Raw genomic sequence first — 55,882 nt, forward strand, 5'->3', positions numbered from 1 at the left:
CGCGGCGCCGGCAGAAGCCGCTGCATGTTGCGGGCAGCCAGGGCGATTTTCCGCATAGGCTTCAGGCAATGGCGTCTTCAAAATAGGCAATTAGCCCAGAGTGAAGGCAATCCCTTCGCAGTTGCACAGTAGAATTCCGGAAGATCGCAGATTCCTGTTGAAGCCTGGACCAGATTGCGCGAGGGTTTTGAACATTAAGTTCTTATTTGAACATCCACCCCGAACAGCGTGGACATCCGACGTGAACCCTTCGCACGACACCCTGGCCCGCCAGAGCCTCGCACGACCGCTGACCGAGGCGGAGGTAACGCTGGCGGCCGCGCTGGAACGGGCCTTCGCCGAAGGCATCCACGACTTCGCGGCCCTGGCGGAGTGGCTGCAACGGGACGGCGTGCCGGCGCCGTCGGGCGAGGCCGCGCCCTGGACGGTGGAGAAGCTCGGGGCCGAGCTTTCCGCCATCAACGCCTCGCTGGACGATGCCTATGCCCGCCGCGACGCCTGACACGCCCGCACTGGAATTCCGGCACGTCACGCGGCGCTTCGCCTCGGGCGGCGGCAGCTTCACCGCCGTGCAGGACGTCACCTTCGCCGTGCGGCCGGGCGAGTTCGTGTCGGTGATCGGCCCCTCGGGCTGCGGCAAGAGCACGATCCTGAACATGACGGCGGGCCTCGACCGGCCGAGCGAAGGCTCCGTCGCGGTCAGCGGCGTGCCGGTGACGGGACCGAACGAGCATGTCGGCTTCATGCTGCAGAAGGACCTGCTGCTGCCCTGGCGCAGCATCCTGCGCAATGTCGAATTCGGCCTGGAATCCCGGAACGTGTCCCGCGCCGAAAGGCGCGAGCGGGCGCTGCGCGAACTCGCGCGCTGCAAGCTGAAGGATTTCGCGAACCACTACCCGCACCAGCTTTCCGGCGGGATGCGGCAGCGCGCGGCGCTGGCGCGCACCCTGGCGATCGAGCCGGACATCGTGCTTCTGGACGAGCCCTTCTCCGCCCTCGACGCGCAGACCAAGCTGGTGCTGCAGGCGAGCTTCGCACAGACCATCGCGGCCTCCGGCATCACCACCGTGCTGATCACGCACGACCTTGCGGAAGCAGTGGCCATGTCCGACCGCATCCTGGTGATGAGCGAGCGGCCGGGCCGCATCGTGGAGGAGATCATGCTCGACCTGCCTTCCCGCGACGAGCCCGCGGCGCGGCGCGCGCATCCGCGCAGCGGCGAATACGCCGCCTATCTCTTCGACAAGCTGCACCTGGCCGACCAGGCCGCCTGAGACCCGCGAGAGAAGAAGGCCACCGCCGATGCGCCATTTGTCCCGCCGCAGCCTGCTGCGCACCGCCCCGCTGCTGACCGGCCTGCTCGCCGCCCCTGCCCTCCGGGCGCAGGGCGGGGCCGCGGAGAAGCTGACCTATCTCTTCCCGGCGCCCGACACGCTGCCGGCCTTCGCGCCCTTCCAGATCGCGCGGCACAAGGGCTATTACCGCGCGGCGGGGATCGAGCCGGTCTTCCAGACCGGGCGCGGCGGCGCCGATGTGGCGAAGCAGGTGGCGGTGGGCAATGCCGATCTCGGCGGCGGCATCGGCGACACGCCGCTGGTGGTGCGGCCCAACGGGCTGGCGGTGCGCGGCGTGGCGCTGCTGGGCAACCGGCCGCTGAGCCAGATCATCATCCGCAAGGACAGCGGCATCACCGACATCCAGGGGCTGCGCGGCAAGAACATCGGCGTCATCGCCTTCCAGGACACGACCTACTACAACCTGCTCGCCGTGCTGGCCTCGGCCGGGATGCGGCGCACCGACGCGAACATCCAGGCGCTGGGGCCGGCGGGGCTGGTGCAGCTGATGGGCTCGGGTGGCATCGTCGCCATGTCGGGCGTGCCGGAATGGGCGGTGACGGTGGAACGCGCCGGCGTGCCGGTGGATGTCATGACCATCGACAAGATCTTCCCGGCCATGGCGCAGGCGATCCTGGCCTCCGACAAGATCATCGCCGAACGCCCGGCCCTGGTGCGCGGCTTCGTGCAGGCGACGCTGCGCGCGGTGCAGGAGATCGCCGCCGACCCGGCCGCCGCCGCGCGCACCTATGTCGAGGCGGTGCCGAGCCAGGCGGAGAACCTCGCCGCGAACGAGGAGATCCTGAAGCGCTACGCCACGCTGATCTACGCGGTGAACGAGCGGCCGGATTTCGGCAGCTTCGACCCGGCGCGCATCGCGGCGGTGGGCAAGTTCTATCTGGAGCACGGCATCGTGCAGAAAGCGGTGCCGGTCGGCGACACCTACACCAATGATTTCGTGGTGAAGTGACGATGTCGGCGACCGAACAGCTCGCGGTGTCCCCGGCCCTCGTCCCCACGCCCGTGGCGCGCCGCGCGCTGCCGCCGGCGGACCTGCTGCGCTGGCTGGCCATGGGCGGCATCTTCCTGGCCTTCCTCGCCGCCTGGCAATGGCTGCCGGCGATCCTGGCGATCCCCTATATCCTGCCGCCGCTCTCCGACACGATGGCGGAGATGGCGCGGATGTGGGCGCAGGAGGACCTGCTGGCGAATGTCCTCTCCACCCTCAGCATGACCATCCTGGGCTTCCTGGTGGGCGGGCTCTGCGGCGCGGCGGGCGGCTACCTGCTCGGCATGTCGCGCTTCTGGGAACAGGCGCTCTCGCCCTTCCTGCTGGCCTTGCAGATCGCGCCCAAGGTGGCCTTCGCGCCGCTCTTCATCATGTGGTTCGGCTACACCGCCTGGCCGAAGCTGCTGGTGACGATCCTGGTCGTCTTCTTCCCGATCCTGGTGAACGTGCTGCAGGCGATGAAGACGGTGGACCGGGACCTGATCAACCTCGCCCGCGCCTATTCCCTGAACCGCTTCCAGATCTTCCTCAGGATCGAGCTGCCGGCCTCGATGCCCTCGCTGATGGCGGGCCTGCGCATCGGCGCCACGCTGGCGGTGATCGGCGTCACGGTGGGCGAGCTGGTCGGCGGCAATACCGGCCTGGGCTACCTGATCTCCTATGGCGAGGGCCAGGCCAACGCGGCCATGGTGTTCAACGCCATCCTGCTGCTGACCGCGATCGGCATCGCGCTCTACGCCGCCGTCGCCGCGGTGGAGAAGCGTGTCCTGCACTACATCCCCCGCGCCCGTTCCTGACGCGCCACAAGACGAGGGAATTCCCGACGATGAGCGAGGCCATCACCCTGAAGGAGCGCATCGAGGACCGCGTCAACAGCGGCATCCTCGGCCAGTGGTACGCCGTGGCGAAATCCAGCCATGTCCGGCCGGGCAAGCCTCATGGCGTGAAGGCGCTGGGCCGCAACCTCGTGCTGTGGCGCGACCAGGGCGGCGCCATCCGCTGCATCGAGGACTACTGCCCGCATCGCGGCGCGCGCCTGTCCTATGGCGTGGTGCATGAGGGCAACATCGCCTGCGGCTATCACGGCGTGGTGCTGGATGGCGACGGGCGGATCCTGCGCGTGCCGGCCATGCCGAAATGCTCGCTGGAGGGCAAGAAGGCCCTGGCCAGCTATCCGGTGCGGGAGCTGGCGGACTGCGTCTTCGTCTACTTCGCCTCGGTGGAGAAGCCGGAGGCGCCCGGGTTGCCGACCCCGCCGGAACTGGCGGACCCGGACTGGACGGGCTTCCTCTGCTATTCCCACTGGGCCTGCAACTACCGCTACGCGCTCGACAACCTGGCCGACCCGATGCATGGCTGCTACCTGCACGCCAACAGCTTCACCCTGGCCTTCGGCGCGAAGCAGGACCACATGAAGCTGGAACAGCGGGAGGACGGCTTCCTCGTTTCCCGCGTCGAGCAGGCCGGCGAGAATTTCGACTGGACGGACATGGTGGTGACGCCGGATGGCAGCTATTGCCGCCTCGACATCCCCTATCCCAAGGCGGCCGGCCCGGGCGGCGTGTTCCGCATCATCGGCTTCACCACCCCGGTGGATGACACGCACTGCATGGTCTTCTTCTGGCGGCTGCGGAAGGTGCAGGGCCTGGCGCGGGAGGTCTTCCGCTTCATGTACCGCACCACGCTGGAGCCCCGGCACTGGGCGGTGCTGGAGCAGGACCGCGTGATGCTGGAAGGCATGCCGGACGATGCCCGCAAGCGGGAAATGCTCTACCAGCACGATATCGGCGTGGCCCGCATCCGGCAGTTGCTGAACCGGCAGGCCAAGGCGCAGATCGCCGCCGAGGACGCGGCGCTGACGCGGGCGGCGGGCTGAGCGCATGTCCGACGTGATGCTCTCCGGCCGCACCATCCTCGTCACCGGCGCGGCGCGCGGGCTGGGCCTGGTGCTGGCCGAGGCGCTGCGGGATTGTGGCGCGCATCTGGTGCTGGCCGACCGCGACGCGGAGGCCGGCGCGGCGGCGGCGGAGCGGCTGGGCGCCCGCTTCGTGCCGGTGGACCTCGCCGATCCCGCCTCCATCCGCGCCATGGCGGCGGATGTGGCGGCGCATGAGGGCACGCTGGACGGGCTGGTGAACAACGCCGCCATCGCCACCGGCATCGGCGGCGTCACCTTCGAGGAGATCGAGCAGGAGAGCTGGGACCGGGTGATGGCGGTGAATGTCCGTGGCACCTGGCTGGTGATCCGTGCCCTGGCGCCGCTGCTGCGGAAGGGGCGCGGGGCGCGCATCGTCAACGTCGCCTCCGACACCGCGCTCTGGGGCGCGCCGCGCCTGCTCTCCTACACCGCCAGCAAGGGGGCGGTGATCTCCATGACCCGCTCCCTGGCGCGGGAGCTGGGGCCGGAGGGCATCGGCATCGCCGCCGTGGCACCCGGCATCCTGCGCACGGAATCCACGGAATACGTGCCGCCGGCCCGCCACCGCCTCTACGAGGAAGGGCGCGCCGTGCCGGGGGTGCAGGAAGCCGCCGACATCGCCCCCACCGTCGCCTTCCTGCTGACGCCGGGCGCGCTGGCGCTCACCGGGCAGGTGCTGCCGGTGAACCGGGGCTTCGTCTTCACATGAAGCTGGAACGCATCCGCCTCGGCAGCCTCGGCGCCCTGCGGCGCGGCGGGGAGGGCCTGCCCTTCGTCCTGCTGCACGGCATCGGCAGCGCGCCGGAAAGCTTCCTGCCGCTGGCCGAGGCCCTGGGAGAAGAGGCGCCGGTCCTGGCCTGGGACATGCCGGGCTATGGCGGCTCCGCCGACCTCGCACCGGAATGGCCCGATGCCGGGGACTATGCCGCCGCCCTCTCCACGCTGCTGGAGGGTGCCGGCATCGCCCGCTGCGTGCTGCTGGGCCATTCCCTCGGCGTGGTGACGGCGGCGCGCTTCGCCCGCCTCTATCCGGAGCGCGTGGCGCTCTTCGCCGCCCTGTCCCCGGCGCTCGGCTATGGCGTGCCGCGCGGCGGCGCCCTGCCCGCCGGCATCCAGGCGCGGCTGGACGACCTGGACCGCGAGGGCCCCGAGGGCATGGCCGCGCTGCGGGCCGGGCGGCTGGTCTTCGAGCCGGAGAAGCACCCCGCCGTGCTCGGTGCGGTGCGCGGCGCCATGGGACGTGTCCGCCCGCCAGGCTATCGCCGCGCCAGCCTGCTCCTGGCCGGGGCGGATGTGCTGGCCGATGCCGCCACGATCCGCGTGCCCTCCCTGGTGGTCTCGGGGGCGGAGGATGTGGTGACGCCGCCCGCCAATGCGGAAAGGCTGGCCGCCGCCCTGGGCATCGGGGCCCATCTGGTGCCCGGCGCGGGCCACGCCCTGCCGCAGGAGAAGCCGGAGACGGTGGCCGCCCTGCTGCGGGAGGCCCTGTCGTGAGCGAGAGCACCACCTATGCCGTGCCGCCGGTCGAGCGCGCGCTGAAGCTGCTGCGCCATATCGGCGCCGGCGACCCGGTGATCAATGTCAGCCGCAGTGCCGCCGCGCTGGGCATCAACCGCACCACGCTGATCCGCCTGCTGCACACGCTGGAGGCCGAGCGCTTCATCGAGAAGCGCCCCGGCGGCGTGGGCTGGCGCCTGGGCATCGGTGCCTTCGCCGTGGCGGCAGAGGCGCTGGCGCAGCAGGACATCGTGCGCGTCAGCACCGAAGTTCTGCAGGCGCTGGTGAAGGAGATCGGCCTTTCCGCGCATCTCGCGGTGCTGGACGAGCTCTCCATCGTCTATCTGCTGCGGCTGACGCCGGACATGCCGCTGGTGAGCAATGTGCGCGTCGGCAGCCGCCTGCCGGCCCATGCCACGAATATGGGCCGTGCCATCCTGGCACAATTGCCGGAAGCGAAGGTGCGCGGCCTGTTCGCCGGCGTGGCGCTGGAGAAGGTGACGGCCCAGACCCCCACCACGGTGGAGGCGCTGCTGGCCCAGCTCGCCCAGGACCGCGCGGCCGGGCTGGCCTGGAGTGCCGGCTATTTCGAGACCGGCGTCAGCTCCGTCGCCGCCCCGGTCTTCGATGCCACCGGCCACTGCGCCGGGGCGATCAATGTCACGGGCCATGCCGACTGGTTCGGCGACGACCAGGGGCGGCGCGAGGCGATCGGCCGGTCGCTGGCCCGGGCCGCCGCCGAGATCTCCTCACGGCTCGGCTTCAACAGCAAGGACAGGAAGGCACCATGGCCGGCGTCGATTTCCTCCGCGGCATAGTGATGCGCGCCCCCGGGATCACCGCGACCCGGGAGTTCTACGAGAAGAACTGGGGCCTGCGCGTGGCGGCGGAGGCGGACGGCACCGTCTATCTCCGCGGCACCGGGCCGGAGCCCTTCATCTACGGGCTGCGCGACGACAATGTCTTCGGCGTGGACTTCGTGCATTTCGGCATGCGCGACCGCGCGGGGCTGGAGGCGCTGCACGCCTCGCTGCGGGAGAAGGGCGCGCGCGGCCTGACGGAGATCGTGCCGCTGGCGACGCCCGGCGGCGGCGAGGGTTTCGAGCTGCTGGACCCCGATGGCCGCCGCCTGCGCATCAGCGTGGACGTGGCCCGCAACCCGGACACGGAGGACGAGGTCGGCAAGCCGCGCAAGGCCTCGCATGTCGTGCTGAACACGCCGGACATGGAGCGCACGCAGGAATTCTTCGAGACCCTGCTGGGATTCAAGGTCTCCGACTACTCGGCCAACCAGATGGTCTTCCTGCGCTGCGCCAGCGACCACCATTCCATCGCGCTGAACCGCGCGCCCTATGCCAGCGTGAACCATGTCGCCTTCGAGATGCCGAGCATCGACAGCTTCATGCGCGGCATCGGGCGCATGCGCGTGGCGGGACAGGCGGCGGCCTGGGGGCCGGGGCGGCACGGGCCGGGCAACAACCCCTTCGCCTATTTCGTCTCGCCCTCCGGCTTCGTGATCGAGTTCACCTCCGAGGTGCAGCAGATCGACGAGGCGACGCACCAGCCGCAGGTCTGGCCGCGCGACCGCCCGGACGCCATGGACCAGTGGATGACCGCCGGCCCGCCGACGCCCGCCATGCGCGCGGTGATGCAGGGCCGCCCCGATCCGGGCTTCACCGAAACGGCGCTCGCCGCGCCTGCTGCCACGGCCCCTTGGGCGAAGGCGGGCTGAGCGCCATGGATCTGGGCTATGCGGGCCGCGTCGCGGTCGTGACCGGCGGCACTTCCGGCATCGGCCTCGCCTGCGCGCGGCTGCTGCTGGCGGAGGGCGCCTCGGTCGCCATCTGCGGGCGGGACGAGGCGCGGCTGGCCTCGGCGCGCGAGGCGCTGGGCGGCGGGGAGAGCCTCCTCGCCCATCGCTGCGACGTGCTGGACGGGGCGCAGGTGTCGGGCTTCGCGGAGGCGGTGCGCGGCTGGCGCGGGCGCTGCGACCTGCTGGTGAACAATGCCGGCCAGGGCCGCGTCTCCACCTTCGCCGGGACCACGGACGAGGCCTGGCGGGAGGAGCTGGAGCTGAAGTTCTTCAGCCAGATCCGCCCGCTGCGCGCCTTCCTGCCGCTGCTGCGGGAAAGCGACGCCGCCGCCATCGTCGGCGTGAACTCGCTGCTCGCCCTGCAGCCCGAGCCGCACATGGTCTGCACCTCCGCCGCGCGGGCGGGCGTGCAGAACCTGCTGAAATCGCTGGCCACCGAGCTGGCGCCCACGATCCGGGTGAACTCCGTCCTGCTGGGCCTCGTGGATTCCGGCCAGTGGCAGCGCCGCTGGCAGGCCGCCCATGCCGAGACCGGCATCGCCCGCGAGGACTGGTTCCGCGACCTCGCCGCGAAGAAGGGCATCCCCGCCGGCCGCCTCGGCCAGCCGGAGGAGCCCGCCCGCGCCATCCTCTTCCTCGGCTCTCCCGCCGCCTCCTACGTCACCGGCGCCCAGCTCGAAGTCTCGGGCGGCGTGTCGCGCTTCATCTGAGGACGCATCCCATGTCGCAGACCGCCCTCCCGCCCCCTTCCCTCCCGCCCAGCCCGGCCGGCACCACCACCTTCACGGAAACGGTGGGCGAGCTGGTGGCGCGCTACCTCGCCGATATCGGCGTGGAAACCGTCTTCGGCGTCATCTCCATCCACAACATGCCGATCCTGGACGCCATCGCCACCCAGGGCCGCATCCGCTTCGTGCCGGCGCGGGGGGAGGCCGGGGCGATGAACATGGCCGATGCCTATGCGCGCGTTTCCGGCGGTCTGGGCGTCGCCATCACCAGCACCGGCACCGCCGCCGGCAATGCGGCGGGGGCTCAGGCCGAGGCGCTGACCGCGGGCTCGCGCGTGCTGCACATCACCACGCAGATCGACCTGCCCTTCGCCGACCGCGACCGCGCGCCGATCCATGACGTGCCGCGCCAGCCGGACATGCTGAAGGCGGTGAGCAAGGCCTATTTCCGCATCTGGGACGGCCATGCCGCGCTGGGCATGCTGCAGGCCGCCGCCGGCGCCGCGCTGACGCCGCCGACCGGCCCGGTCTCGCTGGAGATCCCGGTGGACGTGCAGCGGCAGAAGGCGGGCGGCGCCTCGCCCCAGGCCTTCCGCGCGCCGATGATCAACCGGCCGCAGCCCGACCCGGTGCTGCTGGACCGCGTGGCCGAGCTGCTGCGCGCGGCGAAGCGCCCGATGCTCTGGCTCGGCGGCGGCGCGCGCGGGGCGGAGGCCGAGGCCACGGCCCTCGCCGCGCGCGGCATCGCCGTGGTCACCAGCACCAACGGCCGCGCCGTGGTGCCGGAAAGCAGCCCGCACAGCCTGGGCGCCTTCAACATGGGGCCGGAGGCGCAGGCGATCTACGCCCGCAGCGACCTGATGATCGTCATCGGCTCCCGCCTGCGCGGCAACGAGACGCGCAACAACGCCATGCGCCTGCCGCGCCCGCTGGTGCAGATCGACGCCGATGCCGCGCAGGGTGGCCGCAACTACGCCGCCGACCTGCTGCTGCAGGCCGATGCCGGCGCCGCGCTGCGCGGCCTGCTGGAGCGCCTGCCGGAGCAGCTCGACACCGACCGGATCTTCCTGCACGACGTCACCATCGCCCGGGCCCAGGCGGAGGGCGCGCTGCGCGCCAATCTCGGCCCCTACCAGGTCGTGGCGGATGCGCTGCTGGAGCGCGTGCCGGCCGGCCGTCATCCCTGGGTGCGCGACGTCACCATCTCCAACAGCACCTTCGGCAACCGCTATGTCCAGATCGCGGCGCCCAATCTCGGCGTGCACGCTCTGGGCGGCGGCATCGGCCAGGGCATCGCCATGGCCATCGGCGCCTCGCTGGCGGCGGCGGAGAAGACCGTGGCGCTGATGGGCGACGGCGGCGCGCAGCTCGGCATCGCCGAGCTGATCACCGCCGTGGAGGAGAAGGCGCCGATCGCCTTCGTGCTGATGAACGACAAGGCCTATGGCGTCATCAGGAACATCCAGGACGCGCAATATGGCGGGCGGCATCACTATTCCGCCCTGCGCACCCCGGATTTCGCCCTGCTCTGCGCCGCCATCGGCATGCCGCACACCCGCATCGCCGATGTCGATGATTTCGCCACCGCCCTGGATGCTGCGCTGGCCGAGGAAGGGCCGCGGGTGCTGGAGATCGACATGACGGTGATCGGTCCCTTCGCCAATGCCTTCGCCGGCCCGCCGGCCGGCGCCGCGGGCGGGGCGCGCTGAGCATGCGGCGTCTTGGCCTGATCGGCGCGGGGGGCATGGCGGCGACGGTGCTGGAGGCCCTGGCCGCGCATCTCCCGGCGCCGCTGGAGCATGTCACCATCCTGGTCCGCCCGGGCAGCGAAGCCAGGGCGGAGGCGCTGCTCGCCGCGCATCGCGTGGCGGAGGCCAGCACCGTGCGCAGCGACATCGCGGGCTTCCTGGCCGATGCGCCGGATGTGGTGGCGGAATGCGCCGGCCATGGCGCGGTGCGTGCGCATGGCGAGGCGGTGCTGCGCAGCGGGCGCGACCTCGTGGTGATCGCCATCGGCGCCCTGGCCGATGCGGAACTGCATGGGCGGCTGGAGGCGGCGGCGCGGGCAGGGGGCGCGAAGCTCGTCCTGCCGCCCGGCGCGGTCGGCGGCATCGACGCGCTGGGCGCCGCGCGGCTCTCGGGGCTGGAGGAGGTCACCTATCTCGGCCGCAAGCCGCCGCGCGCCTGGAAGGGCACGCAGGCCGAGACGCTGCTCGACCTCGACGCGCTGACGGAGCCCACGGTCTTCTACGAGGGCACGGCGCGCGAGGCGGCGCGGAACTATCCGCAGAACGCCAATGTCGCCGCCACCGTGGCGCTGGCGGCCCGGGGAGGCAATGGTGGCTTCGACACGGTGCGGGTGAAGCTGATCGCCGATCCGGGCATCGCCCGCAACGTCCACGAGGTCGCGGTGCGCTCCGGCTGCGCCGATTTCACCATCCGGCTGGAGGGGCGTCCCTCGCCGGCCAATCCCAAGACCTCGCTGACCGCGGGGTACAGCGTGGCGCGCGAGTTGCTGAACCGCGCATCCGCCACCGTCATCTGAGGAGGCCAGACTCATGCGGCCGTTCGATCTGCCCGAGGGGAAGCTCTATTTTGCCGGCGAATGGCGCGAGGGGCGGGGTGCCGAGATCACCTCGGCCTTTCCCGCCGACCGCTCGCTGAACCGCGTGCTGCGCGGCGCCTCGGCGGAGGATGTGGACCTGGCCATCGAGGCGGCGCAGAAGGCGCAGCGCGACCCGTCCTGGCGCAACCTGCGCCCGCATGAGCGCGCCACCTACCTCTACCGCATCTCGGAAGGCATCGCGCGCGAGGCCGACCGCATCAGCTATGTGCAGTCGCGCGACACGGGCAAGACCCTGGCCGAGACGCGCGCCCTGGCGATGAGCGCCGCCGGCACCTTCCGCTACATGGCGGCGCTGCTGGAAACCTCGGAGGAGGCGCTGACGCCGCAGCGGGGCGATGCGCTGACCCTGTCGGTGCATGAGCCGCTCGGCGTGGTGGCGGGGATCACGCCCTGGAACTCGCCCATCGCCTCGGACGCGCAGAAGGTGGCGCCCGCGCTGGCCGCCGGCAATGCCGTGCTGCTGAAACCCGCTTCCTGGAGCCCGCTGGTCTGCCTGGAGCTCGCCCGCATCGTCGAGGCCGCCGGCCTGCCGCGGGGCCTCTTCTCCATCCTGCCCGGCGCGGGCGGCGTGGTGGGCGACCGGCTGGTGACGCATCCGGCCATCCGCAAGGTCTCCTTCACCGGCGGCACGGCGGTCGGCCGCGCCCTGGCGCAGAAGGCGGCGGCGAAGCTGATGCCCGTCTCGCTGGAACTGGGCGGCAAGTCGCCCACCATCGTCTTCGCCGATGCGGATCTGGACGTGGCGCTGGCGGGGGTGCTGTTCGGCATCTTCTCCTCCACCGGGCAGTCCTGCATCGCCGGCTCGCGCCTCTTCGTGCAGCGCGCCGTCTATGGCGAATTCGTCTCCCGCCTCGTCGCCGCCACGGAGGCGCTGCGCGTCGGCCATCCCTTCGAGCCGCGCACCCAGGTCGCGCCGATGATCCATGACGACCACCGGGATTCGGTGGAGGCGATGATCCGCGGCGCCGTGGCCGAGGGCGCCGAGATCCTGGCCGGGGGCCGGCGGCCCGAGGGGATGGAGGAGGGCGTCTATCTGCGCCCCACCATCCTGGCGGGCCTGGACAACACCGCCCGCATCTGCCGGGAGGAGGTCTTCGGCCCCGTGCTGGTGGTGCTGCCCTTCGACAGCGAGGAGGAGGTCGTGGCGATGGGCAATGACAACGACTACGGCCTCGCCTGCGGCATCTACACGCGCGACTTCCCCAGGGCCTGGCGGGTCGGGCGGGCCATCGAGGCCGGGACGGTCTGGGTGAACACCTACAAGCAGTTCTCCATCTCCACCCCCTTCGGCGGGGTGAAGGACAGCGGGCTGGGCCGCGAGAAGGGGCGCGAGGGCATCCGCGCCTGGATGGCGCAGAAGTCCTTCTACGTGGACCTGCCCGGCCAGCCTCATCCCTGGTCCGCCCCCGGGGCTGCGTGAATGACCCACCGCATCGCCATCATCGGCTCCGGCCCCAGCGGCTGCTTCCTGGCCCAGGCCCTGCGCAAGGACTGGCCAGAGGCGGAGATCGACATCATCGAGCGCCTGCCGGTGCCCTATGGGCTGCTGCGCTATGGCGTGGCCGCCGACCACCAGGGCACCAAGGCGGTGTCGCGCCAGTTCGACCGGCTCTTCGAGCGCGAGGACGTGCGCTTCTGGGGCGATGTGACGCTGGGCCGCGACGTGACGCTGGAGGCGCTGCGCGGGCTCTACGATGCGGTCTTCCTGGCCCTGGGGCTTTCGGGCGACCGGCGCCTGGGCATTCCCGGCGACGACCTGCCGGGCGTGCACGGCTCGGGCTGGGTGACGCGCTGGCTGAACAGCCATCCGGACGAGGCCGGGCGCCTGCCCGCCCTCGGCGCGCGGGTGGTGGTGATCGGCAACGGCAATGTGGCGCTCGACCTCGCACGGCTGCTGAGCAAGGATGAGGCGGAGCTGACGGGCAGCGACCTCGATCCGGACCATGCCGCCGCCCTGGCCGGGGTGCGCGAGGTGACGGTGGTGGGCCGTGGCGCGCCGGAGGCAGCGCGCTTCGACGTCGCCATGATCAAGGAGTTCGGCAGGCTCACCGGCACGCGTATCAGCGTGCCGCTGGAAGACGGCCCCGTGCCGGAGGATACAGCCGCCGCAGCGCGCCTCGCCGCGCTGCGGGCGCTGGATGGCGTGGGCGGCGGGGATCGCCGCCTGACCTTCCGCTTCGGCCTCATGCCCGAGGCCGTGCTCGGCACGGGCCACGTGGAGGGAGTGCGCTTCCGTGACCGCCGCAGCGGCGCCATGGAGGACATTCCCGCCGACACGCTGCTGACCGCCATCGGCTTCGAGCCCGGCCCTGCCGAGGCGCTGCACCGCGCGGCCTGCGGCCTGCCGCAAGGCGATGCCCTGGCGCCGGAACTCGCCCCGGGCCTCTACGCCGCCGGCTGGTTCCGCCGTGGCCCGCGCGGCACCATTCCGGAGGCCCGCGCCGAGGCACGGATCGTCGCCGATGCCGCGCGCCCGGCCCTGGCTGCCACCACGGGCACGAAACCGGGCCGGGAAGGGCTGGCCGCCCTGCTGCGGGAAAAGGGCGTGGCACCGGTGGGCTTCGCTGACTGGCTGCGCATCCGCGCCGCCGAGGAGGCCGCGGCCTGCGCCGGGCGGGTGCGCCGCAAAGGCGCCTCCCGCACCGCCCTGCTCGCCCTCTGTCGCGAGTTGGCCGAGGCATGAGCGACATCCCCCTCGCCATCGCCGCCCCGCTCCGCCCCGGCGAGGTGGTGGAGCTGCGCGACCGCCGCATCGAGGCACCGCTGGACCTGTCCGGCCGCGCGCTCGGCCATCTCGACCTGCGCGGCACCGTCTTCGCCGCGCCGCTGCGCCTCGTGGGCACGGTCTTCGAGGGTCTTGCCTGGTTCCAGGGCTGCCACTTCGAGGGTGGCATCGATGCCTCCGGCGCGCGCTTCGACCGTGATGCCCGCTTCGACGGCGCGGCCTTCGAACGGCAGGCACGTTTCTCCGGCGCCGAGTTCCGCGGCACCGCCAGCTTCGACGAGGCCCGCTTCGCCACCCTGGCGGAGCTCGACCATGCCGTGGCCTTCGGCAACCTTTCCTGCGACAGCGCCCGCTTCGGGGATTCCGTGACGTTGCAGGACACCGAATGCCTGGGCGGCTTCTGGTGCAACGCCGCGCGCTTCGATGGCCGCGTCGATCTGCGCGGGCTGGAGGTGCATGGCCGCATCTGGCTGCGTGGCAGCTCCGGCGAGAAGGGCCCCGAGGCGCTGCTGCGCGAGATCACCGCCTACGGCTTTTCCTGGACCTGATATCCCACCGAGGAGACCCTGCGATGAAGCTCCTGATCCTGGTCGGCACCATGACCGGCACGGCGGAGATGGTGGCGGACGAACTGGCCGCCGCGCTGGACGGCGCCGAGATCGTCGCCATGGATGGCGGCGACCCCGCCGTGCTGAAGGATGCGGAAGCCTGCATCCTCTGCACCTCCACCTATGGCGACGGCGAGGTACCCGATGGGGCCAAGCCCTTCTACGACGCGCTCCGCGCCTCCACGCTCGACCTGTCGGGGCTGCGCTACGGTGTGATCGCGCTCGGCGACAGCAGCTACGAGACCTTCTGCGAGGGCGGCAGGCTCTTCGACAAAGCCCTCGCCAGCCTCGGTGCCCATCGCGTCGGCGAGATCCTGTGCTGCGATGCCAACTCGGGCGATATGCCGGAGGAGAAGGCCGGGGAATGGCTGGAGGGTTGGCGGGACGCCCTGGCCGCTGAGGCCGGCGCCGCCGCCTGATCCGCTGCTCGCACGCCACGTCCGGCGTGGCGCTGTCCCGGGGGAAGGCAGCGCCTTTCCCCCGGGACACCAGAGTAACCGCAAGCCCCACCATCCCAAGGCCCTGGCCGTTTCACGGGAAACGGAGGGCGCATCGCCTACGGCCCGGCGCATAAAGGGTGGCAAGCTTCGCCGCCCGGTTGAAACATCGGAAGGGAGACAGTGCCGTCTGTTCAGGGCCCGGTGAACATGAGAGTGGATGCGATATGCCCCGCCCCGTGATCCGCCGCTGGCGCCCCCTGCTCCTGCTTCTCCTGCCGGCGCTGGCACTGCTCCTCGCCGCTCCACCGGCCCATGCGGCGGAGGATGCCTGCGCGCAGCACTCTCCCGATGGCGTCGCGCCGTCGATCGCGCGCCCGGCCCTGGAGCGGGACACGAGCCGTCTCTGTTTCGAGGGCTTCGCCGTCCTCTACAGCGGGGTGTCGCGCACGCCGCTGGCGGTGTCCGAACACCTGACCCGCGACCGCATCCAGCAGGCGCGCCGGGTCCCGCGCGACGACGCCTTCCATGCCGAGGACCAGTTACCGGCCGACCAGCGGGCGCGCCTGTCGGATTACGCGCGCTCCGGCTTCGACCGGGGGCATATGGCGCCCTCCGGCGACATGGCCACGCCCAGCTCGCAGCATGACAGCTTCTCGCTCGCCAATATCGTGCCCCAGGCGCCGGAATCGAACCGCTGCCTCTGGGAGGGGATCGAGAGCACGGTGCGCGACCTCGCCACCGGGGATGGCGAGGTCTGGGTGGTGACCGGCCCTGTCTTCGAGGGCGAGAACCTGCGCCGCCTGAACCGCCGCGTGCTGGTGCCGACCTCGCTCTACAAGGCCATCTACCTCCCCGGCCGTGGGGAGGCCGGGGCCTATCTGGCTCCGAACGGCCCGGGCCTGTCCTGGCGGGCGGTGTCGCTCGACGAGTTGCGCGACATCGCCGGGATCGATGTCTTCCCCTCCCTCGCCCCCGCGATCCGCGCCCAGGCGATGGCCCTGCCGCAGCCGAAGCCGAACAACATCCGCGGCAGTTGCGAGGGCCAGACCGGCGGCCAGGTGGCGAGCAGCGGCACGGTGTCCAACCGCAGCGTCGCCCGCCGCGATGCGCCGGTGGCTTCCCCCGCCGGTCCGGGCATCATGGGCAGCCGCGTGACCCTGATCATCGCGGCCGTGGTGGCCGTGGTGGTCATCCTGCTGCTGATCCGCGTTCTGGGGCGCCGCTAGAGCGGGTCGTTGAAAGGAGTTGCCGCATGACGAAGCTCAAGCCCTTCGCCGACGACGCCGCCGCCACCGAGATCGGCGGGTTGAAGATCGAGAACGGCCAGGACCGCATCGCCCTCTATGGCAGCCTGGACCTGACCCGGGACAAGGAGGGCCTGGCCCTGGCGCGGGAACTGCACGCCCTGCTTTCCGCCGCCCTGGCGGTGCTGGAAGGCGAGGCGGCGAAGCTCCCCCAGAAGGTCAGCACCGGGGGGAATGTGGACGAGACGAAGAACCCCTTCGCCTGAGGGCCGGGCGGGCTCCATGAGCCCCACGGAAAAGGTTGATTTGACCGGCTGGTTGGTTAATTCTTTCCGCGAAAGCCGTTCTCCCGCCGCCCGCTTCCACCAGGATCGGGCCCGGCGTAGGGAACGGGGATGAAAGAGGCACGGGACCAGAGAATCCCGGCCACAGGGAGCGTAAACGATGTGGAAATCTGCCGCCGGCCTCGCGCTGCTGCTCGGTGTTTCCTTCTCCGCCGCCTCGCCCGCCTCGGCGGCCGATCCCGTCCGCGTCGGTGTCACCCTGTCGGAGACAGGGCCGGGCGCCTCGCTGGGCATCCCGGAGGGCAAGTCGGTGCGCCTCCTGCCCAAGGAGTTCGGCGGCCAGCCGGTCGAGTGGATCATCCTCGATGACGGCTCCGACACCACGCGCGCCGTGGCGAACATGCGCAAGCTGATCGCCGAGAACCGGGTGGATGCGATGGTGGGCTCCAGCGTCACCCCGGCTTCCATCGCCATGGTCGAGGTCGCGGCGGAGCAGAAGGTGCCGACCATCTCGCTGGCCGGCTCCTCCGCCATCGTCTCGCCGGTGGATGAGCGGCGGCGCTGGGTCTTCAAGACCGCGCAGAACGACGCGCTGATGGCGACGGCGGTGGCCGACCACATGGCGAAGGCGGGGGTGAAGACGCTGGGCGTGATCGCCTTCAGCGACTCCTACGGCGACGGCTGGATGAACGTGATGAAGCCGCTGCTGGAGGAGCGGAAGATCCGCCTCGTGGCGGATGAGCGCTATGCCCGCTCCGACACCAGCGTCACCGGACAGGTGCTGAAGGTGGTCTCCGCGAAGCCGGACGCCGTCTTCATCATCGCGGCGGGCACCCCGGCGGTGCTGCCGGCCCGCGGGCTGAAGGAACGCGGCTTCCGCGGCGCGGTGTACCAGACGCATGGCGTCGCCAATGCCGATTTCCTGCGCGTCGGCGGCAAGGATGGAGGGCCAGATCCTGCCCGTCGGCCCCGTGGTGGTGGTGGACCAGCTCCCCGAGAGCCATCCCTCGCGCGAGACGGCGCGGAAGTACCGCGATGCCTATGAGGCGGAAAACGGCAAGGGCAGCGTCTCGACCTTCGGCGCCCATGCCTATGATGCCGGCCTCCTGCTGAGCCACGCCATCCCCATCGCCGCCGACAAGGCGAAGCCCGGCACGCCCGAGTTCCGCGCCGCGCTGCGCGATGCGCTGGAGGGGCTGAAGGGCGTCGTCTACGTGAACGGCACCGCGACCATGTCGCCGACCGACCATGTCGGCCAGGGCGAGGCATCGCGGGTGATGGTCACCATCCAGAACGGCACCTGGAAGCTCCTGCCGCAGTAACGGCGCGCCGCCCTTCCCCGCCCGCCGGGGAAGGGCAGCCCCCTCCTGACGGGACACGATCGTGGATCTCTCCATCCTCCTGGTGCTGGTGCAGGACGGGGTCGTCAGCGGCGCCATCTATGCGCTGCTCGCCCTTTCCCTGGTGATCGTCTTCACCGTGACGCGCATCGTCTTCGTGCCGATCGGGGAATTCGTCAGCTTCGGCGCGCTGACCCTGGCGGTGCTGGAGGCCGGGCAGATGCCGGGCACGATCTGGCTGCTGATGCTCCTGGGCCTCGCCACCGCCCTGCTGCGGCTCTGGACCGGGCGGAACCTGCCCCCGGCGCAGCAGGCGCGGCGCCTCGCCATGCCGGTGCTCCTCCCCCTGCTCGCCTGGGGCCTCGCGCGGCTGGCGCTGGCGCTCGGCGCGCCGCCGCTGGCGATGGTGGCGCTGACGCTGCTGATCGTGGTGCCGATGGGGATCTTCCTCTACGACATCGTCTATCGCCCGATGATCCAGGCCAGCGTTCTGGTGCTGCTGATCGTCTCCGTCGCGCTGCATCTGGCGCTGACCGGGCTCGGCCTAGTCTTCTTCGGCGCGGAGGGCTTCCGCACCGAGGCCCTGTCCGACGCGGTGATCGAGGCCGGGCCGCTGCTGATCTCCGGCCAGTCCATCGCCGTGGTGCTGATGACGCTGCTGCTGATCGCGGCGCTGTTCCTGTTCTTCGAGCAGAGCCTGCTGGGCAAGGCCCTGCGCGCCACGGCGGTGAACCCGCTCGGCGCGCGGCTGGTGGCGATCTCCCCCGATCTCTGCGGCCGCACCGCGCTCGGCCTCGCCGCGGCGATCGGCACGGTGAGCGGCATCCTGGTCTCGGCACTGACCACCATCTACTACGACACCGGCTTCCTGATCGGGCTGAAGGGCTTCGTCGCCGCCATCGTGGGCGGGCTGGCCAGCTATCCCCTCGCCGCGGCGGGGGCGCTGCTGATCGGGCTGGTGGAAAGCTTCGCCAGCTTCCAGGCCAGCGCCTTCAAGGAGGTGCTGGTCTTCATGATCATCATCCCCGTGCTGCTCTGGCGCTCCTGGCGCATGCCGCAGAGCCTGGACGAGGAGCACTGAGCATGGCCGCCCGCCTCCTCCCCTCCGCTGCCCTCCCCCTTGGCGCCCTGCTCCTCGCCGCGGCGCTGCTCCTCTGGCCCGGGCTGCCGGGCTTCTGGGCGGTGCTGGCGGGCTATATCGGCATCGCCTCGCTCACCGTGCTGGGCCTCGTCGTGCTGTCCGGCATCGGCGGGCTGATCTCCTTCGGCCAGGCGATGTTCGTCGGCATCGGCGCCTACACCACCGCGATCCTGAGCACGGAGCACGGCCTCTCCCCCTGGCTCACCCTGCCGCTCTCGGTGCTGGCGGCGGGGCTGCTGGCCTGGGGAATCGGCGCGATCACGCTGCGGCTGCGCGGGCATTACCTCGCCGTCGCGACCATCGCCTGGAACGTCTCCTTCTTCTACCTGATCGGCAATCTCGACCTCTTCCACCGCTATGACGGCATCAGCGGCATCCCGCCGGTCTCCCTGTTCGGCTTCCCGCTGATCGAGGCGCGGCATTTCGCGCTGCTGGTGCTGCTCTTCCTGGCGGCGGCGATGCTGCTGACGCACAACCTGCTGCGCTCGCGCGCCGGGCGCACCATCCGGGCGCTGCGCGGTGGCGCCATGGCGGCGGAATCCTGCGGCGTGGACACGCTGCGGGCGCGCATCCTGGCCTTCGTCTATGCTGGGCTGCTGGCCGGGCTCGCGGGCTGGCTCTACGCGCATTTCCAGCGCACCGTGAACCCCTCCCCTTCGGCCTGAACACCAGCATCGACTACCTGCTGATGGGCGTGGCGGGCGGCATACAGCATATCGGCGGCGCGGTGCTGGGCGCCGCCATCGTCACCCTGCTGCGCGACCAGTTGCAGACGCTGCTGCCCGCCCTCATCGGCGCCCAGGGCAGTTTCGAGACCATCGTCTTCGGCGCGCTGCTGATCCTGCTGCTGCAATTCGCGCCGGACGGGCTCTGGCCGCGCCTCGCGCGCCCGTTCCGCGCCGCGCCGCGCGGGGGAGTGGCGCCGGCGGCGGTGGAGGCCGCGCCCCTGCCGGTGCGGCAGCAGCCGGCGCGGGGCGAGGAGGTGCTGCGCGCCGAGGGGCTGCGCAAGGTCTTCGGCGGGCTGGTGGCGGTGAACGATGTCGGCTTCGCCCTGCGCGCCGGGGAGATCACCGGGCTGATCGGCCCGAACGGCGCCGGCAAGAGCACGACCTTCAACCTGCTGACCGGCGTGCTCGCCGCGACGGGCGGCCGCGTCGCCTTCCTCGGCCGCGGGATCGGCGGATTGCCGGCGCGCGGCGTGGCGCGGCTCGGCATCGCGCGCACCTTCCAGCATGTGAAGCTGGTGCACGGCATGACCGTGCTGGACAATGTGGCGCTCGGCGTCCACCTGCGCGGTTCCGCCGGGGCGCTGCGCGGCGCGCTGGCGCTGGACGGCGCGGAGGAGGCGCGGATCTTCGCCGAGGCGCGGCGGCAGATCGAGCGTGTCGGCCTCGGCCCCGTCGCGCATCTGGTGGCGAGCGAACTGTCCCTGGGCCAGCAGCGCCTGGTGGAGATCGCCCGCGCGCTCTGCCTCGACCCCGTGCTCCTCCTCCTCGACGAACCCGCCGCCGGGCTGCGCCATAGGGAGAAGGAGGCGCTGGCGCGGCTGCTGGACGGGCTGCGCGAGGAAGGCATGACCATCCTGCTGGTGGAGCACGACATGGATTTCGTGATGAACCTCACCGACCGGCTGGTGGTGATGAGCTTCGGCGCCGAGCTGGCGCAGGGGCGCCCCAGGGAGATCCAGGACAACCCGGCGGTGATCGACGCCTATCTGGGCAGCGCGGCATGACACCCATCCTCGCGGTGCGGGACCTGCACGTCGCCTATGACAGCGTGCCCGCGGTCTCCGGCGTCTCGCTGGCCGTGCCGCAGGCCAGCATCGTCACCATCCTGGGCCCGAACGGCGCGGGCAAGAGCACGCTGCTGAACGCCATCATGGGCGTGCTGCCGTCGCGTGGCGAGGTCGCCTTCGCCGGGCGCAGCCTCGCCCGGCAGGGAATCGAGGAGCGCGTGCGCGACGGCATCAGCCTGGTGCCGGAAAAGCGCGAACTCTTCACCAGCATGACGGTGGAGGACAATCTCCGCCTCGGCCGTTTCCGGCTGCGCCGTTCCGGCAGCGCCGAGCCCATGCTGGAGGAGGTCTTCCGCCTCTTCCCGCGCCTGAAGGAGCGGCGGAGGCAGGAGGCTGGCACGCTGTCGGGCGGGGAGCGCCAGATGCTCGCCATGGGCCGCGCCCTGATGGGCGAGCCGCGCCTGCTGATGCTCGACGAGCCCAGCCTCGGCCTCGCGCCCCTGGTGGTGCGGGAGATCCTGCAGAGCGTCGCCGACCTGCGCGGCAACGGCGTCTCCATCCTGCTGGTGGAGCAGAATGCCCGCGCTGCGCTGCGCATCGCCGATTACGGCTATGTGCTGGAAAACGGCTCCGTCGTGCTGGAAGGCGATCCGGATGCGCTCCAGGCCGACCGGCGCATCGTCGAGGCCTATCTCGGCATCCGTTCGGCCTCCGCCGCCGCAGTGGCCTGAGGCTCAGGGAGGCAAGGGCCTCCCCGAGACCCCGCCTTGCGTTGGCGCCGGTGGCAAGGCCAGCTCGCGGCCCGATCAGAGGGGCTCCCGAAAAGAAGAAAACACCCTGTCCGCGCTGGCAGCACCCGCCGTCGCCGGAGAGCATGGCTCTCCGGCGCGATCAGGCCGACAGCAAGCGCCAGCGAACCGGGTCCAGGGCCCGCAGGGTCCTGGCGGATGGGGGTACGGGGGCGAAGGCAGAGCCTTCCCCCCGGGCCACGAAGTGCGCCGCCCCTCAACCCATGATGTTGTACCCGCCATCGATATAGAGCGTCTGCCCGGTGATGAGCTTCGCGGCATCGGTGGCGAGATAGGCGGTGGCGAGGCCGACATCCTCGATGGAGACGAGGCTGCGGGCAGGCGCGGTGCTCTGGGCGCGTTCCAGCATCTCGTCGAAGTCGCTGATTCCCGAAGCCGCGCGGGTCTTGAGCGGACCAGGGGAGATGGCGTGGACGCGGATGCCCTGGGGGCCCAACTCGGCGGCGAGGTAGCGCGTGGCGCTTTCCAGCGCGGCCTTCACCGGCCCCATCATGTTGTAGTGCTCCACCACGCGCTGGGAGCCGTAGTAGCTCATGCAGAAGAGCGCGCCGCCCGGGTTGTCCCCCCGCGCCATCAGCGGCTCGGCCAGCCTGGCCATGCGCAGGAAGGACCAGCAGGAGATATCCATGGCGCGCAGGAAGCCGTCGCGGGAACAGTCCACCACGCGGCCATGCAGGTCCTCACGCGGGGCGAAGGCGATGGAATGCAGCAGGAAATCGAGCTGCCCCCAGTCCCGTTCGATGCGCTCGAAGACGGCTTCGAGCTGCCCCGGCTGCTCCAGATCCAGCGGCATGAGGATGGGCGCCTCCAGCTCCCGCGCCAGCGGCTCCACATGCGGCCTCGCCTTGTCGTTCAGATAGGTGACGGCGAGTTCCGCGCCCAGGCCGCGGAAGGCGCGGGCGCAGCCCCAGGCGATGGAGCTGCCATTGGCGATGCCGGTGACGAGGCCGCGCCGCCCCTCCAGCGTGACGCGCTCGCGCGGGATCATGCGGCCCTCCCGCCGGTGCGGCCGCGCAGCACGTCCAGCGTATGGCGGGCGATCATGCGTTCCTCGTTGGTCGGGATGACATAGGCGCGCAGCCGGCTGCCCTCCGTGGAGATCAGCGGGCCATGCGCGGCGTTACGGGCCGGATCGGCCTCCACCCCCATCCAGGCGCAGTGGCGCAGGATCGCCTCGCGCACCGGGGCCGCGTTCTCGCCCACCCCGGCGGTGAAGACGATGCCGTCGATGCCGCCCATGGCGGTGGCCAGCGCGGCGATCGCCTTGGCGGTGTGGTAGCAGAAATAGTCGATGGCGAGCCGGGCCGCAGGCGCGTCGCTCGCCAGCAGCTCCCGCATGTCGCTGGTGAGGCCGGACAGCCCCTTCAGCCCGCAGTCATGGTAGAGGAAGTCCTGCAACGCCCCGGGCCCCATGCCCTGGGCGGCGAGATGGACGACCACCCCGGCATCGAGGTTGCCGGGGCGCGTGCCCATGGGCAGCCCGTCCAGCGCCGTGAAGCCCATGGTGCTGTCCAGGCTGCGCCCATCCGCGATGGCGCAGGCGGAGGCGCCGTTGCCCAGATGCGCCACCACGACGCGGCCACCCGCGAGCTCCGGCGCCACCACGGGGATCTGCCGGGCGATGAACTCATAGGACAGGCCGTGGAAGCCATAGCGCCGCACGCCCTGCCGGTAGAGGGCCTCCGGGATGGCGAAGCGTTCCGCCACCTCCGGATGGCCACGGTGGAAGGCGGTGTCGAAGCAGGCCACTTGCGGCAGGTCCGGCCGCCGCGCGCGGATGGAGCGGATGGGCGCGAGGTTGAAGGGCTGGTGCAGCGGCGCCAGCGGCACCAGCGCCTCCAGCGCCGCCAGCACGCCGTCATCCACCAGCACGGGCGCGGCGAAATCCGGGCCGCCATGCACGACACGGTGGCCGACGGCGATGGGCGGGGCGCCCAGATGCGCCATCAGCCAGCCGCCCAGCGCCGCCTGGCCTTCCTCCATCGTGTCGGCAGCCTCGGCCTGCATCACCTCGTCCACCAGCACGCGGTCTTCCGCATCCACGGCACGCAGGCGCGGCGTGGCGCTGCCGATGCCGCCCATCTGCCCCTTGAAGCGGCGATGCAGGCCCTCCTCCTCCCCCAGCTCATAGAGCTGGAACTTGATGGAGGAACTGCCGGCGTTCAGGACGAGGATGGTCTCGCTCATGCGGAGGCTCCTCCCGCCGTGGCGGGTTTCGCGGCCAGGGCGCGGGCATAGAGCGCCGCCACGGCGCAGGAGGCCAGCCGCGCCCGCACGCTATCGGCCCGGCTGGTCAGGATGACCGGCACACGGGCGCCCAGCACGATCCCGGCGGCCTCCGCCCCGGCCAGGAAGGTCAGGTTCTTGGCCAGCATGTTCCCCGCCTCCAGGTCCGGCACCACCAGCACCTGGGCCCGGCCCGCGACCTCGGAGCGGATGCCCTTGATGCGCGCGGCCTCGACGCTGATCGCGTTGTCCATGGCCAGCGGCCCGTCCAGCAGCGCGCCGGTGATCTGGCCGCGATCGGCCATCTTGCAGAGCGCCGCGGCATCCAGCGTGCCGGGGATCGCCGGGTTCACCGTCTCCACCGCCGAGAGGATGGCCACGCGCGGCGCGCCGAGGCCCAGGCCGCGATGCAGGTCGGCGACGTTCTGCACGATATCCGCCTTGGTCTTCAGGTCCGGCGCGATGTTGATCGCGGCATCGGTGATGAAGAGCGGCTCCGGATAGGTCGGCACATCCATGATGAAGACATGGCTGAGCCGCCGCGCGGTGCGCAGCCCGGTCTCCTTGTCCAGCACCGCGTGCAGCAGCTCGTCCGTGTGCAGGCTGCCCTTCATCAGCAGCGAGGCCTGCCCGCCGCGCACCAGCGCCACGGCCTGGGCGGCGGCGGCATGGCTGTGCGGCGCGTCCTGGATCTCCACGCCGGAAAGATCGAGCCCCGCCGCCTCCGCCACGGCGCGGATCTTCGCCACCGGCCCGACCAGGATCGGGCGGATGATGCCCTCCCGCCCCGCATCCAGCGGTCCCTCCAGCGCCGTGCGCTCGCAAGGGTGGGCCACGGCGCAGGGGGTCGGCGTGTCGTGATGCGCGGTGCGGCGGATCAGCGCCTCGTAGTGCCGCGCGCGCTTCAGGATCAGCGCCGGCGCCTCGCTCACGCCCGGGCTGCTGGCGCGCTCGGCGGGGGCGGAGACGGTGGCCGTGCCGGTCAGCACCACCTCCCCATCGCTACGCCGGCACTCGCAGTCGAGCAGCACCAAGCGATGGGCGGGCTGCTTGTCCTTCACCGTCACCCGCAGCACCAGCATGTCGCCGGCCAGGATGGGCGCGCCGAAGCGCATCTCCTGGCCCAGATAGACGGTGCCCGCGCCGGGCAGCTCGTTGCCCAGCAGGTTGGCGATCAGCGCCCCGGCCAGCATGCCATGCGCCGCCGGCCTGCCCGCCTGCCCCGGCGCGCCGGAGGCCGCGGCATAGAGCGCGACCACCTCCGGCGAGACCGTGCGCGTCAGGCTGGCGCTGTCGCCGATGGCGATCTCGTCGAAGAGCCGGTTCTGGACCGGGCCGCCCCCGGGCGTGGATTCCACCAACACCGGCTCAGCCCGCCCTGCCGCCGCGCCGTCTCCGCGCGCGGGCCGCCACGCGCCCGCCCGCCGGATGCTCCGTCGCCGGGCGCTCCGCCGACGGGGAGGCCGCGACGGTGTCCTTGTCGGGGGCCTGCTCCGCGATCGTGGCGCTGTCCTCGATCGCCCGCGCGGCCTCGTCGGAGGAAGGCAGCGCATGGCGCCCCTCCCCCGCCGCCGTGCGGAAGATCCGCTCGATGGACTCCAGCCGGCCCTCCGCACGGCTGGACAGCGGCTCGCCCGCGGTCAGCACCGCGCGCAGCCGCTCCATCGCCCGCTCCACCACATCGCCGGGCGAGCCGGACAGCATCTTCGGCAGGGTGGCCAGGGCCTTCTCGGGGTCCAGCAGCAGCATGAAGAACTGCATCCGCACCACCGCCTTGAAGGTCGGCAGGTCCATGCCGGAGCCGTTCTCCCGCCGCATCTGCCGCAGCAGCTCGAAGCTGCGCTGGTCGGCGGCGCGCTCGGCCAGGCCGACATAGAGCAGGGAGCGGATCAGCGCCTCCGGCAGCCCGCCCTCCCCGATGCGCTCATGCAGCTCCGCCGCGCGCTGGCGCACCAGTTGCCGGCGCTCCGGCTCCAGCCCCGGCCGGCGGCGCGGCGGCCGGTTGTCGGCGCGCATGCCCAGCGCCGCCTGCACGGCGGCGGAACCGTAGAACCCCTCGAAGAAGCGCTCGCAGGCCGTGTCGCGAATTTCCCGGTAGAGGTCGAGCGAGCGCACGATCTCGTCGGAGAAGCGCTGCTGCATCGCCAGGAAAGGATTGTCCGGCGCGGCGGGCCGGCGGTTCTCCCGCACCTGCTCCGCCAGCGGCTCCAGCATCCGCAGGAAGGGGTTGTGGTCGGAGAACATCTCGTAGCCGAGGCGCAGCGGATGCATCCGGCGCAGCCAGTCCGCCGTGGCCTCGTTGCTCGCGGCCCGCACGGCGGGCTGCAGATAGGTGCGGTAGAGGCCGAGATTGATGCGCGAAAGCTGCGCCACCGCGGCGAAGCGCCGGTCCTCCTCCTCCCCGCCGCCGACGATCACGCGGATATCGTCCAGGTCGCGCCCGGCGAAGCGCGAGATGTAGTCCGTCCGCACCAGCTCCGCCCCCGGCTCGTCCGGCAGCCGCCGCTCCAGCTCGGCCTCGTAGAGTCCCGGTGGCAGCACGTCGATCAGGTCGATGTTGGTGGCGAACTGCTGGTGTTCCTTGCGCGCCACCGAGCCGGACACGAAGATCCCCAGATGGCCGATGTTCTCGTGCACGGCATAGACGATGGTCTGCCCGTTGGCGCGGATCTCCTCCAGGCTGCCATAGAGATCGGTGATCCAGCCCAGCGCCTGCTGCGGCGGGGTGATGTTGTCGCCCTTGGAGCAGAAGACGATGATCGGCGAGCGGATGTTGCGCAGGTCGAGCACCGTGCCGTCGCTGGTGGTGATCTCGGCGGTGGAGAGCCTGTTGCCGACGAACAGGTCATCGACGATCGTCTGCATCTCCCCCGCGTTCATCAGCACATGGCTGCCCCACCAGCGCTCGAACTCCAGATAGCGCGGCGGCTCGGTGTCGATATTGGCGTAGACGTGGTACTGCTTGGTCCAGAGCGTGTTGGCGGGGTTCAGCGCCTCGAAGTTCTGCACCAGATAGGCACCGTCGAAGATGCCGTTGCCGAGATCGCCGGCCAGCGCCGTCACCCAGCTTCCCCCCGTGAGCCCGCCCAGATAGCGCATCGGGCTGCCGCCCGGCGTGCCGGCCCAGTAGGAAAGCGGCGTGCCGGCGATGATGATCGGCCCGAACAGCTCGGGCCGCATCGCCGCCGCCATCATCACCTGCCAGCCCGCCTGGCAGTTGCCGATCACCACCGGCTTGCCGTCGCTCTCGCTGTGCATCTCGCCCACGCGCTCGACGAAGAGCGTCTCGGCGACGACCACATCCTCGATCGTCTGGTCCGGCAGCGGCCAGGGCAGGAAGCCGACGAAGTAGCAGGGATGGCCCGCGCGCATCGCCACGCCCAGCTCGCTGTCCGCCTTGAAGCCGCCGATGCCGGGCGCATTGCCGGCGCGCGGGTCGAAGACGATGAAGGGGCGCTTGAGCGGATCGATCTCCACGCCTTCCGGCGGCAGGACGCGCACCAGCCCGTAATTCACCGGGCGTTCCAGCTTGCGCCCGTCCATCACCAGCTCGGCATCATAGCGGAGCACGTTGGGCGCCCGCTGCGCCATGTGCTCGTGGTACTGGTTGCCGCGCTGCCGCAGCACGTCCAGGAAGAGGACACCGCGCTGCCAGGCATCGACCGCATAGGACACGCCCTGCATCCAGGGATTGGCCGATGGGTCGAACAGCGGGGCCATCAGGGGGTTGGCCCCGAAGGGAGTGTCCGTAGGCGATCCGGAGGCGAGACGCGCTTCGCCGTCCTTCGTGTCAGGCCATGCCATGACAGGGTCCTCCAAGCTTTCTGCGTCGCAGCATCCCGCTTCGGACAGTCCGCGTGAAGCCGTAAACCGCCCGCCGCTCAGCAAGAAGGGGCGAGGACGCCGCGCACAGCCCGGACCGGCCCGCCGCCCGAGGGCGCCAGGCCATTGCTCCGGAAGCCGTTTCAGCCATGGGAGGCAAGGCCGCCCCATGACCCTGCGTCACCCCGGGGCCACCCCAGGGAGTCCGTTCGCCGGTCGCGCGGGCCGGAGGCCCCCGCCCCGTTCAGCCGGGCTCGCGCGGCCTGTCGCTGAGGGACGGCGCCGCCCGCTGGCCGGCCAGGCCCGTGCCGGCGCCCAGGCGGATGCTGCCATCGGCCTGCGGCACGGCGAGCGGCGCGATCTGGACGGCCGCCCCGGCGGTGGTGAGGCCGATGGCGCGGGCACCCTGGTTGCTGAGGTCGATCAGCCGGTCGCTGCCCTGCGGCGCCACGTCGCGCACCTGCACCATGGTGATGCGGCCGTTCTCCAGGTTCTTGACCCGCAGCGTGGAGCCGAGGGGCAGGACGCTGCTGGCGGCGATGTAGTCGGAGGGGTCATAGGGCATGCCGTTGGCCATCGGCTCCCCGGCGATGCGGAAAGTGATCAGCCCGGCGGTGCCCTGTCGCAGATCGCCGGAACGGTCCTCGCCCGGATGGCCCATGGGCGGACGGACGGTGGGGCGGGTGAGCTCCACCACCGAGCCGTCACTCGCCGCCGCCACGGCGACGGGGGAGGCCGCCGAAACCCCGGGCGGGGCCGTCAGGACCACGGCCCCTAACGCCAGCGTCCCGAGACACAGACCCAGAAACGCCCGATTCCACGTCGCCAGCATGGGGTTCGACCTCCAACGCATGGATTATAGCGGATGACGCGGCCAATCGGGTGATTCGTTGCAGGAAGTTTTCGCTTCAAGCCTTTGAGAGCGCTGGGATAGTGGCGCCCCCGCAACGCTTTGACCTTGGCGGCGGCACAATCCGGGAGGCAGGTCCGCGAAACCGGGATGGCACGGCCCCGCCATCACAGGTTGCGCCGAGTCGGCCTCCCGCGCCGCCTCCGGCCGCGGAAAAGAACCAGGACAGGGAACAGGCGACTCGCCCTTCCGCCGCTCAGGCGGGCGCTTCCTCCCGCACCATGGCCCGCCGGCCGCCGCTGAGCCGCAACAGCGCCTCGGCCCCGGTCTCGAAGACATGGCTGGGGCTGCCGGCGGCGGCCCAGAGGCGGGGCAGGCGGAACAGATCCTCGTCCAGCAGCACCAACGGCGGGGTGAGATGGCCGACCGGAGAAACGCCGCCGATGGCGAAGCCCGTCACCTCCCGCACCCAGCGCCCCTTGGCCGGCTCGATACGCAGCCCGGTCGCGGCCTCGACCTTCGCCGGATCGACGCGGTTGGCGCCGGAGGCGATCACCAGCACCGGCCGTTCCCCGGCGCGGAAGACGATGGACTTGGCGATCTGCGCCACATCGCAGCCGACCGCCGCCGCAGCCTCGGTGGCGCTGCGCGTGCCCTCGGGAAAGCCGCGGATCGTGTCCGGATGCCCGGCGGCGAGCAGTGCCTGCCGCACCCGCTCCACGGAGCCGCCACTCTCCGCCCCCTGAACCACCCCCTGAACCACCCCCTGGACCACCTCTGGGGCCGCCTTCCCGCCCGCCTCGTTCATGCCTGCCATCTTTCCTCTCCTTCCCCGTCGCAGAGCGGGGCCGATGGGACCATCTTGAGCGCAGGGCCCGTCGCCCTTTCCCCCTGCCTTCCGGACCCGCCCCGCTTGCCTGAGATCCTCGCCGCCGACCGTCCCGCCCTTCCCGCTCCCGAGTCCGGCGAGCCGCTGGCCCTCTATGTCCACTGGCCCTTCTGCCTGGCCAAGTGCCCCTATTGCGACTTCAACTCCCATGTGCGGGACCGGGTGGACGCGGCGCGCTTCGGCCGCGCCCTGCGCACGGAACTGGCGGGCGAGGCGGCGCGCAGCGGGCGCCGCCGCCTGCTCTCGGTCTTCTTCGGCGGCGGCACGCCCTCGCTGATGCCGCCGGAACTGGTGGCCGGCATCCTGGAGGATGCCCGCCGCCTTTTCGATGCCCCGCCCGATCTGGAGGTGACGCTGGAGGCCAACCCGACCTCGGTGGAGGCCGCGAAGCTCCGCGCCTTCCGCGAGGCCGGGGTGAATCGCCTCTCCCTCGGCGTGCAGTCGCTGGAGGAGGAATCCCTCCGTTTCCTGGGCCGCCAGCATTCGGCCGGCGAGGCGGTGGCGGCGCTGGAACAGGCCCGTGCCACCTTCCCGCGCCTGAGCTTCGACCTGATCTATGCCCGCCCCGGCCAGTCCGAGGCATCCTGGCGTGCCGAACTGTGCCGTGCCCTGGCGCTGGCCGCCGACCATCTCTCGCTCTACCAGCTCACCATCGAGCCGGGCACGCGCTTCGCCACGGAACATGCCCGCGGCGCCTTCGCCCTGCCGGCGGATGACGACGCCGCCACCCTGTACACCGCCACGGCGGAGGAGGCCGCGCGCTTCGGCCTGCTGCCCTACGAGGTCTCGAACTACGCCAAACCGGGGGCGGAAAGCCGGCACAACCTCGCCTACTGGCGCTATGGCGACTATCTCGGCATCGGCGCCGGGGCGCACCAGCGGCTGGAACTCGGCGGCGCCCTCCTCGCCGCCCGCCGCCACCGCGCGCCGGAATCCTGGCTCTCCCTGGTCGAGCGCGAGGGCCATGCCCGGGTGGAGGAACTGGCCCTCGCGCCGGAGGAACGCGGGCGGGAGGCACTGCTGATGGGCCTGCGCCTCGCCGAAGGCATCGACCCCGCCCGCGTCGAGCGCCGCAGCGGCCGGCCCTTCGCGGATCTGGTGGAACCGGCGGTGCTGGAAGCCTGCCTGGAGGAGGACTACCTCCGCTGGTCTCCGGAGGGACGGCTGATCGCCACCACCGAGGGCCGCCTGCGCCTGGACGCGATGCTGCCCGCCCTGTTGCGCTGAACGGCTTCCCTTTGCCGGCCTGGGGAGGCGTCGCCCTCCGTGGCCCGGGGGGAAGGCTCTGCCTTCGCCCCCGTACCCCCCATCCGCCAGGACCCTGCGGGCCCTTGCATCTTGGGTGATGCGTCCAGGAGACTGGGCGTGCGCCCGGTACCCCGATGAGCCCTTGGGTCCGAGCCCGTGGTCCAGCGCGGGGGCCGGGCGCCTTGTCCCGCAAAGCCCGAACAGTCGCCTGGAGCGCGCGGTCCTTTGCCGTGGCTCCGCCACGGCAAGGTCTCCTGTGACCCCGCATGCAAGGACGGGCCGCTCCGGAGGGAGAATGCCCATGGACGCCAGCGCGCCCCTTTTTGTCGGCATCGACGTCGCCAAGGCCCGCTTCGATGCCCACTTCCACCGTCCCGACGCCCCGGCACCCGACCGGGTGCACCGGCTGGCCCTGCCCAGCAACCCCCAGGGCTATGGCAAGCTGCTCGACGCCCTGCTCCAGGCCGCGCCCACGCGTATCGTGATCGAGGCCAGCGGCGGCCACGAGGCCACCCTGGTGGCCCTGCTGCACGAGGCCGGCCTGCCGGTGGTGCGCGTCAATCCGCGCCAGACCCGCGACTTCGCCCGCGCCCTGGGCCGGCTGGCCAAGACCGACCGGCTCGACGCCGAGATCCTGGCCCTCTTTGCCGAGCGCGTCCGCCCCGAGCCGCGCCCGCTGCCCGACGAGGCCACCCGCGCGCTGGCCGAACTCGTCGCCCGCCGCCGCCAGCTCGTCGGGATGATCCGCGCCGAGCAGGCCCGCCTGACCACCGCCCGCGCCAGGCCCCTGCGCGCCCGCCTCGAGGCCCATCTCGCCTGGCTGCGCGGCGAACTCGGCAGCACCGACAGCGAACTCGCCCAGCTCGTCCGCGACACCCCCGCCTGGGACGACCGCGCCCGCCTGCTCGAGAGCGTGCCCGGCATCGGCCCCACCACCGCCCGCACCCTGCTCGCCGAACTGCCCGAACTCGGCCAGCTCGACCGCCGCCGCATCGCCTCCCTCGTCGGCGTCGCCCCCTCCACCGCGACAGCGGCTGCCTGCGCGGCACACGCCATATCCGTGGCGGACGCGCCAGCCTGCGCGCCGCCCTCTACATGGCCGCCCTCGTCGCCAGCCGCTTCAACCCCACCCTGCGCCGCACCTACCAGCGCATGCTCGCCGCCGGCAAACCCAGAAAGCTCGCCCTCACCGCCCTCATCCGACGCCTCCTCACCATCCTCAACGCCATCGCCAGGTCCAACACTCCCTGGAACAGCCTTCACGCTTGACTTCCAAGACAGTCGCTGGACCCAGCTCGTTGGCGCCTGCTGCGGGCCGGATCGCGCCGGAGAGCCTGGCTCTCCGGCGACGGCGGGCGCCACCAGCGCGAAGAGGGTGCATTTTTCCTTTCGGGAGCCCCGCCGATCCACCTGCTCCACGGATCGGGCGTCAGGCTGGCGGCGCCACCGACACCAACGAAAGCCCGGGGTCCGGGGACCGGCTTCGGTCCCCGGCGGAGTGGGGGTCCGGGGCGAGAGGCAGCGCCTCTCCCCTGGCGGCCAGCCACGCAGCGCAACCCGTTCAGGGCAGGCGCTGGAGCTGCTCCGCCAGCGGCGCGCGCCAGGGCGCATCGGCGGGCGCGGAATCGAGCAACTCCTGCCAGATGGCCTTGCCCTCTGCCGCCTGACCCTGGCGGATGGCGATAGCGCCGAGGAGATAGCGCAGCCGCACATCGGCCGGCCGTTCCGCCAGGGCGCGCTGCACCAGGGCGGCGGCTTCGGTGGGGCGGCCAATCTCGGCCAGGAGCTCCGCCGTATCACCAGCGAGGTCGGGGTCGAAACGCGCCGCCAGGGCCTTCTGCCAGGCCTGCACGGCCTCGGGCAGGTGCCCACGCGACCGCTCCGCATTGCCGAGCAGCAGCCAGCCCTGGCGGGTCGCGGGATTGGCCGGGTCCAGCGATTCCACGCGGGCGCGGAGCTGGCCGAGCAGCGCCTCCTCCCGCGCATTGGCCTCCGTGCGCTCGGCCAGGGTGGCCGAGGGCAGGCCCGGCTGGCCATGCCAGAGATAGAGGCCGAGCCCCAGCGCGGGGATCAGGAAGAGCGCGGCCCAGAGCGCCGCCGTACCGGACCCCTGCCGCAGCACCGCCTCCGCCGGGGCGGCGAGGATGCGGCGCTGCAACTCCAGCAGGGCGGTGGCGTGGCTGCCCTGGTCGAGCCGCCCCTCCGCGAGCTGCCCGTCCAGCTCCACGCGCTGGGCGTGATAGAGGGCGAGGTCGGCCTCCCGCCGCCCGCGCGGCAGGGCGGGCCGCCAGAGGCTGAGGGCCAGCGGCAGCAGGCAGAGGAAGGCGGCCGCGCAGAACAGGGCCCAGCTCATGCGGCGCCTCCCTTTCCGACGGCCGGATGCGCCTCGCCCTCGATCTCGGCCAGGCGCCGCCGTTCCGCCTCGGTCAGCGCCGGGGCGGGGGCCGGGCGCCGCCGGCGCAGCAGCAGCACCGTGCCCACTCCCAGCGCCAGGGCCAGGGCGGGCGTGGCCCAGAGCAGGATCGTGGCGGCATTCACGGGCGGGCGCAGCAGCACGAAATCGCCGTAGCGGTCGTGCAGGAAGCGCACGATCTCCTCGTTGCTGCGCCCGGCGGCGACCTGCTCGCGCACGATGTGGCGGAGCTGGTGGGCAAGGTCGGCGTCGCTGTCCTCGATGGACTGGTTCTGGCAGACCATGCAGCGCAGCTCGCGCCCGATCTCCCTGGCCCGTTCCTCCTGCGCCGGATCGGGCAGCAGGTCCTCCGGCCGGTCGATCGCCCAGGCGGGAGACAGTGCCGGCGACAGCAACGCGCCGAGCAGCGACATGGCGAGGAGAAGCCGCCGGATCATGCGTAGCGCCGCAGCAGGGGCCGGAGATCCTGCTCCACCACCTCCGGCGTCACCGGCCCGGCCCAGCGCCAGCGGATGATGCCCTGCCGGTCCACGAAATAGGTCTCTGGCACGCCATAGACGCCCCATTCGATCCCCACCCGCCCGGTGGCATCGGCGCCGAGCCGCGTGAAGGGATTGCCGCGCCGTTGCAGGAAGGCGCGGGCCTCCGGCGCCTTGTCCTTGTAGCTGACGCCATAGACCGGGATGCCCTCATGGGCGAGCTGCATGAGCTGTGGATGCTCGATGGTGCAGGGCACGCACCAGGAGGCCCAGAAATTCACCAGCACCGGGCGTTCCATGTCATGCAGCGCGGCCACGTCCAGCGGCGGGATGCCCTCCATCCCCTCCACCATGCCCAGGGGCATGGCGGGCACCGGCTTGCCGATCAGGGCGGAGGGCACGCCGGTCGGGTCATAGGAACCGTCCCGCAGCCCCCGCAGCATCCCCCAGAAGCCCAGCCCCGCCGCCGCGGTGACACCCAGCGGCACGGCCAGCAGGGCGCGGCGGCGCCAGCCAGGACTTTCCGGGTCCGGGCGCTTCGCCGCCCCGATGGGCATAGCTCCCTGGGGCGTGCTTCCCGTGAAACGCGCCTCCTCCGTGCCGGGTCCGGTCTGCCCGCTCATGCGAGGGCCTCCTTCTCCGCCGCCGCCGGCTTGCGCGCCGGGGCCGCGACGCGCGCGCGCCGGTCGGACAGCGACAGCCCGCCGCCCAGCGCCATCACCACCGCGCCGAACCAGATCCAGGGCGCCAGCGTGTTGTGGTGCAGCCGCAGCACCACCCGGCCCATGCCTTCCTCCCCCATCACCGCATAGAGGTCGGTCACCGCATTGGTGCGGATCGCCGCCTCGCCCGTCGTGGTCTGCGCCAGCGGGAAGAAGCGGCGCTGCGGCGTCAAAATGGTGACCGTCCTGCCGTCGCGCAGCACCTCCAGCCGTGCCTCCCGCGCCGTCCAGTTCGGGCCGGTCACGTCGCGCAGGGCATCGAGCCGCCATTCATAGCCGGCGAAATCCGTGGAGCCGCCGGGCTTCAGCGCCACCAGCCTGTCGGTGGCGAGCCCCATCCCCGCCAGCCCCGCCAGGGTCACGCCCAGCCCGGCATGGGCCAGCGCGGCGCCCCAGGCGGCGCGTGGCAGGCGCGCGGCCCGGGCCAGCGCTCCGCCGGGGCGGGAAAACAGCGCGACGCGCCCGGCGATGTCGGCACAGGCGCCCAGCACCAGCCAGGCGGCGCCGGCGAAGCCGATGGCCGGGCCGATCCGCTCCCCCACCAGCCAGAGCGTCACCAGGAAGGCCCCCAGGGCGCAGAGCGCCGCCCACCAGAGCCGCTCGACCACCGGCCAGACCCGCGCCCGCTTCCAGGCCAGCACCGGCCCGGCGGCGGTGGCCGCCACCAGCGGCACCACCAGCGGCAGCAGGGCGGTGTTGAAGAAGGGCGGACCGACCGAGATCTTCGCGTGCAGCACCAGATCGGCGAACATCGGATAAAGCGTGCCGACCAGCACCACCGCGGTGATCGAGCAGAGCAGCAGGTTGTTCAGCACCAGCGCCCCCTCCCGCGACAGCGGCGCGAAGCGCCCGGCCGGCGCCATGGCCGGCGCACGGAAGGCGAAGAGCGCCAGCGCCCCGCCGAGATAGAGCGCCAGCAGCACCAGGATGAAGATGCCGCGCTGCGGATCGCTGGCGAAGGCATGCACGCTGTTCAGCACGCCCGAGCGCACCAGGAAGGTGCCCAGCAGCGACATGCCGAAGCCCAGGATCGCCAGCAGCACGGCCCAGATCTTCAGCGCCTCGCGCTTCTCTACCACCACGGCGGTGTGCAGCAGGGCGGTGCCGGCCAGCCAGGGCAGCAGCGAGGCGTTCTCCACCGGGTCCCAGAACCAGAAGCCGCCCCAGCCCAGCGTGTAGTAGGCCCACCAGGAACCGAGCGCGATGCCGAGCGTCAGGAAGCTCCAGGCCGCGAGCGCCCAGGGCCGCACCCAGCGGCCCCAGGCGGCATCCACCCGCCCCTCGATCAGCGCCGCCACGGCGAAGGCGAAGGTGACGGCGAAGCCGACATAGCCCGCGTAGAGGATCGGCGGATGGAAGGCGAGGCCGGGGTCCTGCAGCACCGGGTTCAGCCCCTGCCCGTCCATCGGCGCCGGCCAGACCCGGGTGAAGGGGTTGGAGGTGGCCAGGATGAACAGCAGGAAGCCGGCGCTGACCATGCCCAGCACCGCCAGCACCCGCGCCCGCAGCGCCCCCGGCAGGTTGCCGCCGAACAGCGCCACGGCGCCGGAGCAGAGCCCCAGGATCAGCACCCAGAGCACCATGGAGCCCTCGTGGTTCCCCCAGGCGCCGGAGAGCTTGTAGAGCATCGGCTTGGCCGAATGGCTGTTCTGCACCACCGCCAGCACCGAGGTGTCGTTGCTGGCGAAGCACCAGAGCAGGGCGCCGAAGGCGAGCGCCACGGCCAGCAGCCCCGACAGCGCCAGGCCCGGCGCGGCGGCGATCAGCCGCGCCTCCCCCCGCTGCGCGCCCCAGAGCGGCAGCACCGACTGGGCGAGGGCGATGGCGCAGGCCAGGGCCAGGGCGAAGTGTCCGAGTTCGGCGGTCATGGCATTCCCTGGCCGGGGCTTCGGCGTGGCATCTTGTGGCGGCCCCCGGGGGAGAGGCGCTGCCTCTCGCCCCGGACCCCCACTCCGCCCATGACCATGATGGGGACCGAAGCCGGTCCCCGGACCCCGGGCTTTCGCTGGTGCCGGTGGTGAGCGTCAGCCCGACGCCCGATCCCTGGGAACGGGCGGATCAGCGGGGCTCCCGAAAAGAAGAAAAACCCCCTGTCCGCGCTGGTGGCACCGGTGCGATCCGATAGCAGCAAGCACCCACGAACCGGGTCCAGGGCCCGCAGGGTCCTGGCGGATGGGGGTACGGGGGGAAGGCGGCGCCTTCCCTCCGGGACAGCGGCCGTCCAACCATCATGCGCCTTACCCGCCGCTCTTCACGAGGCTGGCGGAGAGCGTGTTCCAGGAGGCCGCCGGGGGCGGGTCGCCCTTCTTCGGATCCCAGTGGCCGGAGCGTTTCAGCGCATCCGCCACCTCGGGCGGCATGTAGCTCTCGTCATGCTTGGCCAGGACCTCGCTGGCCAGGAAGCTGCCATCGGGCTGCAGCTTGCCGAGGGTGACGACCCCCTGCCCCTCGCGGAACAGGTCCGGCAGCACCCCGGCATAGCGGACGGCCACCGTGTGCTGCCCATCGGTCACGCGGAAGCTGACATGGGGGACATTGTCCGCACTGGTGTCGCGGTGGAGGCTGCCGGCCTCGACCAGCCCGCCCAGGCGGAAGGCGCGGCCGGCCCCGGGATGCTGCGCCGCCACGTCGCTGGGCGAGCGGAAGAAGACGATATTGTCCTGGAAGGCCGAGAGGGCCAGCGCCGAAGCGGTGCCGATGCCCAGCGCGCAAAGGGCCAGGACCCAGAGGCGGCGCGACTTGCGGGACAGGCTCAAGGCTTGCCCCCCTCGCCCCTTCCAGCGCCGCCAGCCGCCGCCGCGCCTGCCCCTGCCGCCACAGCGCGCCGAGGGACAGCCCCCCCAGCAGGAGCGCGGCCGCCAGCCAGGCCAGCGTCACATGCCACCAGTGAAGGCTCACACCATCTCTCCATCGAGGCGCCGCGCCCGCGCCAGGGACAGGGCCCGCACCCGCCGCTCCAGGATCGCGGCGCGGCTGCGCGTCAGCACGATCGCGGCGAAAAGCAGGGTGAAGCCCAGCGCATTGGCCAGCAGCGGATAGAGCAGGTCCACATGCAGGCCGGGGGCGCCGAGCCGGGCCACCGAGGCAGGCTGGTGCAGCGTGTTCCACCAGTCCACCGAGAATTTCACGATCGGCAGGTTCACCGCCCCGGCCAGGGCCAGGATGGCGCCCATCCGCGCCCCGCGCTCCTCCTCCTCGAAGGCGCGCACCAGGGCGGCATGGCCGACCCAGAAGAAGAACAGCACCAGCACCGAGGTCAGCCGCGCGTCCCAGACCCACCAGGTGCCCCACATCGGCTTGCCCCAGAGGCTGCCGGTGACGAGGCAGAGGCCGGTGACGGCGGCGCCGACCGGCGAGATCTCCCGCGCCACGATATCGGCGAGGGGATGCCGCCAGACCAGGCTGGAGAACGAGGCCAGGGCCAGCGTGGCGTAGCCGCTCATCGCCAGCCAGGCCATCGGCACATGGACATACATGATCCGCACCGTCTCCCCCTGCTGCCAGTCCGGCGGGGAGAAGACCAGCGCCCAGGGCACGCCGACGGCGAGCACGAGCACGGCCAGCCCCCAGAGGATGGGGGTCAGGCGCTCGGTCAGGCGCAGGAAGCGGCCCGGCTGGGCGAAGCGGTGCCAGCCGGCGACTCGTCTCGCGGGGGCCGGGGTGGGGGCGGAAGAAGCACTCACCCCGCCTCTCTACGCCCTCGGGCCGATGGATTGAAGCGCCCGTTGATCCGGGCTTGAGTGCGCGCTCGAAAAGCTGAACGGGGATTCCGTATGCTGTTTGCCATTCGTTGCGAGGACAAGCCGGACGCGCTGGAGAAGCGCATGGAGACGCGCCCGGCCCATCTGAACTGGCTGGAAAGCCACCAGAAGGACCTCCTGCTGGTCGGCCCGCTGCTGGATGGCGAGGGCAAGCCCAAGGGCAGCCTGCTGGTGGTGGAGATGCCCGACCGCGCCGCCGCCGAGGCCTTCGCCGCCGCCGATCCCTATGCCTTCGCCGGGGTCTTCGCCTCCACCACGGTCGAGCCCTTCCGCCTCGTCTTCAAGGACGGCGCGAAGGTCGGCTGAGATGCGGCACTGGCTGGTCAAGAGCGAGCCCGACGCCTTCTCCTGGGACCAGCAGGTCGCGAACGGGGTGGAGCCCTGGACGGGGGTGCGCAACGCGGTGGCGGCGCGCAACCTGCGGGAGATGGCGGTGGGCGACCGGGCCTTCTTCTACCATTCCAATGTCGGAAAGGAGATCGTCGGCGTGGTCGAGGTGGTGCGCACCGCCTACCAGGACCCGACCGACGAAACGGGCCGCTGGGTCTGTGTGGACATGAAGGCCCTGGGCCCGGTGCCGCGCAAGGTCACGCTGGCCGAGATCAAGGCCGACCCCCGCCTCGCCGAGCTGGCGCTGGTGCGGCAGTCGCGCCTCTCGGTCATGCCGGTGGGCGCGGAGCACTGGGCCATCCTCTGTGACATGGCGGGCTGGAAGGACGAAGCCAGCCGCGCTGCGTGACGCGGGCGGTATGGCCGAGGGCGAGCGCCTGCTCTGCCATCTGGAGGACATCCCGGATGGCGGCGCGCGGGGCTTCCCCGCGCCGCCCGGCGGCTTCATCGGGCTGGTGGCGGTGCGGCGGGGCGGGCGGGTCCTCGTCTACCTGAATTCCTGCCCGCATCTCGGCGTGCCGCTGGAGGTGCTGCCCGACCGCTTCCTCGACGGGCGGCGGGAACACGTGGTCTGCGCCCTGCACGGCGCCCGCTTCCGGATCGAGGACGGCTTCTGCGTCTCCGGCCCCTGCGCCGGGGACAGCCTGGAGGCCGTGCCGGCGGAGATCCGCGACGGCGCGGTGATCGTTCCGGCGGAAGCCGGGATCTGATCCGGGCGGCGGAACGCATCCTTGGCCACCCCCGGGGGAGAGGCTCCGCCTCTCGCCCCGGACCCCCTCTCCGCCAGGACCCTGCGGGCCCTGAACCCCGGGAGCTGGCGCCACTGGTCACCGCCGGTCCACGGACCCCATCCCGCGGGGCTGGCGGAAACAGCGGGCGCCGGAAAAGACAGACAAACACCCTGTCCGTGCGAGTGGCACCGGCCGTCGCCGGAGAGCGATGCTCTCCGGCGCGATCCGGCCGCAGCGAAGGCCAGCGAAGGGGAGGTCCAGGACCTTCAAGGTCCTGGCGGAGGGGGTTATCGGGGGGAGGCGGCGCCTTCCCCCGGGCCACGCGCCCTGCCGCAGCACGGATCGGAGCAGGACTCCTCAAACGTTCCTTGCATCCCGGACCCTGCTTGCACTACAGGAATATAATCAACCTCTTCCCCCATATACTACGGAGGCTCCGCACCCATCCAGGCGGATAAAGGGCTAAAAACCTAAAACGCCAAAGCCCTAAAGAGCCCGGGGCGGACAGGAACCTTCAGCGCGTCCAGCCCGCATACTCGCCGACATTGTCGCGGGTGACGAGCTTCGGCTGCATCAGGATCATCGGATTCTCGGGCTTCTTGCCGGCCAGGATGTCCCGGCCCGTTTCCACCGCCAGCTTGCCCATGGTGTAGGGGTCCTGGCTGGCCGAGGCCTGGATCTGGGTCTTGCCCTTCAGCGCGGCGACGATATCCGGCGCGCCATCCACCGAGGTGATGACGATGCCGGTGCGGTTGAGCTGCCGTGCCGCGAGGTCGGAACCGATCGCCTGCGGGTCGTTGATGGCGAAGACGCCCTGCACGTCGCTGAAGCGCGTCAGCAGCGCCTGCATCACGTTCAGCCCGCCGTCGCGGGAGCCCTTCGCATCCTGGTCGGAGGACAGCAGCTTCACCTCCGGATGCTTGGCCAGTTCCTCCTTGCAGCCCTTCACCCGGTCGATCACCGCCGAGACCTGCGGCCCGTTCTGGATGATCACGTTCCCCTTGCCGCCGATCTTGTCGATCATGTAGTCGCAGGCGATCGCGCCGGCCTTGACGTTGTCCGTCTGCACCGTGGCGTCCACCCCGGCGGCGGTGACATCCACCGCCACGACGGTGATGCCGGCGGCCTTGGCGCGGCGCACGGCCGGCAGCAGCGCGTTGGGGTCCACCGCGTTCACCAGGATCAGGTCGGCGCCGGAGGCGATGAAGTTGTCGATCTGGCTCGCCTGCTTGTTCAGGTCGTAATCGGCCGAGGTGGTCGTCACCTTCACGTTCGGGCCGATGGCATGGGCGGCGTCCGTGACGCCCTTGCTCACCGCCACGAAATAGGGATTGCCCAGCGAGCCGACGCTGAGGCCGATGGAGGTCACCTCCTTGGCCGTGCCCAGTCCGGTGGAGAGCAGCACCGCCGCGCCGGCGAGCAGGATGGTCTTCAGCATTCCAACGTTTTCCTTCTTCTCAGCCTTTGTCCTTTCGCGGCGGGGCGTGCGGCCCCGCCGCGATCCGTCAGGTCCGCGCGCTGCCCTGCAGCCGGAACCGGTCGAGCGCCACGGCGCCGATGATCACCAGGCCCTTGATGATGAACTGCCAGATGTCGGAGACGCCGGTGAGGATCAGCCCGTTGGTCAGCACGGCGATGATCAGCGCGCCGACCAGCGTTCCCCAGATCGATCCGATGCCGCCGACGAAGCTGGTGCCGCCCAGGATCACCGCGGCGATGGCGTCCAGCTCATAGGACTGGCCGAGCTGCAGCCCGTTGGCGGCGAAAAGCCGCGCCGCCGCCATGGCGCCGCCGAGCCCGGCGAGCAGGCCCGAAGCGGCATAGACGAAGAGCAGCACCGCCCAGACCTTGATGCCCGACAGGCGCGCCGCCGCGGCATTGCCGCCCACCGCATAGATCCGCACGCCCAGCACGGTGCGGCGGAGCACGTACCAGGAGAGGATGATCACCGCGATCGCGATCACCGCCAGCACGGGGATGCCGGCGCCCGGGGCGATGGGGATGCTGGCCTCGCCGATGAAGGCGAAGGGCAGGTCCGGGTTGAAGATGGTGGTATCGCCGCCCATCAGCCGCGCCAGGCCCCGCACCGCGGTCAGCGAGCCCAGCGTGACGATGAAGGCCGGCAGCCGCCCGAAGGCGATCAGCGCACCATTGACCAGCCCGAAGCCGAGCCCGGTGAGCAGCGCCGCGGGCAGGCCGAGCCAGCCCAGGCCCGGTAGCAGGGAGACGATCAGCGCCGACATGGCCGAGGCCGCCAGCACCGATCCCACCGAGAGGTCGATGCCGCCGGTCAGGATCACGAAGGTCATGCCGGCGCCGAGCACGCTGTTGATCGAGGCCTGCTGCGCCACGATGGACAAATTCTGCACACTGAAGAAGCGCCCCTCGCTCAGCACGTGGAACAGGATGCAGAGCAGGATCAGCACCGGCAGCATGCCGATGGCCTGCAGCACGCTCCAGAGCTGCGCCCGGCGCGCCGAAAGCCCGGCACCGCCCGGCATGACGGGGGCGCCGGAGGGCAGGGGCGCCTTCCCGGTCTCACTCATCCGCGTGTCCTCCCTGGCTTCATGACCCTGGCCTCATGCCCCGGCCTCAGTGCGCGCCGGTCGCATGGGCGATGATGGCTTCCTGGGTGATGTCGGGGCCGCGCACCTCGCCGGCGATCCGCCCCTCGCGCATCACCAGGACGCGGTCGCAGATGCCGATGATCTCCGGCAGCTCGCTGGAGATGACGATGATGCCCATGTCGCGCTGCGCCAGCTCGTCGATGATGCGGTACATCTCCGACTTGGCGCCGATATCCACGCCGCGCGTCGGCTCGTCGAGGATCAGCACCTGCGGATGGGTTTCCAGCCAGCGCGACAGCAGCACCTTCTGCTGGTTGCCGCCGGACAGGCCGCCGACCGTGACCTGCGGGCTGGCCGCGCGCACGCGCAGCGCGCCGAAGGCCTGGGCGGCGCGGCGGCGCCCGGCGGCGAGGTTGAGCACGCCGCCGGGCAGCGCATCGCGGGCGATGACGCCGAGATTGATGTTGCCGCCGCAGGACATGTCGAGGAACAGGCCGAGCCCCTTCCGGTCCTCGGTCAGATAGGCGATGCCCGCCTCCAGCGCCTCGCCCGGGGAGCGGATCACGACCGGCTGCCCGTTCAGCCGCACCTCGCCGCCCGCGTGCGGGTCGGCGCCATAGATCAGGCGCGCCAGTTCCGTCCGCCCCGAGCCGACGAGGCCGGCGATGCCCAGCACCTCGCCGCGATGCAGCGTCAGGTCGCAGGGATGTACGCGGCGGCCGCCATCGGTGAGGCCGCGCACCTCCAGCACCACCGGCCCCTTGCCGCCATGCGGGTCGTGCGCCTTCTTGTAGAAGCTCGACAGGTCGCGGCCGACCATCATCCGCACCAGCGCCGGCGCCTCGATCTCCCCGCGCTCCAGCGTGCCGACATAGCTGCCGTCGCGCAGCACGGTGACGCGGTCGGCGAGCTCGTAGATCTCGGCCATGCGGTGGCTGATGTAGATCAGCGCGATCCCTTCCGCCCGGAGCTGCCGCACCAGGGCGAAAAGCCGCTCCGTCTCGCGGGAGGACAGCGCCGTGGTGGGCTCGTCCAGCACCAGGATCTTGGATTCCGCCTGCAGGGCGCGCGCGATCTCGACGAGCTGCTGCTCGGCGATGGAGAGCGTGCCCACCACCGTGTCGGGCGTGAAGGGCGCCCCCAGCCGCTCCAGCACCGCGCGGCAGCCCTCGCGCATCGCGCGGCGGTCGATGCGCCCGGCACGGGAGGGCTCGCGGCCGAGATAGATGTTCTCCGCCACCGTCAGGTTGGGCGCGAGCGCAAGCTCCTGATAGATGATCGCGATGCCCAGACGCCGCGCGGCGATCGGGTCGGTGATCGAGACGGGCCGCCCGTCGATCAGGATCTGCCCGCCCGGATCGGCCTGATAGGCGCCGGACAGGATCTTCATGAGCGTGGACTTGCCGGCGCCGTTCTCGCCCATCAGCGCCAGGATCTCGCCGCCCCAGGCCTTCAGCCGCACCTTGTCCAGCGCCTTGACGCCGGGAAAGCTCTTGGACACGTCGCGCATCTCGAGGCGCGGCGTGGCTTCGCTCATCTGGTCCATCCACCTTCCATCCGCGTGTCGCCTCGCATGGGGGAGAAGGCATCCGTGGCCCTGGCGGGCTGGCCGTGCCTCAGGGCATTCCGGGCTGCGGCGGCAGTCCGGCGGGATCCCGCCGTTTCCGCCGGACGCGGCCGGTGGAGGCGGGACAAGGCCGCGCGGGCAGCGGACGGCCAGGACAATGAAACCCGGGGCGATGGAACCCAGGAAAGTGGAACAGGGACCGATGCATGACCGATCCTCCCTTTGTATTCTTCATTCTGCGAGGATCATGAACGGTTTCGCGCCGTCTTCGCCAGCCTCATCTTGGTCACGCTTTGTCCATACGTGACATGCGCCGGGCGAAGATGACATGACGGCAAGGAAAACGGCCTTGAGCGCCGCGATCCGCCGCCTGTAAGCCTTCCTGCGGCCCTGCCGCCATCCCTGTCGGCCGGGCCGCAACACGTCAGGTGAGGAAACATCATGTCCGGGACGATCCTGGAATCCCGTCGTGGCCTGGCCGCGATGGCGGGCGCTGCCGCCCTGCTGGCCGCGGCCGGCCCGGCCTTCGCCGCCGAGGACGACACGAAGGCCGTGACCGCCACGCTGGAGGCGCTCCGCGTCGCCATCCTGAACGGCGATGCGGCAAAGCTCGGCACGCTGCTGCACGACAAGGTCAGCTATGGCCATTCGAGCGGGCGCAAGAACCAGACGAAGAGCGAGTTCATCGCCGAGTTCGGCCGCGGGAAGCCGAACTACCGCAGCCTGGCATTCACCGAGGTCTGGACGGAGATCGTCGGCGACAACGCGATCCTCCGCCATGTCTGGGATGGGGCGGACATCCTGCCGGATGGCGGCACCGGCCACTCCTATATCGCGGTGATGCAGGTCTGGAAGAAGGATGCCGGCCAGTGGCGCCTGCTGGCACGCCAGAGCTGCCCGCTGAAGCCGGCCTGATGGCGCGGCGGGGGCCAGGGGGCGGCGCCCCCGGCCCTCCGGCCCCCCTGCCGGGCGGGCGGCCTCTGGCCGAACCGGTCCGGCGCGGCTAGAAGGCGGCGCATGGGGGGCAGGACGGCCGGAACCTGAACTTCCGGTCACCTCCGCTGTTCCATTCCCATGCCTGGCATGGCCGGATGGCCCCGCGTCCCGCCACGCTGGCGGCGATGATGGGCCTGACCCGGCGATGGCCGTATCCTTTTGCCCCTCCGCACGAAGGGACCCGAGCTATTGGCCTCCGCACCCGCCCCTTCCCCTGACGTGACGCTGCTCCGCATCTCCGGGCTGAGCGTGGGCTTCGGCGGCTTCACCGCCGTGAAGGGGCTGGACCTGTCCGTGTCGCCCGGCGAGACGGTGGCCCTGGTGGGCGAGAGCGGTTCGGGCAAATCCGTCACCTCCCTGGCCGTCACGCGGCTGATCGACCATGCGGGCGGGCGGATCACCGGCGGCCGGATCGAGTTCCGCGACCGCGAAGGCCGGCTGCGCGACCTGGCGACCGAGGCGCCGGAGGCCATGCGGCGCCTGCGCGGCCCGGAGATCGCGATGATCTTCCAGGAGCCGATGACCAGCCTGAACCCGGTGCTCAGGGTCGGCGACCAGATCGCCGAGGCGATCGAGCTGCACCAGGGCCTGGACGCCGCCGCCGCCCGGGCCGAGGCGAAGCGGATGCTGGAGCGCGTCCGCATCCCCGAGGCGGCGCGGCAACTGGAGCGCTATCCCTTCCAGATGTCGGGTGGCATGCGGCAGCGGGTGATGATCGCCATGGCGCTCTCCTGCCGCCCGCGCCTGCTGATCGCCGACGAGCCGACCACCGCGCTGGACGTGACGGTGCAGGCCCAGGTGCTGCGGCTGATCCATTCCCTGCAGAAGGAGACCGATCTCGGCATGATCTTCATCACCCACGACATGGGGGTGGTGGCCGAGATCGCCGACCGCGTGGTGGTGATGCGCCGCGGCGAGCGGGTGGAGGAAGGCGAGGTCAACCGCATCTTCGCGGCGCCGCAGCACCCCTATACGCAGCGCCTGCTGGCCGCGGTGCCGGTGCTGGGCAGCCTCGCCGCCAAGCCCTTGCCCGAGCCTTTCGCCATGCCGGACGCGCCGGCGCCCGAGCCGCAGGACACGGTGCGCCCCGGGGCCGGGCCGGTGCTGGAGGTGCGCGACCTGACCACCCGCTTCGACGTGAAGCGCGGCTTCTTCGGCCGGCTGGCCGGTCGCATCCATGCGGCGGAGAAGGTGAGCTTCGCCCTCCGCCCCGGCGAGACGCTGGCCGTGGTGGGCGAGTCCGGCTGCGGCAAGTCCACCACCGGGCGCTCGATCATCCGGTTGGAACAGCCCATCGGCGGCGAGATCCGCTTCGCCGGCGAGGACATGACCCGGCTCGACGACGCCAAGGAGGCGCGGCTGCGGCGCGGCGTGCAGTTCGTCTTCCAGGACCCCTTCGCCTCGCTCGACCCGCGCCTGACCGTGGGCTTCTCCGTGGCCGAGCCGATCCTGACGCACCGGCTGCTGAGTGGCCGCGCGGTGCAGGACCGCGTGGCGCAGCTCCTCACCCAGGTCGGCCTCGGCCCGGAGCATGCGCGCCGCTATCCGCACGAACTGTCCGGCGGGCAGCGCCAGCGCGTCTGCATCGCCCGCGCCCTGGCCTCCGAGCCGCAGGTCATCATCGCCGACGAATCCGTGGCGGCGCTGGATGTGTCGATCCGCGCGCAGGTGGTGAACCTGATGATGCGGCTGCAGCGCGAGATGGGGCTCGCCTATCTCTTCATCAGCCACGACATGGCGGTGGTGGAGCGGATCAGCCATCGCGTGGCGGTGATGTATCTGGGCCAGGTGGTGGAGATCGGCCCGCGGCAGGCGGTGATGAACCGCCCGCAACACCCCTATACGCGGCGCCTGCTGGCCGCCGTGCCCGTCCCCGATCCGACCCGGCGCGGCCATGACCGTGGCCTGGACGACAGCGAGGTGCCGAGCCCGCTGCGCCGCCCGGACGATCCGCCCGAGGTGGCGCCGCTGGTGCCGGTCGGGCCTGACCATTTCGTCGCGCGGCACCATGTCGGCGGCCTGTACTGATCGCGTGATCCAGACCATCGGCCGCTCTGGCCTACGGACATCACGCTGTGTGTTTGCCGTGTGATTCAGACCTTCGGCCGTTCCGGCCTACGGTCATCACACTGTGTGTTTGTCGTGTGATTCAGACCTTCGGCCGTTCCGGCCTACGGTCATCACACTGTGTGTTTGTCGTGTGATTCAGACCTCCGGCCGTTCCGGCCTACGGTCATCACACTGTGTGTTTGTCGTGTGATTCAGACCTCCGGCCGTTCCGGCCTACGGTCATCACACTCGAAGAGGAGGATTTCGTGACCGACTTCCCCGCCATCCGCCGTCGCGCCCTGATGGGCGCGCTGGGCGTCAGCGCCACCTTGCCCTGGCTGGGCCAGGTGACGCCGGCCCAGGCCGCCGCGAACGACCTCGTGGTCGGCGTGCCGGACAACCTGACCGGCCTCGATCCGGCCGATGTCAACGACACGCTGTCCCAGTCGGCCTGCCGCCTGATGCTGCAGGGGCTCTATGGCTTCGATCCGGAGATGAAGCTCATCCCCGTCCTGGCCGAGAGCTACACCGCCGATGACAGCGCGAAGGTCTTCACCTTCAGGCTGCGCCAGGGCATCTCCTTCCACGATGGCGCGCCCTTCGACGCCCAGGCGGTGAAGGTGAATTTCGAGCGTGTCGCCAACCCGGACAACAGGCTGAAGCGGCAGAGCCTGCTCGCCATGCTCGACCGGGTCGAGGTGGTGGACCCGCTGACCGCGCGCGTGATCCTGAAGGAGCCCTTCGGCGCCTTCGTGAACACCATCGCGCACCCTGCCGGCATGATGCTGAGCCCCAAGGCGATCGCGCAGTACGGCAAGGAGATCGGGCGCAACCCGGTCGGCACCGGCCCCTTCACCTTCGTGTCCTGGAACGCCGACACGCTGAAGGTGAAGAAGAACACCGGCTACTGGAAGCCCGGCCTGCCGAAGGTGGAGACGGTGACCTTCCGCTCCGTGCCCGAGAACGGCGCGCGCATCGCCATGCTGCAGACCGGCGAGGCGCAGTTCATCTATCCGCTGCCGCCCGAGATGGCCGCGGTGGTGCAACGCAGCCCGAATGTCGAGATCGTGGACAGCCCCTCGATCATCACGCGCTACGTCTCGATGAACTGCATGAAGAAGCCGTTCAGCGACGTGCGCGTGCGCCAGGCGCTGAACCATGCCGTGAACAAGGAAGCCTATACCAAGGTCGTCTATAACGGCTTCGCCCAGCCCCTCGATGCGCCGATCCCGCCGAAGTTGGGCTTCTACAGCCAGCAGGAGCCCTATGCCTACGACGTGGCCAAGGCGAAGCAGCTCCTGGCCGAGGCCGGCTATCCCAACGGCTTCGAGACGGAGATGTGGGCGCAGAACAACACGCTGGCGCAGCGGGGCGTGCAGTTCATGCAGCAGCAGCTCGCCGCCGTCGGGGTGAAGGTGAACGTCATGCCGATGGAGGCCGGCGTCCTGCAGAACCGCATCTGGTCGGTGCAGACGCCGGAGGAGGCGCAGATCCAGACCTATTACGGCGGCTGGTCCTCCTCGACCGGCGATGCCGACTGGGGCCTGCGCCCGCTGCTCTGGGGCCAGGGCTTCCCGCCCAAGCTCTACAACACGGCCTATTACAGCAATCCCGAGGTGGACAAGGCGCTGGAAGCCGCCATCGCCACCGCCGATCCGGAGAAGCGCGCGGCCCTGTACAAGGACGCCCAGGCGAGGATCTGGAAGGACGCGCCCTGGATCTTCCTCGGCGTGGAGAACGTGCTTTCGGCCAGGAGCAAGAAGCTGACCGGGATGTACCGCATCCCTGACGGCGGCCTGCTCATCGAGGAAGCGGCGCTCTCCTGATGCTCGGCTACGCCCTGCGCCGCCTGCTCGGCGCCGTGCCGGTTCTGGTCGCGGTGTCGATCTTCGTCTTCGCCTTCGTCCGCCTGCTGCCGGGCGATCCGGCGCGGCTGGTGGCCGGGCCGGATGCGACGGCGCAGGACGTGGCCCTGGTGCGGGAGGAGATGGGCCTCGACCGGCCCATCTGGGAACAGTACTTCCGCTACATGGGGGACACGCTGCGGGGCGATCTCGGCCGTTCCACCAAGACCAAGCGCCCGGTGCTGGAGGAGATCGGCGAGCGTTTCATGCCGACCTTCTGGCTGACGGTGGTGGCCATGGTCTGGGCCACGGCCGTCGGCGTGCTGATCGGCGTGGTCTCCGGCGTGAAGCGCAACCAGTGGCAGGACCGGCTGGGGATGGTCTTCGCCGTCTCCGGCATCTCCTTCCCCTCCTTCTGGCTCGGCCTGCTGCTGATCAACATCTTCTCGGTGCGGCTCGGCTGGCTGCCGACCGGCGGCTATGAGGGCTGGACCAGCTTCATCATGCCGGGCTTCACCCTGGGCACGACGGTGGCGGCGATCCTGGCACGCTTCTCGCGCTCCGCCTATGTCGAGGTGGCGTCGGAGGACTATGTCCGCACCGCCCGCATGAAGGGCGTGCCGGAGCGGCGCGTGGTCTGGCACCACACGCTGCGCAACGCACTGATCCCGGTGATCACCATGACCGGGCTCGAATTCGGCACGCTGCTCGGCGGCGCCATCGTGATCGAGACGGTCTTCGCCTGGCCCGGCCTGGGGCGGCTGCTGATCGACAGCGTCTCCTACCGCGACTATCCCGTGATCCAGGCGCTGATCCTGCTCTTCGCCCTGGAATTCGTCCTCATCAACCTCGTCGTGGACCAGCTCTACGCCGTGGTGAACCCGGAGATTCGCCTGAAATGAGCGACGCTCCCCTCGACGACATCGCCGGCACCGGTACGACGGCGCCGCTGGAGATCCAGTCCCCCTGGGGCGAGTTCTGGCGCCGCTTCCTGCGCCAGCGCGTGGCGCTGGTGGCGGGGCTGCTGATCCTGCTGGTGGTGCTGGCGGCCATCGCGGCGCCCTGGATCGCGCCCTACGACCCGGCGGAGCCCGACTACAACAACATCCTGGCCGGCCCTTCCGCCCTGCACTGGGCGGGCACGGATGCCTATGGGCGCGACATCTTCAGCCGCATCATCTGGGGGGCGCAGATCTCGCTCTCGGTCGGCTTCCTCTCGGTCATGCTGGGCGGCGTGCTCGGCGTGGCGCTGGGCCTCGTCAGCGGCTTCTTCGGCGGCTGGGTGGACAGCCTGGTGATGCGGCTCTGCGACGTGATGCTGGCCTTTCCCGGCATCCTCCTCGCCATCGCGGTGGTGGCCCTGCTGGGCCCCGGCGTGGCGAATGTCATCTATGCCGTGGCGGTGTTCAGCATCCCGATCTATGCCCGCGTGGTGCGCGGCAGCACGCTGGCGCTGAAGCAGACGCTCTATGTCCAGGCGGCACGCTCGATCGGCGTGAAGCGCTGGGCGCTGGTGATGCGGCACATCCTGCCCGGCACGCTGCCGGGGGTGATCGTCACCACCTCGCTGCGCATCGGCACCGCCATCCTGGTGGCGGCGGGGCTGAGCTTCCTGGGCCTGGGGGCGCAGCCGCCCTCGCCGGAATGGGGGGCGATGCTGGCGGACGGGCGCTCCTATCTCGGCGTGGCGGACCACCTGACCTTCTTCCCCGGGCTTGCCATCTTCCTGACGGTGCTGGCCTTCAATCTTTTGGGAGACGGGCTGCGCGACGCGCTGGACCAGAAGCTGCGCTGAGCCGGCCGGAGGCGGGGCTTATCCGCTGAAATTCCAGGCCCATCGCCCATCCATGGCGATGCGGCTTGCCAGAGGCTGCGGGTTTCGCCAGCATCCCGTGCAATGCCGCCATCGGTTGCGGGGGCCTGTCCCATCCGCCACAGACGGGTCAACGGCCCTTGCCGGAGTGGCGGGCGCAACCCTCGCCTCCTTCAACTGCTTGTGCAACAAGCCGTCACGTATCTCGGACGGAACGGATTCGGAGTGACTTGATGAGCACCAAGACCACGGAAAAGAAGCCGGCGGCCAAGAGCGACAAGCCGAACGCGCTGCAGCAGCCGCTCCAGCCCTCCCCCGAACTGGCCGCCGTCGTCGGTGAGGGCAAGCTGGCCCGTGGCGAGGTGGTGAGCAAGGTCTGGGAATACATCAAGGCCCATAACCTGCAGAACCCGAAGGACAAGCGCGAGATCCTGGCGGACGACAAGCTGAGCAAGGTCTTCGGCAAGGACAAGGTCACCATGTTCGAGATGAACAAGTACCTCGCCCAGCATCTGAAGTAAGACCGGGCTGCTGTTTCCGGCTCCTGGGGGCAAGGCTCTGCCTTCCCCTCAGACCCCCCATCCGCCAGGACCCGCGGGCCCTGGACCCCGTTCGCTGGCTCTTGCTGACGCCGGATCACGCCGGAGAGCCATGCTCTCCGGCGGCCGCGGGCGCCACCAGCGCGAAGAGGGTGCATTTTTCCTTTCGGGAGCGCCGCCGATCCACCTGCTCCCAGGGACAGCTCACAGACCGACGGCCACCACAGGCGCCCACGAAAGCCCGGGGTCCGGGGGAGACGGCGCCTCTCCCGGGGGCAAGCCGTAAGGTACCACGCCTCACGGGAGTGAGCCCGCCTCCTGCAACAGGAAGTCGCAGAACTGCACCACATGCGGGTCGCGGGCGGCGTCCGGCCCGGCGCGCAGGACGAAGGCCCAGCTGCCGGGCAGGGAGAGCGGCGCGAAGAGACGCAGCAGCCGCCCGGAGGCCAGTTCCGCATCCAGCAGCGGCGACCGCCCCAGTGCCAGCCCGGCCCCGGCCAGGGCGGCGCCGATCACCTGGTTGTAGCTGCTGAAGCGCAGAACATGCCCGGTGCCGGGCTTCTGGCCCAGGATGGGCATCCAGGTAGACCAGTTCTTCTCCGGGCTGTTGCCGTCCTCCTCCAGCAGGCTCCGGCACAGGAGTTCCTCCGGCGTGGCGATGGCGGCCAGGGCAGGGCTGCAGATGGGAAAGAACGTCTCGGCGAAGAGCAGCCGGTCCGGCGGCACCACCCGCCCGGTCCGGGCGCGCAGGATGGCGAGATCCAGCCCTTCCGCAGCCATGTCGGGCACATTCGATTCCACCGCGCGCATGTGCCACGCCACGCTGGGATGCAGCGCGGCGAAGCGGGCGAGGCGGGGGGCCAGCCAGAGCGAGGCGAAGGAGCCGTTGGCCGAGACCACGAGGTTCCGGCGCGCGTTCCCGGCCCTGTCGCGGATGGCACCGCAGGCGCTGGCAAGGCGGTCCAGCGTTTCCTCCACCACCAGCAGCAGTTCCCGCCCGGCATCGGTCGGCGCGGTGCGGCTATGGCCGCTGCCGTTGCGGGCGCGGCTCAGCAGGGGCGTGCCGAGCTGTTCCTCCAGTTGCCGGATCTGGTGGCTGATGGCGCTGGTGCTGACATGCAGCGTCTCGGCGGCGCGGACGAAGCTGCCCTCCCGCGCCACGGCGGCGAAGGCCCGCAGGGCGGGGAGAGAGGGCAGATGGGCGGTCATGGCCGTTCGAAATAGCTCAACTGCGGATGAAAAGCTTGCGTTTGCCGGGATGGCGCCGCCAGCCCAGCATCGGGCCGGACCACGCCTCGTGGTCGAAGGCTTCGAGGATTCGGCATGTATTTCGATGTGCGCCTTTGGCGCCTGACCAGGGGCCTGCGCCCCGGAATGCTGCTCGGCGTCATGCTGGGCCTGCTGGCGCTGGCGGCAGGCATCGCGCGCTTCGCCTTCCTCGGCGTGGCCCTGGCCCGGGTCTTCGCGGGGGAGGGGCTGGCCGGGGCCGCCTGGCCGCTGGCCGGGGCGGTGGTGGCGGTGCTGCTGCGCGGGGCCTTCGACCATGCCCGCACCGCCCTGGCGCACCGCACCGCCGCCGCGGTGCAGACGAAGCTGCGCGCCGCGCTCTTCGACCGCATCGCCGCCCTCGGCCCCGCCTGGTTCGCGGGGGAACGCACCGGTGGCGTCATGCTCTCGATGATCGACGGGGTGGAACAGCTCCAGACCTTCTTCGGCCAGTATCTGCCGCAACTCGCCATCGCCGCCTGTGCCCCGGTCGCCATCTTCCTCTTCATCGCCTGGTGGGACGTGCCGGTGGCAACGGTGCTGCTGGTGGCGGCACTGCTGACGCTGGTGCTGCCGGCCCTGGCGCATGGCTGGGACAAGCGGGCGGCGCTGGAGCGGCAGAAGGCCTTCAAGGCTTTCGGCGGTGAGTTCCTCGATGCGGTGCAGGGCCTGCCGACCCTGCAGGCCTTCGGGCAGAGCGCCGCCTATGGCCGGCAGCTCGCGGCGAAGGCGCGCGCCCTCTACGAGACCACCTTCCGCGTCCTCGGCCTTTCGGTGATGACACGCGGCATCACCGACACGGGCATGGCGCTGGGCTCGGCCATCGCGCTCATCCTCGGCGCGCACCGGGTCGCCAGCGGGGAGATGAGCCTGGAGGCGCTGCTGGTCGTGCTGATGGCCGGCACAGAGATCTTCCGCCCGCTGCGCGACCTGCGCTCCGTGCTGCACCAGGGCATGATCGGCCAGTCCGCCGCTGCCGGGCTGCACGCGCTGCTGGAGGCCGAGCCCGCCATCGCCCCGGGCGGGTCTGCGCTGCGGCTGGGCGAGACGGCGCCGGAGATCCGCTTCGAGGGCGTGCGCTTCGCCTATCCCGGCGGACGGCAGCCGGCGCATGACGGGCTGGACTTCACGATCCGTGGCGGGGAGCGCGTCGGCATCGTCGGCCCCAGCGGCGCCGGCAAGTCCTCGATCATCCGCCTGCTGCTGCGGCAGTTCGACCCGCAGGCGGGCCGCGTCCTGATCGGCGGGCAGGATGCTGCAACGCTGGACCCCGCCGGCATCGCCGCGCATGTGGCGATCGTGGCGCAGGACGCCACGCTCTTCCACGGCAGCATCGCCGAGAACCTGCGCCTGGGCCGCCCGGAGGCGACGCAGGCCGAACTGGAGGCCGCCTGCCGCGCCGCCAACGCGCATGACTTCATCCAGGCCCTGCCCGGCGGCTACGAAGCACGGATCGGCGAACGCGGCGCGCGGCTCTCCGGCGGGCAGCGGCAGCGCCTTGCCATCGCCCGCGCCCTGCTGCGCGACGCGCCGATCCTGATCCTGGACGAGGCGCTTTCCGCCGTGGATGCGGAGAACGAGGCGTTGATCCAGCAGGCGCTGGACCGGCTGATGCAGGGCCGCACCGTGCTGATCCTGGCGCACCGCCTGTCCAGCGTGATCGGCGCCGACCGCATCCTGGTCCTGTCCGCCGGAAGGGTGGCGGAAAGCGGCACCCATGCCGCGCTGATGCGCCAGGGCGGCATCTACCGCCAGCTCATGGGCGCCCAGGCGGAGGAACGCGGACAGGCGGCGCTCGCCGACGCGCTGCGCCCCGCCTCGGACAGCCGGGCGCCGGTGGAAAGCGAGGCGGCGCCGGAGCCGGAGGACCTCAACGCCGCCGCCGCCGCGATCGGCTGGGGCGAGACCCTGTCCAGCCTGATCCGCTACATCCGCCCCTGGCGCGGCAAGATGACGCTCACCGTGCTCTTCGGCATCGGCCGTGTCGCCGCCTTCATCGGCGTCGGCGTGCTGGGTGCGCTGCTGATCGCGGCGCTGCGGAACGGGGAGCCGGTAACGGGCCTCGCCATCGCCCTGCTCGTCGCCGCGCCGGTGGCGGGCGGACTGCACTGGCTGGAATCCTGGCTGGCGCATGACATGGCCTATCGCCTCCTAGCCGAGATGCGGATCGCACTCTTCGACCGCCTCGACGCCCTCGGCCCGGCCTATCTGCTGCGGCGGCGGACGGGCGACCTCGTCTCCCTCGCCACCACGGATGTCGAGACGGTGGAGTATTTCTACGCCCATACCGTGGCCCCGGCGGTGGTGGCGGTGCTGGTGCCGCTGACCGTGCTCGGCGTGCTGGCCTGGGCCGCCTGGCCCCTGGCCGTCGCCCTGCTGCCGTTCCTCCTCTATGCCGGACTGGCGCCCACCCTGGCGCGGCGGCGCATCGACCGCCTGGGGGCGGAATCCCGCGCCGCGCTGGGCGAGCTCGGCGCGCATGTGACGGAGACCATCCAGGGCCTGGGCGACCTGCTGGCCTTCCAGGCCGTGGGCGCGCGGCGCGAGGCCTTCCTCACCCGCGTGGCGGCCTATCAGGACCGGCGCCTTTCCCTGATGCAGGACCAGTCCCGCGCCGCGGCGGCGCTGGATGTCGCGACCGGCCTGGGCGGGCTCGCGGTCGGTGCCGCGGGTGCGGCCCTGGCCACTTCCGGCCGGCTCGACGCATCGCTGCTGCCGATGCTGATCCTGCTCGCCATCGCCGCCTTCCTGCCGGTCTCCGAGATCGCCCAGGTCGGACGGCAACTCGCCGACACCATCGCCTCCACCCGCCGGCTGCGGGTGGTGGAGCGCGAGGTGCCGGCGGTGGCCGGCGGCACGGTGGAACCCTCCACCCCCCAGGGCGGGTCGGAAGTCGCGTTCGAGGCGGTGGGCTTCACCTATCCCGGCCGCAGCCGCCCGGCCCTGACCGGTCTGGACCTCACCCTGCCCGCCGGGCGCACCGCAGCGCTGGTCGGCCCCTCCGGCGCCGGCAAGTCCACTGTGGCCAGCCTGCTGCTGCGCTTCTGGGATCCGCAGGAGGGGCGCATCCTGCTGGATGGCACCGACCTGCGGGAGCTGACGCTGGACGGGCTGCGCCGCCATGTCGCCCTGGTGGCGCAGGACACCTACCTGTTCAACGACACGCTGGAGGCCAATATCCGCCTCGCCCGGCCCGAGGCCAGCGCGGCGGAACTGCATCGCGCGGTGGAGCAGGCGGCGCTGGCGGATTTCGTCGCGGGGCTGCCCCAGGGCCTCGCCACGCCGGTCGGGGAGCGCGGGGTGCAGCTTTCCGGCGGGCAGCGCCAGCGCATCGCCATCGCCCGTGCCTTCCTGAAGGATGCGCCGGTCCTGGTGCTGGACGAGGCGACCTCGCATCTCGACGCCATCAGCGAGGCCCAGGTGCGGGCGGCGCTGGAAGCGTTGATGCGGGACCGGACGGTGCTGGTGATCGCCCATCGCCTTTCCACCATCCGTAACGCCGATACCATCCTGGTGATGCAGGGCGGGCAGGTGGTGGAAGCCGGCAACCATGCGGCACTTCTGGCGCGGCAGGGCGCCTATGCGCGGCTGGTGTCCTGGCAGATGGATGCGGTGGCGGGGTGAGGCCCGTGGCGCTTCGTGGCCGGCCCCGGGGGAGGCTCTGCCTGTCCCCGGAACCCCCTCCGCTGGGGAGATCGTATCTCCCCAGGCTCCGCCTTTCGTTGGCGCCGGGTGGCAAGGTCGGCATGCGGCCCGATCCCGGGGAGCAAGCGGGTCGGTAGGGTTCTCAAAAGAACAGAAATACCCCATCCGCGCTGGCGGTGCCCGCGAGTGCCAGCGAACCGGGTCCAGCGACTGTCTTGGAAGTCAAGCGTGAAGGCTGTTCCAGGGAGTGTTGGACCTGGCGATGGCGTTGAGGATGGTGAGGAGGCGTCGGATGAGGGCGGTGAGGGCGAGCTTTGTGGGTTTGCCGGCGGCGAGCATGCGCTGGTAGGTGCGGCGCAGGGTGGGGTTGAAACGGCTGGCGACGAGGGCGGCCATGTAGAGGGTGGCGCGCAGGCTGGCGCGTCCGCCGCGGATATGGCGTGTGCCGCGCAGGCAGCCGCTGTCGCGGTTGAAGGGGGCGACGCCGACGAGGGAGGCGATGCGGTGGCGGTCGAGCTGGCCGAGTTCGGGCAGTTCGGCGAGCAGGGTGCGGGCGGTGGTGGGGCCGATGCCGGGCACGCTCTCGAGCAGGCGGGCGCGGTCGTCCCAGGCGGGGGTGTCGCGGACGAGCTGGGCGAGTTCGCTGTCGGTGCCGCTCAGCTCGTGGCGCAGCCAGGCGAGATGGGCCTCGAGGCGGGCGCGCAGGGGCCTGGCGCGGGCGGTGGTCAGGCGGGCCTGCTCGGCGCGGATCATCCCGACGAGCTGGCGGCGGCGGGCGACGAGTTCGGCCAGCGCGCGGGTGGCCTCGTCGGGC

At 71.3% G+C, this 55,882-nt stretch carries 52 protein-coding genes and 1 pseudogene (1 of these 53 running past the window's edge); 36 read left to right on the forward strand and 17 right to left on the reverse strand.

All coding sequences use genetic code 11. From position 1 onward, the window contains the following. Positions 1 to 241 precede the first annotated feature (241 nt). From MVG78_RS03185 to MVG78_RS03295, 24 genes are all read left to right on the forward strand, one after another. Positions 242 to 502, forward strand: a complete 261-nt coding sequence (locus MVG78_RS03185) for a recombinase-like helix-turn-helix domain-containing protein (RefSeq protein WP_247558126.1) — start codon at positions 242 to 244, stop codon at positions 500 to 502. Then, positions 483 to 1,274 (forward strand): ABC transporter ATP-binding protein, encoded by a 792-nt coding sequence (locus tag MVG78_RS03190; RefSeq protein WP_247558127.1) that lies wholly within the window; start codon positions 483 to 485, stop codon positions 1,272 to 1,274. Before MVG78_RS03185 ends, MVG78_RS03190 begins: the two co-directional genes overlap by 20 nt. Positions 1,275 to 1,302: 28 nt before the next feature. Beyond that, entirely contained in the window at positions 1,303 to 2,304 is a 1,002-nt protein-coding gene (locus MVG78_RS03195) for an ABC transporter substrate-binding protein (RefSeq protein WP_247558129.1), read from the forward strand. A gap of 2 nt (positions 2,305 to 2,306) precedes the next feature. After that, positions 2,307 to 3,140, forward strand: a complete 834-nt coding sequence (locus MVG78_RS03200) for an ABC transporter permease (protein ID WP_247558131.1) — start codon at positions 2,307 to 2,309, stop codon at positions 3,138 to 3,140. A 29-nt stretch (positions 3,141 to 3,169) separates the two neighbouring features. Then, positions 3,170 to 4,219 carry an aromatic ring-hydroxylating oxygenase subunit alpha gene (locus MVG78_RS03205; RefSeq protein ID WP_247558132.1) on the forward strand — a complete coding sequence of 350 codons (1,050 nt, stop codon included), beginning with the start codon at positions 3,170 to 3,172 and terminating at the stop codon, positions 4,217 to 4,219. A gap of 4 nt (positions 4,220 to 4,223) precedes the next feature. After that, positions 4,224 to 4,970: an SDR family oxidoreductase gene (locus MVG78_RS03210; protein ID WP_247558134.1), complete on the forward strand. Its 747-nt coding sequence runs from the start codon at positions 4,224 to 4,226 to the stop codon at positions 4,968 to 4,970. Beyond that, positions 4,967 to 5,755, forward strand: a complete 789-nt coding sequence (locus MVG78_RS03215; protein WP_247558136.1) for an alpha/beta fold hydrolase — start codon at positions 4,967 to 4,969, stop codon at positions 5,753 to 5,755. The genes MVG78_RS03210 and MVG78_RS03215 overlap by 4 nt, the downstream gene beginning before the upstream one ends. Beyond that, positions 5,752 to 6,576, forward strand: coding sequence for an IclR family transcriptional regulator (locus MVG78_RS03220; RefSeq protein ID WP_247558138.1), 825 nt, complete (start codon positions 5,752 to 5,754; stop codon positions 6,574 to 6,576). The genes MVG78_RS03215 and MVG78_RS03220 overlap by 4 nt, the downstream gene beginning before the upstream one ends. Next, a complete protein-coding gene (locus MVG78_RS03225) occupies positions 6,546 to 7,490 on the forward strand; it encodes a VOC family protein (RefSeq protein ID WP_247558140.1) in 945 nt (314 codons plus the stop codon). Before MVG78_RS03220 ends, MVG78_RS03225 begins: the two co-directional genes overlap by 31 nt. Positions 7,491 to 7,495: 5 nt before the next feature. Beyond that, a complete protein-coding gene (locus tag MVG78_RS03230; protein WP_247558142.1) occupies positions 7,496 to 8,281 on the forward strand; it encodes an SDR family oxidoreductase in 786 nt (261 codons plus the stop codon). Between the two features lie 11 nt (positions 8,282 to 8,292). Next, positions 8,293 to 10,008: a thiamine pyrophosphate-binding protein gene (locus tag MVG78_RS03235; RefSeq protein ID WP_247558143.1), complete on the forward strand. Its 1,716-nt coding sequence runs from the start codon at positions 8,293 to 8,295 to the stop codon at positions 10,006 to 10,008. Between the two features lie 2 nt (positions 10,009 to 10,010). Further along, positions 10,011 to 10,844, forward strand: coding sequence for an aspartate dehydrogenase (locus MVG78_RS03240; protein WP_247558145.1), 834 nt, complete (start codon positions 10,011 to 10,013; stop codon positions 10,842 to 10,844). A 13-nt stretch (positions 10,845 to 10,857) separates the two neighbouring features. Next, positions 10,858 to 12,345 carry an aldehyde dehydrogenase gene (locus MVG78_RS03245; RefSeq protein WP_247558147.1) on the forward strand — a complete coding sequence of 496 codons (1,488 nt, stop codon included), beginning with the start codon at positions 10,858 to 10,860 and terminating at the stop codon, positions 12,343 to 12,345. Beyond that, positions 12,346 to 13,608, forward strand: coding sequence for an FAD-dependent oxidoreductase (locus MVG78_RS03250; RefSeq protein ID WP_247558149.1), 1,263 nt, complete (start codon positions 12,346 to 12,348; stop codon positions 13,606 to 13,608). It abuts the gene before it with no gap. Next, a complete protein-coding gene (locus tag MVG78_RS03255; RefSeq protein WP_247558151.1) occupies positions 13,605 to 14,198 on the forward strand; it encodes a pentapeptide repeat-containing protein in 594 nt (197 codons plus the stop codon). The genes MVG78_RS03250 and MVG78_RS03255 overlap by 4 nt, the downstream gene beginning before the upstream one ends. Before the next feature lie 23 nt (positions 14,199 to 14,221). Then, positions 14,222 to 14,677: a flavodoxin domain-containing protein gene (locus MVG78_RS03260; protein ID WP_247558153.1), complete on the forward strand. Its 456-nt coding sequence runs from the start codon at positions 14,222 to 14,224 to the stop codon at positions 14,675 to 14,677. Between the two features lie 245 nt (positions 14,678 to 14,922). Next, the gene (locus MVG78_RS03265; RefSeq protein ID WP_247558155.1) at positions 14,923 to 15,924 is read left to right on the forward strand and encodes a DNA/RNA non-specific endonuclease; all 1,002 of its coding nucleotides are present in this window, start codon (positions 14,923 to 14,925) and stop codon (positions 15,922 to 15,924) included. Between the two features lie 26 nt (positions 15,925 to 15,950). Then, on the forward strand, positions 15,951 to 16,208 hold the full coding sequence (locus tag MVG78_RS03270) for a hypothetical protein (protein ID WP_247558157.1): 258 nt from the start codon (positions 15,951 to 15,953) through the stop codon (positions 16,206 to 16,208). Positions 16,209 to 16,386: 178 nt separating this feature from the next. Next, complete coding sequence (locus MVG78_RS03275; RefSeq protein WP_282615043.1) at positions 16,387 to 17,271, forward strand: ABC transporter substrate-binding protein; 885 nt, start codon at positions 16,387 to 16,389, stop codon at positions 17,269 to 17,271. Further along, positions 17,168 to 17,548: a type 1 periplasmic-binding domain-containing protein gene (locus tag MVG78_RS21465; RefSeq protein ID WP_282615044.1), complete on the forward strand. Its 381-nt coding sequence runs from the start codon at positions 17,168 to 17,170 to the stop codon at positions 17,546 to 17,548. Before MVG78_RS03275 ends, MVG78_RS21465 begins: the two co-directional genes overlap by 104 nt. Before the next feature lie 61 nt (positions 17,549 to 17,609). Beyond that, on the forward strand, positions 17,610 to 18,647 hold the full coding sequence (locus tag MVG78_RS03280) for a branched-chain amino acid ABC transporter permease (RefSeq protein ID WP_247558159.1): 1,038 nt from the start codon (positions 17,610 to 17,612) through the stop codon (positions 18,645 to 18,647). A 2-nt stretch (positions 18,648 to 18,649) separates the two neighbouring features. Next, a complete protein-coding gene (locus tag MVG78_RS03285) occupies positions 18,650 to 19,372 on the forward strand; it encodes a branched-chain amino acid ABC transporter permease (RefSeq protein WP_247558160.1) in 723 nt (240 codons plus the stop codon). A gap of 29 nt (positions 19,373 to 19,401) precedes the next feature. Beyond that, the gene (locus tag MVG78_RS03290) at positions 19,402 to 20,439 is read left to right on the forward strand and encodes an ABC transporter ATP-binding protein (RefSeq protein WP_247558162.1); all 1,038 of its coding nucleotides are present in this window, start codon (positions 19,402 to 19,404) and stop codon (positions 20,437 to 20,439) included. Beyond that, positions 20,436 to 21,173 carry an ABC transporter ATP-binding protein gene (locus MVG78_RS03295; protein WP_247558164.1) on the forward strand — a complete coding sequence of 246 codons (738 nt, stop codon included), beginning with the start codon at positions 20,436 to 20,438 and terminating at the stop codon, positions 21,171 to 21,173. Before MVG78_RS03290 ends, MVG78_RS03295 begins: the two co-directional genes overlap by 4 nt. A 274-nt stretch (positions 21,174 to 21,447) precedes the next feature. Here MVG78_RS03295 and fabI read toward each other — a convergent pair whose 3' ends face one another. The 6 genes from fabI to MVG78_RS03325 all read right to left on the reverse strand — a co-directional run bounded on the left by fabI (position 21,448) and on the right by MVG78_RS03325 (position 28,966). After that, positions 21,448 to 22,239 carry an enoyl-ACP reductase FabI gene (fabI, locus tag MVG78_RS03300; RefSeq protein ID WP_247558166.1) on the reverse strand — a complete coding sequence of 264 codons (792 nt, stop codon included), beginning with the start codon at positions 22,237 to 22,239 and terminating at the stop codon, positions 21,448 to 21,450. Continuing rightward, positions 22,236 to 23,438 carry an acetate/propionate family kinase gene (locus MVG78_RS03305; protein WP_247558168.1) on the reverse strand — a complete coding sequence of 401 codons (1,203 nt, stop codon included), beginning with the start codon at positions 23,436 to 23,438 and terminating at the stop codon, positions 22,236 to 22,238. The genes fabI and MVG78_RS03305 overlap by 4 nt, the downstream gene beginning before the upstream one ends. Continuing rightward, the gene (locus MVG78_RS03310) at positions 23,435 to 24,835 is read right to left on the reverse strand and encodes a bifunctional enoyl-CoA hydratase/phosphate acetyltransferase (RefSeq protein ID WP_428480738.1); all 1,401 of its coding nucleotides are present in this window, start codon (positions 24,833 to 24,835) and stop codon (positions 23,435 to 23,437) included. Before MVG78_RS03310 ends, MVG78_RS03305 begins: the two co-directional genes overlap by 4 nt. A gap of 10 nt (positions 24,836 to 24,845) precedes the next feature. Further along, entirely contained in the window at positions 24,846 to 27,197 is a 2,352-nt protein-coding gene (locus tag MVG78_RS03315; protein WP_247558172.1) for a DUF3141 domain-containing protein, read from the reverse strand. 346 nt (positions 27,198 to 27,543) lie between these two features. Beyond that, on the reverse strand, positions 27,544 to 28,068 hold the full coding sequence (locus tag MVG78_RS03320) for a septal ring lytic transglycosylase RlpA family protein (RefSeq protein ID WP_247558174.1): 525 nt from the start codon (positions 28,066 to 28,068) through the stop codon (positions 27,544 to 27,546). 337 nt (positions 28,069 to 28,405) lie between these two features. Beyond that, on the reverse strand, positions 28,406 to 28,966 hold the full coding sequence (locus tag MVG78_RS03325; RefSeq protein WP_247558176.1) for a YbaK/EbsC family protein: 561 nt from the start codon (positions 28,964 to 28,966) through the stop codon (positions 28,406 to 28,408). A 96-nt stretch (positions 28,967 to 29,062) separates the two neighbouring features. Between MVG78_RS03325 and hemW the strand changes: the two genes are divergently transcribed. Beyond that, positions 29,063 to 30,265: a radical SAM family heme chaperone HemW gene (gene hemW / locus MVG78_RS03330; RefSeq protein WP_247558177.1), complete on the forward strand. Its 1,203-nt coding sequence runs from the start codon at positions 29,063 to 29,065 to the stop codon at positions 30,263 to 30,265. A 322-nt stretch (positions 30,266 to 30,587) separates the two neighbouring features. Beyond that, positions 30,588 to 31,555: pseudogene (locus tag MVG78_RS03335) on the forward strand (IS110 family RNA-guided transposase). A gap of 292 nt (positions 31,556 to 31,847) precedes the next feature. Here MVG78_RS03335 and ccmI read toward each other — a convergent pair. The 6 genes from ccmI to MVG78_RS03370 all read right to left on the reverse strand — a co-directional run bounded on the left by ccmI (position 31,848) and on the right by MVG78_RS03370 (position 37,583). After that, positions 31,848 to 32,639: a c-type cytochrome biogenesis protein CcmI gene (gene ccmI / locus MVG78_RS03345; RefSeq protein WP_247558179.1), complete on the reverse strand. Its 792-nt coding sequence runs from the start codon at positions 32,637 to 32,639 to the stop codon at positions 31,848 to 31,850. Continuing rightward, positions 32,636 to 33,136 (reverse strand): cytochrome c-type biogenesis protein, encoded by a 501-nt coding sequence (locus tag MVG78_RS03350; protein WP_247558181.1) that lies wholly within the window; start codon positions 33,134 to 33,136, stop codon positions 32,636 to 32,638. Before MVG78_RS03350 ends, ccmI begins: the two co-directional genes overlap by 4 nt. Continuing rightward, the gene (locus tag MVG78_RS03355) at positions 33,133 to 33,801 is read right to left on the reverse strand and encodes a DsbE family thiol:disulfide interchange protein (protein WP_247558182.1); all 669 of its coding nucleotides are present in this window, start codon (positions 33,799 to 33,801) and stop codon (positions 33,133 to 33,135) included. Before MVG78_RS03355 ends, MVG78_RS03350 begins: the two co-directional genes overlap by 4 nt. Next, the gene (locus tag MVG78_RS03360) at positions 33,798 to 35,768 is read right to left on the reverse strand and encodes a heme lyase CcmF/NrfE family subunit (RefSeq protein WP_247558183.1); all 1,971 of its coding nucleotides are present in this window, start codon (positions 35,766 to 35,768) and stop codon (positions 33,798 to 33,800) included. Before MVG78_RS03360 ends, MVG78_RS03355 begins: the two co-directional genes overlap by 4 nt. Positions 35,769 to 36,137: 369 nt before the next feature. Further along, positions 36,138 to 36,650, reverse strand: coding sequence for a cytochrome c maturation protein CcmE (ccmE, locus tag MVG78_RS03365; protein ID WP_247560283.1), 513 nt, complete (start codon positions 36,648 to 36,650; stop codon positions 36,138 to 36,140). Between the two features lie 144 nt (positions 36,651 to 36,794). Continuing rightward, positions 36,795 to 37,583, reverse strand: coding sequence for a heme ABC transporter permease (locus tag MVG78_RS03370; protein WP_247558185.1), 789 nt, complete (start codon positions 37,581 to 37,583; stop codon positions 36,795 to 36,797). Positions 37,584 to 37,673: 90 nt separating this feature from the next. Here MVG78_RS03370 and MVG78_RS03375 point away from each other — a divergent pair, with 90 nt between their 5' ends. Genes MVG78_RS03375 through MVG78_RS03385 form a run of 3 tightly spaced genes read left to right on the forward strand, consistent with a single transcriptional unit; the run spans position 37,674 to position 38,761 of the window. Next, positions 37,674 to 37,967: a YciI family protein gene (locus MVG78_RS03375; RefSeq protein WP_027281808.1), complete on the forward strand. Its 294-nt coding sequence runs from the start codon at positions 37,674 to 37,676 to the stop codon at positions 37,965 to 37,967. Position 37,968: 1 nt separating this feature from the next. Further along, positions 37,969 to 38,400: an EVE domain-containing protein gene (locus MVG78_RS03380; RefSeq protein WP_247558187.1), complete on the forward strand. Its 432-nt coding sequence runs from the start codon at positions 37,969 to 37,971 to the stop codon at positions 38,398 to 38,400. Between the two features lie 10 nt (positions 38,401 to 38,410). Then, positions 38,411 to 38,761, forward strand: a complete 351-nt coding sequence (locus MVG78_RS03385; RefSeq protein WP_247558189.1) for a Rieske (2Fe-2S) protein — start codon at positions 38,411 to 38,413, stop codon at positions 38,759 to 38,761. A gap of 535 nt (positions 38,762 to 39,296) precedes the next feature. Here MVG78_RS03385 and MVG78_RS03390 read toward each other — a convergent pair. The 3 genes from MVG78_RS03390 to MVG78_RS03400 form a co-directional block, all read right to left on the reverse strand. Beyond that, positions 39,297 to 40,220 (reverse strand): ABC transporter substrate-binding protein, encoded by a 924-nt coding sequence (locus MVG78_RS03390; RefSeq protein ID WP_247558191.1) that lies wholly within the window; start codon positions 40,218 to 40,220, stop codon positions 39,297 to 39,299. A gap of 67 nt (positions 40,221 to 40,287) precedes the next feature. Beyond that, on the reverse strand, positions 40,288 to 41,328 hold the full coding sequence (locus tag MVG78_RS03395) for an ABC transporter permease subunit (protein WP_247558193.1): 1,041 nt from the start codon (positions 41,326 to 41,328) through the stop codon (positions 40,288 to 40,290). A gap of 46 nt (positions 41,329 to 41,374) precedes the next feature. Beyond that, a complete protein-coding gene (locus MVG78_RS03400) occupies positions 41,375 to 42,886 on the reverse strand; it encodes a sugar ABC transporter ATP-binding protein (protein WP_247558195.1) in 1,512 nt (503 codons plus the stop codon). A gap of 471 nt (positions 42,887 to 43,357) precedes the next feature. Between MVG78_RS03400 and MVG78_RS03405 the strand changes: the two genes are divergently transcribed. From MVG78_RS03405 to MVG78_RS03430, 6 genes are all read left to right on the forward strand, one after another. Further along, positions 43,358 to 43,831 carry a nuclear transport factor 2 family protein gene (locus MVG78_RS03405; protein WP_247558197.1) on the forward strand — a complete coding sequence of 158 codons (474 nt, stop codon included), beginning with the start codon at positions 43,358 to 43,360 and terminating at the stop codon, positions 43,829 to 43,831. Positions 43,832 to 44,101: 270 nt separating this feature from the next. After that, positions 44,102 to 45,940, forward strand: coding sequence for an ABC transporter ATP-binding protein (locus MVG78_RS03410; RefSeq protein ID WP_247558198.1), 1,839 nt, complete (start codon positions 44,102 to 44,104; stop codon positions 45,938 to 45,940). 287 nt (positions 45,941 to 46,227) lie between these two features. Next, on the forward strand, positions 46,228 to 47,787 hold the full coding sequence (gene gsiB / locus MVG78_RS03415; RefSeq protein ID WP_247558200.1) for a glutathione ABC transporter substrate-binding protein GsiB: 1,560 nt from the start codon (positions 46,228 to 46,230) through the stop codon (positions 47,785 to 47,787). Beyond that, a complete protein-coding gene (gene gsiC / locus MVG78_RS03420; RefSeq protein WP_247558202.1) occupies positions 47,787 to 48,707 on the forward strand; it encodes a glutathione ABC transporter permease GsiC in 921 nt (306 codons plus the stop codon). Before gsiB ends, gsiC begins: the two co-directional genes overlap by 1 nt. Next, complete coding sequence (locus MVG78_RS03425; protein WP_247558204.1) at positions 48,704 to 49,600, forward strand: ABC transporter permease subunit; 897 nt, start codon at positions 48,704 to 48,706, stop codon at positions 49,598 to 49,600. The genes gsiC and MVG78_RS03425 overlap by 4 nt, the downstream gene beginning before the upstream one ends. A gap of 251 nt (positions 49,601 to 49,851) precedes the next feature. Further along, complete coding sequence (locus tag MVG78_RS03430) at positions 49,852 to 50,139, forward strand: SWIB/MDM2 domain-containing protein (RefSeq protein ID WP_247558207.1); 288 nt, start codon at positions 49,852 to 49,854, stop codon at positions 50,137 to 50,139. A gap of 315 nt (positions 50,140 to 50,454) precedes the next feature. Here the strand turns inward: MVG78_RS03430 and MVG78_RS03435 are convergent, their stop codons facing one another. Then, positions 50,455 to 51,366: a LysR substrate-binding domain-containing protein gene (locus MVG78_RS03435; RefSeq protein ID WP_247558209.1), complete on the reverse strand. Its 912-nt coding sequence runs from the start codon at positions 51,364 to 51,366 to the stop codon at positions 50,455 to 50,457. Between the two features lie 114 nt (positions 51,367 to 51,480). Here MVG78_RS03435 and MVG78_RS03440 point away from each other — a divergent pair, with 114 nt between their 5' ends. Then, positions 51,481 to 55,047, forward strand: coding sequence for an ABC transporter ATP-binding protein (locus MVG78_RS03440; RefSeq protein ID WP_247558211.1), 3,567 nt, complete (start codon positions 51,481 to 51,483; stop codon positions 55,045 to 55,047). Between the two features lie 243 nt (positions 55,048 to 55,290). On the opposite strand, the gene MVG78_RS03445 is transcribed toward MVG78_RS03440, so the two are convergent. Beyond that, a protein-coding gene (locus MVG78_RS03445; RefSeq protein WP_247558213.1) for an IS110 family RNA-guided transposase crosses the window boundary here: on the reverse strand, positions 55,291 to 55,882 show its 3' portion. 377 nt of this gene lie beyond the right edge of the window; only the last 592 of its 969 coding nucleotides appear in the window; the start codon falls outside the window, past its right edge; it ends in the stop codon at positions 55,291 to 55,293.

The organism is Roseomonas gilardii subsp. gilardii (assembly GCF_023078375.1).
In the GTDB taxonomy this organism is placed as follows: Bacteria; Pseudomonadota; Alphaproteobacteria; order Acetobacterales; family Acetobacteraceae; genus Roseomonas; species Roseomonas gilardii.

Bases quoted from the DNA above. Each gene is read 5' to 3' on its own strand.
- MVG78_RS03295 (WP_247558164.1), top strand. From the start codon at position 20,436: ATGACACCCATCCTCGCGGTGCGGGACCTGCACGTCGCCTATGACAGC.
- MVG78_RS03270 (WP_247558157.1), top strand. From the start codon at position 15,951: ATGACGAAGCTCAAGCCCTTCGCCGACGACGCCGCCGCCACCGAGATC.
- MVG78_RS03240 (WP_247558145.1), top strand. From the start codon at position 10,011: ATGCGGCGTCTTGGCCTGATCGGCGCGGGGGGCATGGCGGCGACGGTG.
- MVG78_RS03435 (WP_247558209.1), bottom strand. From the start codon at position 51,366: ATGACCGCCCATCTGCCCTCTCTCCCCGCCCTGCGGGCCTTCGCCGCC.
- MVG78_RS03425 (WP_247558204.1), top strand. From the start codon at position 48,704: ATGAGCGACGCTCCCCTCGACGACATCGCCGGCACCGGTACGACGGCG.
- MVG78_RS03405 (WP_247558197.1), top strand. From the start codon at position 43,358: ATGTCCGGGACGATCCTGGAATCCCGTCGTGGCCTGGCCGCGATGGCG.
- MVG78_RS03250 (WP_247558149.1), top strand. From the start codon at position 12,346: ATGACCCACCGCATCGCCATCATCGGCTCCGGCCCCAGCGGCTGCTTC.
- ccmI (WP_247558179.1), bottom strand. From the start codon at position 32,639: ATGAGCTGGGCCCTGTTCTGCGCGGCCGCCTTCCTCTGCCTGCTGCCG.
- MVG78_RS03210 (WP_247558134.1), top strand. From the start codon at position 4,224: ATGTCCGACGTGATGCTCTCCGGCCGCACCATCCTCGTCACCGGCGCG.
- MVG78_RS03360 (WP_247558183.1), bottom strand. From the start codon at position 35,768: ATGACCGCCGAACTCGGACACTTCGCCCTGGCCCTGGCCTGCGCCATC.
- MVG78_RS03275 (WP_282615043.1), top strand. From the start codon at position 16,387: ATGTGGAAATCTGCCGCCGGCCTCGCGCTGCTGCTCGGTGTTTCCTTC.
- MVG78_RS03245 (WP_247558147.1), top strand. From the start codon at position 10,858: ATGCGGCCGTTCGATCTGCCCGAGGGGAAGCTCTATTTTGCCGGCGAA.
- MVG78_RS03390 (WP_247558191.1), bottom strand. From the start codon at position 40,220: ATGCTGAAGACCATCCTGCTCGCCGGCGCGGCGGTGCTGCTCTCCACC.
- MVG78_RS21465 (WP_282615044.1), top strand. From the start codon at position 17,168: ATGGAGGGCCAGATCCTGCCCGTCGGCCCCGTGGTGGTGGTGGACCAG.
- MVG78_RS03285 (WP_247558160.1), top strand. From the start codon at position 18,650: ATGGCCGCCCGCCTCCTCCCCTCCGCTGCCCTCCCCCTTGGCGCCCTG.
- MVG78_RS03430 (WP_247558207.1), top strand. From the start codon at position 49,852: ATGAGCACCAAGACCACGGAAAAGAAGCCGGCGGCCAAGAGCGACAAG.
- MVG78_RS03315 (WP_247558172.1), bottom strand. From the start codon at position 27,197: ATGGCCCCGCTGTTCGACCCATCGGCCAATCCCTGGATGCAGGGCGTG.
- MVG78_RS03385 (WP_247558189.1), top strand. From the start codon at position 38,411: ATGGCCGAGGGCGAGCGCCTGCTCTGCCATCTGGAGGACATCCCGGAT.
- MVG78_RS03190 (WP_247558127.1), top strand. From the start codon at position 483: ATGCCCGCCGCGACGCCTGACACGCCCGCACTGGAATTCCGGCACGTC.
- MVG78_RS03350 (WP_247558181.1), bottom strand. From the start codon at position 33,136: ATGATCCGGCGGCTTCTCCTCGCCATGTCGCTGCTCGGCGCGTTGCTG.
- MVG78_RS03255 (WP_247558151.1), top strand. From the start codon at position 13,605: ATGAGCGACATCCCCCTCGCCATCGCCGCCCCGCTCCGCCCCGGCGAG.
- MVG78_RS03260 (WP_247558153.1), top strand. From the start codon at position 14,222: ATGAAGCTCCTGATCCTGGTCGGCACCATGACCGGCACGGCGGAGATG.
- MVG78_RS03325 (WP_247558176.1), bottom strand. From the start codon at position 28,966: ATGGCAGGCATGAACGAGGCGGGCGGGAAGGCGGCCCCAGAGGTGGTC.
- MVG78_RS03215 (WP_247558136.1), top strand. From the start codon at position 4,967: ATGAAGCTGGAACGCATCCGCCTCGGCAGCCTCGGCGCCCTGCGGCGC.
- MVG78_RS03400 (WP_247558195.1), bottom strand. From the start codon at position 42,886: ATGAGCGAAGCCACGCCGCGCCTCGAGATGCGCGACGTGTCCAAGAGC.
- MVG78_RS03375 (WP_027281808.1), top strand. From the start codon at position 37,674: ATGCTGTTTGCCATTCGTTGCGAGGACAAGCCGGACGCGCTGGAGAAG.
- MVG78_RS03235 (WP_247558143.1), top strand. From the start codon at position 8,293: ATGTCGCAGACCGCCCTCCCGCCCCCTTCCCTCCCGCCCAGCCCGGCC.
- MVG78_RS03265 (WP_247558155.1), top strand. From the start codon at position 14,923: ATGCCCCGCCCCGTGATCCGCCGCTGGCGCCCCCTGCTCCTGCTTCTC.
- MVG78_RS03380 (WP_247558187.1), top strand. From the start codon at position 37,969: ATGCGGCACTGGCTGGTCAAGAGCGAGCCCGACGCCTTCTCCTGGGAC.
- MVG78_RS03205 (WP_247558132.1), top strand. From the start codon at position 3,170: ATGAGCGAGGCCATCACCCTGAAGGAGCGCATCGAGGACCGCGTCAAC.
- MVG78_RS03395 (WP_247558193.1), bottom strand. From the start codon at position 41,328: ATGAGTGAGACCGGGAAGGCGCCCCTGCCCTCCGGCGCCCCCGTCATG.
- fabI (WP_247558166.1), bottom strand. From the start codon at position 22,239: ATGATCCCGCGCGAGCGCGTCACGCTGGAGGGGCGGCGCGGCCTCGTC.
- MVG78_RS03355 (WP_247558182.1), bottom strand. From the start codon at position 33,801: ATGAGCGGGCAGACCGGACCCGGCACGGAGGAGGCGCGTTTCACGGGA.
- MVG78_RS03195 (WP_247558129.1), top strand. From the start codon at position 1,303: ATGCGCCATTTGTCCCGCCGCAGCCTGCTGCGCACCGCCCCGCTGCTG.
- gsiC (WP_247558202.1), top strand. From the start codon at position 47,787: ATGCTCGGCTACGCCCTGCGCCGCCTGCTCGGCGCCGTGCCGGTTCTG.
- MVG78_RS03230 (WP_247558142.1), top strand. From the start codon at position 7,496: ATGGATCTGGGCTATGCGGGCCGCGTCGCGGTCGTGACCGGCGGCACT.
- MVG78_RS03200 (WP_247558131.1), top strand. From the start codon at position 2,307: ATGTCGGCGACCGAACAGCTCGCGGTGTCCCCGGCCCTCGTCCCCACG.
- MVG78_RS03305 (WP_247558168.1), bottom strand. From the start codon at position 23,438: ATGAGCGAGACCATCCTCGTCCTGAACGCCGGCAGTTCCTCCATCAAG.
- MVG78_RS03440 (WP_247558211.1), top strand. From the start codon at position 51,481: ATGTATTTCGATGTGCGCCTTTGGCGCCTGACCAGGGGCCTGCGCCCC.
- MVG78_RS03225 (WP_247558140.1), top strand. From the start codon at position 6,546: ATGGCCGGCGTCGATTTCCTCCGCGGCATAGTGATGCGCGCCCCCGGG.